Source organism: Pseudomonas fluorescens (genome assembly GCF_001623525.1).
Taxonomy (GTDB): Bacteria; Pseudomonadota; Gammaproteobacteria; order Pseudomonadales; family Pseudomonadaceae; genus Aquipseudomonas; species Aquipseudomonas fluorescens_Q.
On the sequence record NZ_CP015225.1, the window covers coordinates 3,953,051 to 4,010,721 of the forward strand.

General features: G+C 59.3%; 39 protein-coding genes and 3 pseudogenes (2 of these 42 running past the window's edge). 20 read left to right on the forward strand and 22 right to left on the reverse strand.

Annotated elements, in window-relative coordinates; translation table 11 throughout:
- On the forward strand, window positions 1–227 hold the 3' portion of the coding sequence (locus tag TK06_RS17075; protein WP_238992549.1) for a GlxA family transcriptional regulator. 802 nt of this gene lie to the left of the window's left edge; only the last 227 of its 1,029 coding nucleotides appear in the window; its start codon lies off the left edge, out of view; its stop codon occupies window positions 225–227.
- A gap of 30 nt (window positions 228–257) precedes the next feature.
- Here TK06_RS17075 and TK06_RS17080 read toward each other — a convergent pair whose 3' ends face one another.
- Both TK06_RS17080 and TK06_RS17085 read right to left on the reverse strand, forming a co-directional pair.
- The gene (locus TK06_RS17080) at window positions 258–1,196 is read right to left on the reverse strand and encodes an AraC family transcriptional regulator (protein WP_063323028.1); all 939 of its coding nucleotides are present in this window, start codon (window positions 1,194–1,196) and stop codon (window positions 258–260) included.
- Between the two features lie 24 nt (window positions 1,197–1,220).
- On the reverse strand, window positions 1,221–2,054 hold the full coding sequence (locus TK06_RS17085) for an oxidoreductase (protein ID WP_063325171.1): 834 nt from the start codon (window positions 2,052–2,054) through the stop codon (window positions 1,221–1,223).
- Window positions 2,055–2,082: 28 nt separating this feature from the next.
- Here TK06_RS17085 and TK06_RS33225 point away from each other — a divergent pair, with 28 nt between their 5' ends.
- The 4 genes from TK06_RS33225 (at window position 2,083) to TK06_RS17100 (ending at window position 6,234) form a co-directional block, all read left to right on the forward strand.
- Window positions 2,083–2,208, forward strand: coding sequence for a hypothetical protein (locus TK06_RS33225; RefSeq protein WP_256571999.1), 126 nt, complete (start codon window positions 2,083–2,085; stop codon window positions 2,206–2,208).
- 44 nt (window positions 2,209–2,252) lie between these two features.
- Complete coding sequence (locus TK06_RS17090) at window positions 2,253–2,768, forward strand: sigma-70 family RNA polymerase sigma factor (RefSeq protein ID WP_063325172.1); 516 nt, start codon at window positions 2,253–2,255, stop codon at window positions 2,766–2,768.
- Window positions 2,755–3,738, forward strand: a complete 984-nt coding sequence (locus TK06_RS17095; RefSeq protein ID WP_063323029.1) for a DUF4880 domain-containing protein — start codon at window positions 2,755–2,757, stop codon at window positions 3,736–3,738. The genes TK06_RS17090 and TK06_RS17095 overlap by 14 nt, the downstream gene beginning before the upstream one ends.
- A gap of 123 nt (window positions 3,739–3,861) precedes the next feature.
- Window positions 3,862–6,234 carry a TonB-dependent siderophore receptor gene (locus tag TK06_RS17100; RefSeq protein ID WP_063323030.1) on the forward strand — a complete coding sequence of 791 codons (2,373 nt, stop codon included), beginning with the start codon at window positions 3,862–3,864 and terminating at the stop codon, window positions 6,232–6,234.
- Window positions 6,235–6,356: 122 nt separating this feature from the next.
- On the opposite strand, the gene TK06_RS17105 is transcribed toward TK06_RS17100, so the two are convergent.
- A complete protein-coding gene (locus tag TK06_RS17105; RefSeq protein WP_063323031.1) occupies window positions 6,357–7,838 on the reverse strand; it encodes a hypothetical protein in 1,482 nt (493 codons plus the stop codon).
- A gap of 952 nt (window positions 7,839–8,790) precedes the next feature.
- Between TK06_RS17105 and TK06_RS17110 the strand changes: the two genes are divergently transcribed.
- Entirely contained in the window at window positions 8,791–10,101 is a 1,311-nt protein-coding gene (locus tag TK06_RS17110; RefSeq protein WP_238992550.1) for a Fic family protein, read from the forward strand.
- Between the two features lie 34 nt (window positions 10,102–10,135).
- Here TK06_RS17110 and TK06_RS31895 read toward each other — a convergent pair.
- The 4 genes and pseudogenes from TK06_RS31895 to TK06_RS17125 form a co-directional block, all read right to left on the reverse strand.
- A pseudogene (locus TK06_RS31895) lies at window positions 10,136–10,282 on the reverse strand (IS4 family transposase); the annotation flags it as partial.
- Between the two features lie 109 nt (window positions 10,283–10,391).
- The gene (locus tag TK06_RS17115; protein WP_063323033.1) at window positions 10,392–11,030 is read right to left on the reverse strand and encodes a DUF2625 domain-containing protein; all 639 of its coding nucleotides are present in this window, start codon (window positions 11,028–11,030) and stop codon (window positions 10,392–10,394) included.
- Window positions 11,031–11,268: 238 nt separating this feature from the next.
- Window positions 11,269–11,784 carry a hypothetical protein gene (locus tag TK06_RS17120; protein ID WP_153044843.1) on the reverse strand — a complete coding sequence of 172 codons (516 nt, stop codon included), beginning with the start codon at window positions 11,782–11,784 and terminating at the stop codon, window positions 11,269–11,271.
- A 98-nt stretch (window positions 11,785–11,882) separates the two neighbouring features.
- A complete protein-coding gene (locus tag TK06_RS17125) occupies window positions 11,883–12,368 on the reverse strand; it encodes a hypothetical protein (RefSeq protein ID WP_063323035.1) in 486 nt (161 codons plus the stop codon).
- A gap of 208 nt (window positions 12,369–12,576) precedes the next feature.
- Here TK06_RS17125 and TK06_RS30980 point away from each other — a divergent pair.
- Window positions 12,577–12,696: pseudogene (locus TK06_RS30980) on the forward strand (IS66 family transposase zinc-finger binding domain-containing protein); the annotation flags it as partial.
- 104 nt (window positions 12,697–12,800) lie between these two features.
- Here the strand turns inward: TK06_RS30980 and TK06_RS32460 are convergent.
- The 8 genes from TK06_RS32460 to TK06_RS17155 all read right to left on the reverse strand — a co-directional run bounded on the left by TK06_RS32460 (window position 12,801) and on the right by TK06_RS17155 (window position 26,060).
- A complete protein-coding gene (locus TK06_RS32460) occupies window positions 12,801–13,253 on the reverse strand; it encodes a hypothetical protein (RefSeq protein WP_153044844.1) in 453 nt (150 codons plus the stop codon).
- Window positions 13,254–13,463: 210 nt separating this feature from the next.
- A complete protein-coding gene (locus TK06_RS17130) occupies window positions 13,464–13,979 on the reverse strand; it encodes a hypothetical protein (protein ID WP_153044845.1) in 516 nt (171 codons plus the stop codon).
- A gap of 98 nt (window positions 13,980–14,077) precedes the next feature.
- A complete protein-coding gene (locus TK06_RS17135; RefSeq protein WP_063323037.1) occupies window positions 14,078–14,563 on the reverse strand; it encodes a hypothetical protein in 486 nt (161 codons plus the stop codon).
- Between the two features lie 16 nt (window positions 14,564–14,579).
- Window positions 14,580–17,846 carry a DUF637 domain-containing protein gene (locus TK06_RS33515; protein WP_428993582.1) on the reverse strand — a complete coding sequence of 1,089 codons (3,267 nt, stop codon included), beginning with the start codon at window positions 17,844–17,846 and terminating at the stop codon, window positions 14,580–14,582.
- A complete protein-coding gene (locus TK06_RS33520; RefSeq protein ID WP_428993583.1) occupies window positions 17,819–22,402 on the reverse strand; it encodes a filamentous hemagglutinin N-terminal domain-containing protein in 4,584 nt (1,527 codons plus the stop codon). Before TK06_RS33520 ends, TK06_RS33515 begins: the two co-directional genes overlap by 28 nt.
- Before the next feature lie 24 nt (window positions 22,403–22,426).
- A complete protein-coding gene (locus TK06_RS17145) occupies window positions 22,427–24,133 on the reverse strand; it encodes a ShlB/FhaC/HecB family hemolysin secretion/activation protein (protein ID WP_063323038.1) in 1,707 nt (568 codons plus the stop codon).
- 175 nt (window positions 24,134–24,308) lie between these two features.
- Window positions 24,309–25,208 (reverse strand): proline iminopeptidase-family hydrolase, encoded by a 900-nt coding sequence (locus TK06_RS17150; RefSeq protein WP_063323039.1) that lies wholly within the window; start codon window positions 25,206–25,208, stop codon window positions 24,309–24,311.
- A 90-nt stretch (window positions 25,209–25,298) separates the two neighbouring features.
- Window positions 25,299–26,060 carry a LuxR family transcriptional regulator gene (locus tag TK06_RS17155; protein ID WP_063323040.1) on the reverse strand — a complete coding sequence of 254 codons (762 nt, stop codon included), beginning with the start codon at window positions 26,058–26,060 and terminating at the stop codon, window positions 25,299–25,301.
- Between the two features lie 162 nt (window positions 26,061–26,222).
- Here TK06_RS17155 and TK06_RS17160 point away from each other — a divergent pair, with 162 nt between their 5' ends.
- Genes TK06_RS17160 through TK06_RS17185 form a run of 6 tightly spaced genes read left to right on the forward strand, consistent with a single transcriptional unit; the run spans window position 26,223 to window position 32,409 of the window.
- Window positions 26,223–27,110, forward strand: coding sequence for a proline iminopeptidase-family hydrolase (locus TK06_RS17160; RefSeq protein WP_063323041.1), 888 nt, complete (start codon window positions 26,223–26,225; stop codon window positions 27,108–27,110).
- A 3-nt stretch (window positions 27,111–27,113) separates the two neighbouring features.
- Complete coding sequence (locus tag TK06_RS17165) at window positions 27,114–28,061, forward strand: ABC transporter permease (RefSeq protein WP_063323042.1); 948 nt, start codon at window positions 27,114–27,116, stop codon at window positions 28,059–28,061.
- Window positions 28,058–28,915 carry an ABC transporter permease gene (locus TK06_RS17170; RefSeq protein ID WP_063323043.1) on the forward strand — a complete coding sequence of 286 codons (858 nt, stop codon included), beginning with the start codon at window positions 28,058–28,060 and terminating at the stop codon, window positions 28,913–28,915. The genes TK06_RS17165 and TK06_RS17170 overlap by 4 nt, the downstream gene beginning before the upstream one ends.
- Complete coding sequence (locus TK06_RS17175; protein ID WP_063323044.1) at window positions 28,912–29,898, forward strand: ABC transporter ATP-binding protein; 987 nt, start codon at window positions 28,912–28,914, stop codon at window positions 29,896–29,898. The genes TK06_RS17170 and TK06_RS17175 overlap by 4 nt, the downstream gene beginning before the upstream one ends.
- Window positions 29,895–30,866 (forward strand): ABC transporter ATP-binding protein, encoded by a 972-nt coding sequence (locus tag TK06_RS17180; RefSeq protein WP_063323045.1) that lies wholly within the window; start codon window positions 29,895–29,897, stop codon window positions 30,864–30,866. The genes TK06_RS17175 and TK06_RS17180 overlap by 4 nt, the downstream gene beginning before the upstream one ends.
- Before the next feature lie 28 nt (window positions 30,867–30,894).
- Complete coding sequence (locus tag TK06_RS17185) at window positions 30,895–32,409, forward strand: ABC transporter substrate-binding protein (RefSeq protein WP_063323046.1); 1,515 nt, start codon at window positions 30,895–30,897, stop codon at window positions 32,407–32,409.
- A 50-nt stretch (window positions 32,410–32,459) separates the two neighbouring features.
- On the opposite strand, the gene TK06_RS17190 is transcribed toward TK06_RS17185, so the two are convergent.
- A complete protein-coding gene (locus TK06_RS17190; RefSeq protein WP_063323047.1) occupies window positions 32,460–33,050 on the reverse strand; it encodes a hypothetical protein in 591 nt (196 codons plus the stop codon).
- A gap of 355 nt (window positions 33,051–33,405) precedes the next feature.
- Here TK06_RS17190 and katG point away from each other — a divergent pair, with 355 nt between their 5' ends.
- Window positions 33,406–35,670, forward strand: coding sequence for a catalase/peroxidase HPI (gene katG / locus TK06_RS17195; protein ID WP_063323048.1), 2,265 nt, complete (start codon window positions 33,406–33,408; stop codon window positions 35,668–35,670).
- 152 nt (window positions 35,671–35,822) lie between these two features.
- On the opposite strand, the gene TK06_RS17200 is transcribed toward katG, so the two are convergent.
- Together TK06_RS17200 and TK06_RS17205 are read right to left on the reverse strand one after the other, a co-directional pair.
- Window positions 35,823–36,671, reverse strand: coding sequence for a phosphatase PAP2 family protein (locus TK06_RS17200; protein ID WP_063323049.1), 849 nt, complete (start codon window positions 36,669–36,671; stop codon window positions 35,823–35,825).
- 24 nt (window positions 36,672–36,695) lie between these two features.
- Window positions 36,696–37,367, reverse strand: coding sequence for a histidine phosphatase family protein (locus tag TK06_RS17205; RefSeq protein ID WP_063325173.1), 672 nt, complete (start codon window positions 37,365–37,367; stop codon window positions 36,696–36,698).
- Window positions 37,368–37,761: 394 nt separating this feature from the next.
- Here TK06_RS17205 and TK06_RS33525 point away from each other — a divergent pair.
- The 6 genes and pseudogenes from TK06_RS33525 to TK06_RS17230 form a co-directional block, all read left to right on the forward strand.
- A pseudogene (locus tag TK06_RS33525) lies at window positions 37,762–38,640 on the forward strand (methyl-accepting chemotaxis protein); the annotation flags it as partial.
- 201 nt (window positions 38,641–38,841) lie between these two features.
- Window positions 38,842–39,546: a methyl-accepting chemotaxis protein gene (locus TK06_RS33530; protein WP_371919212.1), complete on the forward strand. Its 705-nt coding sequence runs from the start codon at window positions 38,842–38,844 to the stop codon at window positions 39,544–39,546.
- A gap of 362 nt (window positions 39,547–39,908) precedes the next feature.
- The gene (locus tag TK06_RS17215) at window positions 39,909–42,443 is read left to right on the forward strand and encodes a Tc toxin subunit A (RefSeq protein ID WP_063323051.1); all 2,535 of its coding nucleotides are present in this window, start codon (window positions 39,909–39,911) and stop codon (window positions 42,441–42,443) included.
- Between the two features lie 34 nt (window positions 42,444–42,477).
- The gene (locus TK06_RS17220; RefSeq protein ID WP_063323052.1) at window positions 42,478–47,073 is read left to right on the forward strand and encodes a neuraminidase-like domain-containing protein; all 4,596 of its coding nucleotides are present in this window, start codon (window positions 42,478–42,480) and stop codon (window positions 47,071–47,073) included.
- Window positions 47,070–51,557 (forward strand): SpvB/TcaC N-terminal domain-containing protein, encoded by a 4,488-nt coding sequence (locus TK06_RS17225; RefSeq protein WP_063323053.1) that lies wholly within the window; start codon window positions 47,070–47,072, stop codon window positions 51,555–51,557. The genes TK06_RS17220 and TK06_RS17225 overlap by 4 nt, the downstream gene beginning before the upstream one ends.
- Window positions 51,554–54,343, forward strand: a complete 2,790-nt coding sequence (locus tag TK06_RS17230) for an RHS repeat-associated core domain-containing protein (RefSeq protein WP_063323054.1) — start codon at window positions 51,554–51,556, stop codon at window positions 54,341–54,343. The genes TK06_RS17225 and TK06_RS17230 overlap by 4 nt, the downstream gene beginning before the upstream one ends.
- A gap of 6 nt (window positions 54,344–54,349) precedes the next feature.
- Here TK06_RS17230 and TK06_RS17235 read toward each other — a convergent pair whose 3' ends face one another.
- From TK06_RS17235 to TK06_RS17250, 4 genes are all read right to left on the reverse strand, one after another.
- The gene (locus tag TK06_RS17235) at window positions 54,350–54,718 is read right to left on the reverse strand and encodes a glyoxalase superfamily protein (RefSeq protein ID WP_063323055.1); all 369 of its coding nucleotides are present in this window, start codon (window positions 54,716–54,718) and stop codon (window positions 54,350–54,352) included.
- A gap of 135 nt (window positions 54,719–54,853) precedes the next feature.
- The gene (locus tag TK06_RS17240) at window positions 54,854–56,326 is read right to left on the reverse strand and encodes an N-acyl-D-amino-acid deacylase family protein (protein ID WP_063323056.1); all 1,473 of its coding nucleotides are present in this window, start codon (window positions 56,324–56,326) and stop codon (window positions 54,854–54,856) included.
- A 1-nt stretch (window position 56,327) separates the two neighbouring features.
- Complete coding sequence (locus tag TK06_RS17245; protein WP_063323057.1) at window positions 56,328–57,188, reverse strand: MurR/RpiR family transcriptional regulator; 861 nt, start codon at window positions 57,186–57,188, stop codon at window positions 56,328–56,330.
- Window positions 57,189–57,215: 27 nt separating this feature from the next.
- A protein-coding gene (locus TK06_RS17250; protein ID WP_063323058.1) for a gluconate:H+ symporter crosses the window boundary here: on the reverse strand, window positions 57,216–57,671 show its 3' portion. Its footprint extends 894 nt past the window's final position; 456 of the gene's 1,350 nt are visible here — the last part of the coding sequence; the start codon falls outside the window, past its right edge; its stop codon occupies window positions 57,216–57,218.

Below are 57,671 nucleotides of genomic sequence, written 5' to 3' on the forward strand. Positions count from 1 at the left end.
AACGCCTGTTCGTCGCTGAAACCAACAGCAGCCCAGCCCAGTTCTACCGCCAGGTCCGACTCAGGTTTGGCAGATGGCTGCTGGTGAGTTCCGATCGCCAGATTGGCGAGATCGCCTTTGAATGTGGCTTCGCGGATGCACCGCATTTTATTCGGCACTTCCAGAGCATGTTTGGCCTCTCCCCGGGAAAGTTACGCAAAGCCTTGATGCAACAAGAAGGGAAGTAACGCCGCACGGCTTCAACCGTGTCGTCAGCGCTAATGCGACGACACATAAATGGACGGCGTGGCAGGCGCCGGCAATGCATAGGTCGCCTTCATCCACTCCACCTCAGCCTGGGGCGTTCGCCCAAACAGGCGCTTGAACTCGCGGCCAAATTGCGAGGCGCTTTCGTAGCCCACACTGAACGCCGCCGTCGAGGCGTTCATGGCGTTGCGCAGCATCAACAGTCGCGCCTGGTGCAACCGCGTCGACTTCAGGTATTGCATGGGCGAGGCGTCCGTCACGCTGCGAAAGTGCACGTGGAAGCTGGGCACGCTCATGTTGGCTTCGCGGGCGAGCGCCTCGACATCCAGGCGCTCCTGATAGCTGCTGTGAATCTTGCGGATCGCGCGGGTAATCTGGCCGAAGTGGCCCTGGCGACCCAGCGCCGCACGCATCGAGCCGCCCTGTTCGCCGGTGAGGATGCGGTAGTAGATTTCCCGCACCAACGACGGTCCGAGAATGGCCGCGTCACCCGGCGTGCTCATGGCTTCCAGAAAGCGCAGCGTCGAGGCGTACAACCCATCATCCATGGGTGAGGCGTACATGCCCTTGGGCGGAGCATCGCTCGGGCCGAGCGCCTCGTCGACCTGCAGTATCAACTCGCTTGCCAGTTGCAGGTCCAGGCGCATATACACCGCCAGCATGGGCTCCGCTTCGCTGGCGTCGGTTTCCATGGTGAATGGCACGGGAACGGACACCACCAGGTAATGCCGGGCATCGTAGACGTAGAGGTCATTCCCCAGGTAGCCGCGCTTGCGTCCCTGGCACAGGATCACGACACCGGGGTCATACAGGACCGGCGTGCGGCTCAATGGCCGGTTCGAGCGCAGGAAACGTACGTCCTCCAGGGCGCTGAGGTTGTAGCCTTCCACCGGCGCCAGCCGCTCCATCAACGCCACCATGCGTGCGGTATGCGGATCAGCCTGGGTCATCCAATTCTCCTTTCCACGGGTCGCTCAGCCGTCGGTCGAACGGGTCAGCGCTTCCCATTGATCGATCTCGCTGGCGGCCCGACTGAGCTTATCGCGCACCAGGCTCAATGCATCGCTGCCCAGCAACAGATGGGCGGGCGGCGTCGGGCTGGCGATCACCTGCAACATCGCCCGCGCCGCCTTGTGCGGGTCGCCGAGTTGCTTGCCGCTTTTTTCCTGGCGCGCCTGGCGAACCGGGTCAAAGCTGGCGTCATAGTCGGCAATGCTGCGCGGGGTGCGCTGCATCGAGCGACCGGCCCAGTCCGTTCGAAACGAACCGGGCGCGACGGCCGTCACGAAAATGTTGAACGGTTGCAACTCCTTGCTCAAGGTATCGGAGATCCCTTCCAGGGCGAACTTGCTCCCGCAGTAGTACGCAATGCCCGGCATCGTGATGGTACCCCCCATCGACGTGATGTTGAGGATATGCCCGGCGCGACGCTGGCGGAAATAGGGCACGAAGGCCTTGGTCACCGCCACCGCGCCAAACACATTGACGTCGAACTGGCGCCGCAGCTCTTCCAGCGGCGATTCTTCGAAAATGCCCTCGTGGCCGTAGCCGGCATTGTTGACCAGCACGTCCACCGGGCCGTGGGCGGCTTGCGTGGCGGCGACCACGCTGTCGATTCGAGCGAAGTCGGTGACATCCAAAAGAACACCGTGGGCCCGGTCGGCAGACAATTGCTCGAAGGCCCGCAAGGCCGCCTCGCTGCGCACGGTGCCGATGACCCGGTGGCCAGCCGCCAGCGCTTCCTTGGCCAGGGCGTTGCCGAAACCACTGCTCACGCCGGTGATGAAGAGGGTTTTTATGCGGTGCATGGCGAACTCCTGTCGGTAGGTGTGCGCCATGGTAGCCACCAGCCTGCGGGCCACCTATGCCGGTTTGCCTCGCAGCCTTGCCTATTCCTATCAGGCAAAGAACACCGTGGCGAACGCCAGGGTCGGCAAATTTGCCCTGGGGTCCCGGGCCTGAATATAATGCGAGTCATTATCAATTATGTGGTTTCCGGGATGCTGATGCGCAGCAACGACTCACTGGGTGATGCCGATCTCGCGCTGCTCTATCGCAGCCACCATTCCTGGCTGCACAGCTGGCTGAGCCGGCGCATCGGCTGTCACGAGAGCGCAGCGGACCTGGCGCAGGACACGTTCGTGCGTCTGCTCAAATCCCGTCAATCAGGCCCTTTGCGCGAGCCCCGTGCCTACCTGAGCAGCATCGCTCGCGGCCTGATGATCGATCGGTATCGCCGTCGCGAACTCGAACGCGCCTACTTCGAGAGCCTCGCGCTGCTTCCTCCTCAAGAGGCCCCCTCCGAAGAAGAACGCTTGCTGATTCTTGATAGCCTCGAGCGCATAGACCGCCTGCTCGACCTGCTCAAACCGAGGGTTCGCGAGGCTTTTCTACTCGCCCAACTCGACGGCCTGACCTGCCTGCAAATAGCCGAAAAATTGTGCGTTTCCCGTTCTACGGTTGAACGCGACTTGGCCAAGGCCCTGCAACACTGCTATCGCTTGCGTTATGCCGAGCAGTAAGGCGCAAGCGCTGGATCCGGCGGTGGTCGACCAAGCGATCCACTGGCTGGTGCGCCTGCGCTTCAATCCTGCCGATGAGAAAACCCAGAGCAGTTTCGAACACTGGCTGCAGCAGCGCCCGGAACATCGGTTCGCGTGGCAGCGTGTGGAAGCGCTTGGCGATGACTTCGCCGGCGTGCCACCTGATTTGGCCCGGCACACCCTCAAGGGCGCCCGCTCAGGCATGCATCGGCGCCAAAGCCTCAAGCTACTGGGTGCATTGGCCACCTTGGGTGGTGCGACCTGGCTGGGCCGCGACTACACACCGCTGCCGGCCATGCTGGCCCAGCAGCACAGCAGAACCGGCGAGCGGAAGCGCTTCCAACTCGATGATGGCAGCCTTATCCAGCTCAACAGCGACAGTGCGGTCGACAGCTATTTCAATGCTCAGCGGCGCCTGATCGTTCTGCGGCGCGGTGAAATCATCGTCAATACCGGCGCCGATGCGGGCTCGGCTCAACCGCGTCCTTTCTGGGTACAAACCCGCGACGGATTGATAAGCACTCTGAATGCCCGGTTCCTCGCGTATGAGCGTGACGACGGGACCCTCATCGCGGTGCAGCGCGGCGCAGTCAGCGTCTTTCCTGGATCCAGCCAAACCCTTACGGTCAACAACACCGTCCAGGCCGGCAATCAGCGGCTGTTCACCTCGGATGGCGTTCGTGAATTCAAGGATAACGGCCTGGATGTATGGAGCTGGAGTGACGGGGTGATCAGCGCACGCAATATGCGCCTCGGTGATTTCATCGGGGCCTTGTCACGCTATCGCCCCGGCCTGTTGCGCTGCGCCGATGAAGTCTCGGGGCTACGGGTTTCCGGCACCTTTCAACTCGCCGACACCGACCAGGTATTGGCATTGGTTGCGCAGTCACTGCACCTGCGGATCGATTATCGAACCCAATATTGGGTGACGTTGAGCGCCGCCAGCTAAGTATTTTCTTCGCCGCCTATCAACATCAAATAAAAATGAGGTGATTTCTCATTCTCGTTCGGCATGTAAGAAAAGGCCGACCTACAGGCCGATCTGCCGATCCCCTTTCCACGGAGCGAGTTAATGAGTGCGTCCCCGGTTCCCCAGCGTCATCTACTGAATCGTGCCATCCACGGTGCGATCTTCGGCGTCATCGTCAGCAGCTATGCGCTACCCACCCTGGCACAGCCCTCGACCGTTGAGCAGACCCACCCGGTGCACCAGTGGAACATTCCCGCCGGCCCCCTGGCACCGGCGCTTGACCGCTTTGCCCGCGAGGCGGGTATCAGCCTTTCCTTCGATACTTCAAGCGTAGCGAACCGCAATACCCGGGGCGTGAGCGGCACACTCGATACGTCCGAAGCCCTGTCGTCATTGTTGCAGGGGAGCGACATGGCGATACAGCAGCAGGGCCCGAACGCTTACTTGCTGACGCCGCAAACCAAGGCGGATGCCGAACTCGAGGAGTATCGCCTCGCGCCTATCCTCGTCAACGCCAAGGCCAGGGCCGATGGCACCGAAGACCCCAACTCGGTGGTCGCCCAGGAACTCTGGGTCGGCGGCAAGGTGGCCACCAGCATCCTCAACACGCCCGCCTCGGTGTCCGTGGTGACCGACAAGGAAATGAAGCAACGCAGCGTGAGCACGACCGAAGAACTGCTGCAATACACGCCGGGGGTCATTACCGACTATTACGGCACTGACGACCGCAACGATTACTTCCAGATCCGCGGCTTCCAGGCCACGACCTATCGGGACGGCCTGACCCTGGGCTCGATGCGCGGTGTGCGCGAAGAACCTTTCGCCTATGAGCGCATTGAAGTAATACGTGGAGCCAACTCGACGCTGTTCGGCCCGGCTGACCCGGGCGGCTCGGTGAACTTTGTCAGCAAGAAGCCGCGCTTCGACAAGTTCGGCCAGGGCTACGTCACCTACGGTTCTTTCGACCATGTCGAAACCGGCATCGATGTCGGGGACTCGTTGAACGAAGAAAAAACCGTGGCCGGTCGCTTCACGGCAAAGATGCAAGACAGCGATCGCGAGTACGACCATTCACGGGATGACAATAAGTTCTTGATGGGCGGCCTGACCTGGTCACCCACGGACTTCACCTCGGCCTCGGTGATCGTGGATTACTTGAAAACCCAAAGCTCGCCCAACAGCGGCGGTTACCCGCTGGACAAGGAATACGACCGTGACAAGTTCTACGGCGAGCCCAGCTACAACTTCCACGATGTCGAACGTACCAACATCAGCGGCACCTTCAGCCATGATTTCGACAACGGCTTCGTGCTGCGCAGCAACCTGCGTTACAGCAAACTGACCGATGATTTCGGCTATGTATTCCTCAGCGACTCCCCTACCCGCACCGGCACTACCGTCCCGCGTTATATCTTCGGCACTGACAGCGACGCCGAGCAACTGAACGGCAACTTGATGCTGCAATACGATGCCCGCTTCGAAAACATCGACAGCAGTACGTTGGTGGGCGTGGAGTATGGCGATTCTTCCACCGAGGAACGCTCCGTCTATGCCACGACAGGCTCCATCGACCTGGCCAACCCGGTGTTCACGGGTGTGCCCAGCGGCGTAGCGCCGTATAGCAACGACAAGCTCGACACGAAAACCAAGGCCGTGTTCCTGCAACAGAACCTGTCCTTCTATGAACGCTTTATCGTCACCGCCGGTGTGCGCAACGACTCGCTGGATCTGTCCAATACCGACATCAACAACGTAAAAGAGTCGGATAACTTCTCGGAAACCTCCTATCGCGGCGCACTGACCTATATCGTCAACGACGAAGTGTCCACCTACGTCAGCATGGTCGAGTCGGTCTCACCGCCAACGGTGGGTGTAGTGCCGAAGACAGGCACGCAATATGAAGTGGGGGTGAAATATGCGCCCATCGGTATGGACGCGCTGTTCTCGGCAGCCGTCTACGACCTGACCCAGGAAAACGTCAGCATCGCCGTCGTACTGCCCAGCGGTGTCATCGAGCAGCAAACCGTTGGCGAATCACGTGTGCGCGGCCTGGACCTGGAAGCCAAGGCTGAGCTGACCCCCAACCTGAGCCTGGTGGGCGGCTACTCCTACATGGAGTCCGAAGTGTTGCGCGGTACGTTGTACGACGGCAGCTCACTCAAAGGAAATGAGTTCGCCACGGCCCCCAAACACTCCGCGTCGCTGTGGAGCTATTACAACATCCCCGACACCGATGTCAGCGTTGGCCTGGGCGCGCGTTATGTGGGTTCCTATTACTTCGACGCCGCCAACACCGGCACCAGCGATGGCACGACGCTCTTCGATGCGGCCTTCAACTACAAACTCTTCAAAGGCACTGACCTGGCGGTTAACGTCAGTAACCTGCTGGATGAGCAACATGTGGTCGGTTCGGGGACTGCGAACTACTACAACCCGGGCCGTGAAGTCACCGCTAAGTTGAGTTACAACTGGTAAAGAGTTGGCCGTTCATGATGGGGCGTCGGCTTGATGCGGGTCAGTCATCGAACGGCGAAAACCTGTGGGAGCACAACTTGCTCCCACAGGTTTGAACCTACAGAGCAAGACTGCGGCGAGCATCAAATACCCGGGCCGCTGACGCGAGCCGGCAACCTAGCCAAACGATCCCAACCCTCGGCACTGATCCCGGAACAGTTCAGCAACGCCAATGTGTGCAGCGGCAATTGCTCCAACACCGGCACTGCGGCTGAGGTAATCCGCGATTCCCCGGGATCTGCCGAAATCGTCAGATCACTCAACGGCAGCCGAGCAAGGTGGGCCACCCCAGCGTCGGTGAGCCAAGGGCTGTCATACAAACCCAGGCGCCGCAGCGGCAGATCACGCAAGCAGGCCAGATCGGCATCGCGCAGATCCAGGCCGCTTATTTCAAGTTGCTCCAACGGCAAACCCAACTCGACGAGCTTGCACAGAACCTTGCCATCCACGCCGCGACAAAAGCTGAGATTCAGTCGCTTCAGTGGCAGGCCGGCGAGTTGTTTCAGTTCCTTCCAAGTGAGGTCGTTCAATGACAGGTCCAGGGACTCCAACTCCAAACCACGCAGATCGCTCAACGTATCTGCATCGATGCCTTGCACATCGGAAAGCCCCAGGCGCTTGAGTGGAAACCCGTGCAGCACATCGAGCCGCTCGATGACTTGCCGTGAAGATTTGAGATCCAGGTCGGCGAGCGGCATGCCCTCCAAGGTTTCAAGGTCGTCCTCGCCAACATACGAAGACGAGAGCGAAAGCCGTTCGATGGGCAGCCCCGCAATGGCGTGCAGCGTGGCGTCCGTTGCGTAACATTGATCCAGGCTCAGGGAGCGCAATGCGCTCAGGCGGGAGAGCCATGCGGGGTCCTCCAGAATTGCACCGCTCCAACCGAGGGACAGTTGCTCAAGGGGGTGACTGCATAAATGCGCCATCCCACGGGACGTCAGCTCGCCGACGCGCTCCAGCGTGAGTGATCGCAACTTGAGGTTTGACAGCCCGAGAAGGCCATCGTCGGAGACGTCATCGCAACGGTTCAGCGACAGTTCTTGCAGCGGACTATTGCCGAGTTGCTTGAAGAATTTGTCGTCGAAGTCTTCGCCGTAGGTGCTTAACGTCAGCCGGCGCAGCCGATCGAGGGAAGGTAGGCTGGTGGCGTTATCGGCGCGGGAGAATCCGCTGATCTCCAGGCGCTCGAGAGCGAGGTCTGGCACGCGTTGCCATACACTTGGATCGCAGCTGAAACGTGGGCTGTTGAGCACCAACGTGCGCAAGGGCAGCCCAGCCAGGGCGTCGCACCAGGCCAGCTCGGCGTTATCCAGCTCCAGATGATCGACCGGCAGGTTGCGAAGCTGCGCCAGCAATGGCCCGGGGCGATTGGCATGTGCCGTGGTGTTCAACTGAGTAATGACGACGTTAGCAGCCGGATCGCACAGGCCTGCGGCGAGGCGTACGCCGTCTAATGAAACCTCGGCGGTGTCGAGCAGATCGCGGTACAGCGCGGCACGTGTGGTGATGTCATCGGGGTCGGTGGTGAGTTGGGTAGTCAGCGCGTTGCGGGTGGGGTTGTGCACGGTTTAGGAGTCCGAAGTGCGCGAGCGCTGGGCAGGCTGCGAAAGAGAAAAGTTGCCATAAGGGAAGCATAAAAAAGAGCCTCGCTGAAGAGGCTATTGAGACGGAAAACGAGATCCCCGGCCCTGTTCCGAGTTACAGATTCCTGGCAGGAGATCAACGACGGCGCCCCTCTGAACAGCTCACCCACCTAAAGGCTGTACAAACCCCCTGTGGCGAGGGAGCTTGCTCCCGCTGGGCTGCGCAGCAGCCCCTTCTGTGAACGCTCCGCACCCAAGCGGAAGCAAACCCTAGCCACCGTTGACAGCCCAAAACCAACGTAAAGAAATACCACCGCTGACAGGCTAAACGTCTTACATCAAGCTCGGAAAGTGGCGTCTTGTAGCCCCCGGACAAGCCAGCCTATATTCCATCGTCGCCCTAATGGCGACTCGGGTTCCGCTCGGAAATCAGCTCCGACACGCTGGTGCTCTCCGACCTTTGCAAAATGCTGACGATATCGCTGCGCGATGGGTGTGATGTGATGGATGTGATTGGGAGGCGGTTGCGGGCGCAGGCGGCTGAGTAAATGAAAACGGGCGACCTTTGGGTCGCCCGTTTCACGATCCGTTAGACACACTGCCACTGCTGTCATCGATGATGTCGTGAAGGACTGGAAGCGCTGGGGAGTCAATCTGCTAGGTTGGTCGATGACCCAATGCCACCCATTTAAGCGGGGCAGCATTGGTTTTATTTGTGGCCATAACATAGTCCCGACCGTCGGGAGCGACTACATCCATCTGCTACGATGAGCTGTGGCGCAGTTCGTCAAAAACTGCGCCACATATTTATCCGAAAATGGCGCAGTTCTAGGAACTGCGCCATAATCGCGCCAAAACCTCCTCAAACAGCGCCAACACAACCATGCCTTCGACCACCGACATACTGAACAGTATCCAGGCATCCAGGAACGGGGTGAGCCTCTCAGAGCTCTTGACCAGGCACCCTGAAATTGCCCGGCGAACGGCGCAGCGCATCCTTGCAAACCTGATCGAAAGCAGCCAAATCACTGCGCAGGGCGAAGGCAGGGCACGGCGTTATTTCGCAACAGAACACCGGGCTGAAACCCATGCCCTGAACACTGACACCGATGCCTTTCCTACCTTCATTCCATTATCCGCAGACAGCCGGGACATACTCGCCTACATCAACCAGCCCACAGAAGCGCGCAAGCCTGTGGGCTACCAACGTGACTTTCTGGACGCCTATCGCCCTAACAAGACATGGTACTTATCTGAGTCGTTGCGGCGCCAATTGCATAGGATGGGCAAAACCGCTGATGCGACGGAGCCAGCAGGCACGTACAGCCGGGCGGTCCTGAATCGCTTGCTGATTGATCTGTCGTGGGCATCAAGCCATTTGGAAGGAAACACCTACTCACGGCTCGACACGCGACAACTCATCGAGCAAGGCAAGGCAGCACAGGGCAAGGCCGCTATAGAAACGCAGATGATCTTGAACCATAAGACAGCTATCGAACTTTTGGTCGAGAACATCGAGAGTGCCGAGTTCAACCGTTACACATTGATGAACCTGCATAGCGCCTTGGCTGAAAACCTGCTGCCCAACCCAGCAGACGAGGGCCGAATTCGCCAGCACGCCGTCGACATAGGGAAAAGCACCTATCGCCCGCTCTCAACGCCACAGCAAATTGAAGATGCACTGGACGTCCTGCTTGGCAAAGCCAATCAGATCGCTGATCCATTCGAGCAGTCTTTCTTCATGATGGTGCACCTGCCCTACTTGCAGCCCTTTGCCGACATCAATAAGCGCACATCCCGACTGGCAGCGAATCTCCCCCTGTTCCGTGCCAACCTTTGTCCGCTGACCTTTCTGGATGTACCGGAGCAGGCCTACAGCCGAGCCACATTGGGCGTGTACGAAATGACCCGTGTAGAGCTGCTTCGCGACTTGTATATCTGGGCTTACGAACGCTCAACACTGGAATATCTGGCAATCAAGCAAGATCTTGCGGAACCGGACCCTCTACGCCTGGCATGGCGAGACTTCATCAAGAAGACCATTCGGGAAATCATCACTCACCCAGAGCTTGATCCCTTGTCATGTATTCAACGCTCGGTAGCGGAATATGTTTCAGAAAAAGAGCAGCCGGAAGTGCAAGCACTGATCGTCGAAGAACTCCGTCGCCTGCACGAAGGGGTGCTCGCACGCTACGGGTTACGACCATCAGAGTTCATGTCCTGGAAGTCGCTCCATGGCCACTGATGGATCATAAATAAATCCGTCCCCCTTTTCGTATATCCGGCAGGGTCACCGTAGTGCCGTCTACGAGACGAACTGGTCGTCCCATCCAACGCCACGATGACGGACGCCGGTTGCTCATTGATGACCCCGTGGAGCGCAACAAGGTTGAAACCATCTCCAGCGGCAACCGCTCTCTAGCTTTGTAAGCGTCCAGTAATTATACATTTCAACTTTGAAATGTCTGTGCGTTACCAGTGCACTTTGACTCGCTGCTGGTCTACATCACTTTAATTAGGAGTGATCGCGGGGGCCTACAACTGGCCGGCTAATGTGCAGTTCAAATCATACTGTTCAGCCATGCTGACAACCCTGCGCGCGCTTATTGCCACTGAGCCCTCTTGTGTCCATAGGAATGGGTAGAAAGACACGCATTGATCACCGCTCACACGCTGAATGTCGTCGCGCCAGGATTCCCAACGCAGGCCCTCATAGAAGGCCGCCGTACGATTGCTCACAGCCCATTCCAAGAAGGCGGTATAACCGATGCCCAATGGCTCCCAAAGCAGATTATCGGGCGCCCAGTAGTACACCGCTCCCACATCATCACCCAAGCCGCCGCCATTGACGGAAAAGCATCCACCTGCCGCGTCATCTGCCACCAGTAGATGCCCTTGCGCCCGTCCCTCGTTCCATCCCGCCAGGGTTCTTGTGAGTTTTTGATGACCTGAACCAAGAATACGAAGCCAGCCATGATCAATCAGTATCCCGCCAGTCTCAAATGCTATAGCCCCCAAAGTCGACTTGGTCGTTACCTGTAGCTGTAGGAGAACGCTGGTGTTTTGAGGTGAAGGGGGAAGCAAGTCGTAAGGGCCGTCGGCCTGCTCCAGCATCTCCCGTATGTAGATCATGGCGGGGTCATTAATTTCAACCAAATCTTCTATGCATTTCATTAGTCGATCCTTGATAGCAAGAATTCTAAGTTAGACGGGCATCTACTGATGCGGCAGCAACTGTTCGATCTCGCTAGCCCGTTGCATCGGCAGCCGTATCAGCACATCTTTGAGTAAAAAAGGGGACAGATTTATTTTAGAACACCGAGCAAGCCAATAAACCTGCTCTCTCTGCAGCTGTACCTAATAAATCCGCCCCCTTTATCCACTATTTTTTAGGTTCAGCAGGCTGTAGCGTCTATACCGGCGCGTTGTAAGAAACATCTCCCGAGTCGCGCCAAACTCCATTCGAAAAGCTCACAGGCCGCTGTGGGTAACAAACCAACAGCCCTTCGACGAACTGAGAGAAGGACAAGTCAAGTCGCGTTATCCAACGCATATTGTCGATTTCCAACAATCGCCAGTTGTCTCCGCTATCGAAACCGAAAGCAGTCCCGGTGCTATCCCAACCGAACAGCCACACCTCGCCCTTCGCGCCCGGTTCATAGGGCCCGTCTTTATAAATTCTATCATCACCGAAGTAGTCTGCCGCAGCAGGACGCAACGTCGGTTGAATCGTCAAAAGCGGCAGCGCGCAGTCATCCTCCTTGATCTCACCGTGCCCTCGTTCATGCATAAAAGTAAAGTACTCGTCAGGAGCCGACGGCCACTGCTGCCGCATCATACTTACTTCACCTGAAGAAACAGGTGTCAGCCGCTCCAATAGCGCACATCCCAGTGCATTAAAGGTTTCTAAATTTTCGTACATGCTCATGGTAGCCTCGGGGGGCTGCGGGAGGCACGACTTCGTTTGTCGCTTTACCCCCATCAACCCCACTTTACCCTCACAACAGGGCGTTATTTCTCGCTAAATCACGCACTAAAAAATTTCCACAGTATCGCGTAAGGCAGCTCATCATCAACAATATCAGGCAAGCGAAAATAATAAACAGCCAATGAACTTTCTAAGCTCTTATGAACAAATGCGCCATCAGACATCACACGATAAGAGGCGTACTCCATAAACTTGTCAGAACCAAGAGAACTAAGAGCTTTTTTTATCTCACCATAGGTCTCACCCGCCCCCCTAGGAAGCAATTCAGACGGCGGCGAGCGTACAGCCATATCATCATTTTCAACATCTCTGTAGTAGGCTCTCCGAAATGCAGGCTCACTGCAGGCCCAATAGAGGGAAAGTAAACGAAGCTTTTCCTTTCCCTCATCAAAAAAAGCGTCAGCTAAAAAATACTGATCCTCTGAAATTTTGTATGCACCATCTTCCATGGCGAGAATGCACTGCTCTCGTGCATCGACGGCGTCCCCAATCTTTAACTTACACAGCGACGACCACTCTTGCATCTTAAATACCTCAAACCTATTGTGGCCATTTGAATATTCGACCTTCGACCCTACCAGCCTTAAGAGCGTTCTTTGCGGCTACTTTGGCCTGCCCCTCCGGCATATTTTTAACGGAAAAAAGGGGACAGATTTATTTTAGAACACCGAACAAGCCAACAAGCCTGCTCGCTCTGCATCTCATAAAATAAATCTGTCCCCTTTTCGCTCTGAACTGACCTGTGGCTGCGGCTGCCGCAAACACGCCATTGGCGAGGAGGTCAGCGAACAGCTTGAAATCGTGCCGATGCAGATCCGCGTGATCAAACATGTTCGTAAAGTCTACGGTTGCCACATCCTTGGCCAACTGAGTACTCAGAAGTCCCGTCGCGGCATCACGACTCTGCGAAATGCTTCCTACAGCGTTTGCAGTGGTTTTTTACCTAGTTGTAAATCTTAATCAATAGACTCTATTTGAAACACCAAAGTAGAAAAGTCTATTGCTTCAGTACCTCCACTACATTCCAAATTTATTATGCGACCTTCCTCACTGATTACCATCCCTGCATTTCCAACCCAGGCCTGAACAATGTCGTTCGCACGCCATACATTCCAAATTTTTAATTCGCAATCTGTTTTGGATAGCACCGAAAAAAAAACAGACTCCGGGCTAGTATCTTCCCATAGAATAATTTCAGAGTGACGCTGGTCATTCACCTCCAGTTCACCTTTTACTATTTTTAAACGTAAACCAGCTACAGGCGGCATAGATGACCTCAATCTTCGAGCCAAAAAATTGCTTCGACCTGCTTTAATTTTTTTTTGAAAGATCGGGTACACAAGACGCTCACCTACTTGAACAGGTGCCCCTCGTGTACGTTGAAAAGCTGAAGAAAGCGTTTCCGTCATTTCTTAGTATCCTGGTTTTCTGTATGGATCGACAGCGGCGTGGTCTTGCGGCCAACGAGGAACAAAGTCTTTACCACCATCCTGTGTAAAAAAGGGGACAGATTTATTTTAGAACACCGAGCAAGCCAATAAATCGACTATCTCTGCATCTTATAAAATAAATCTGTCCCTTTTTCGCCACTATTTTTTAGGTTCGGCAGGCTGTAGCGTCTATACCGGCGCGTTGTAAGAAACATCTCCCGAGTCGCGCCAAACTCCATTCGAAAAGCTCACAGGCCGCTGTGGGTAACAAACCAACAGCCCTTCGAAGAACTGAGAGAAGGACAGGTCAAGTCGCGTTATCCAACGCATATTGTCGATTTCCAACAATCGCCAGTTGTCTCCGCTATCGAAACCGAAAGCAGTCCCGGTGCTATCCCAGCCGAACAGCCACACCTCGCCCTTCGCGCCCGGTTCATAGGGCCCGTCTTTATAGATTCCATCATCACCGAAGTAGTCTGCCCCAGCAGGACGCAACGTCGGTTGAATCGTCAAAAGCGGCAGCGCGCAGTCGTCCTCCTTGATCTCACCGTGCCCTCGTTCATGCATAAAAGCAAAGTACTCGTCGGGAGCCGACGGCCACTGCTGCCGCATCATACTTACTTCACCTGAAGAAACAGGTGTCAGCCGCTCCAATAGCGCACATCCCAGTGCATTAAAGGTTTCTAAATTTTCGTACATGCTCATGGTAGCCTCGGGGGGCTGCGGGAGGCACGACTTCGTTTGTCGCTTTACCCCCATCAACCCCACTTTACCCTGACAACAGGGCGCTATTTCTCGCTAAATCACGCACTAAAAAATTTCCACAGTATCGCGTAAGGCAGCTCATCATCAACAATATCAGGCAAGCGAAAATAATAAACAGCCAATGAACTTTCTAAGCTCTTATGAACAAATGCGCCATCAGACATCACACGATAAGAGGCGTACTCCATAAACTTGTCAGAACCAAGAGAACTAAGAGCTTTTTTTATCTCACCATAGGTCTCACCCGCCCCCCTAGGAAGCAATTCAGACGGCGGCGAGCGTACAGCCATATCATCATTTTCAACATCTCTGTAGTAGGCTCTCCGAAATGCAGGCTCACTGCAGGCCCAATAGAGGGAAAGTAAACGAAGCTTTTCCTTTCCCTCATCAAAAAAAGCGTCAGCTAAAAAATACTGATCGTCTGAAATTTTGTATGCACCATCTTCCATGGCGAGAACGCACTGCTCTCGTGCATCGACGGCGTCCCCAATCTTTAACTTACACAGCGACGACCACTCTTGCATCTTAAATACCTCAAACCTATTGTGGCCATTTGAATATTCGACCTTCGACCCTACCAGCCTTAAGAGCGTTCTCTGCGGCTACTTTGGCCTGCCCCTCCGGCATATTTTTAACGGAATTTATGATCTCTGATTGCCAGGCCTGTAACTTTGAATCTGACAAGGAGGTCGGATAGCTTCCTCCAGGAGCACGATATTTGGCGTCCCAGACGATCACAGATCGCGATGATGGATCATACGTAATGTAATCTGCACCTGGTAGTGACGCTTTTCCAGGTCCCGAAATAGGTGTGTGCCCTGACTCAATAGCCTGATTCCAGCCACGAGCCTCCCCTATTGCACCGTTTAACTCAGAATATGGACTGCGTCCGTTATTAACCTTTGCAAGGACTTCTGGTTCGCTTTGATTTATTACTTTGGGATTCGTCTCTAGAACATTCCTTTCAACCAGCGTACCCGTCTCTGAATCAGTCAGCGCACCGATTGCATTGGGATTTTTAGAGACAGTCGCTTTCGCATCCGAAACCAGTACCGACGCCCCGCTCCCATCAAGGTACTTCCCAGCGCCCTTGAGCAACGCTATTTCCATCGCCGCCTTAGCGGCTTCGGTCCCATAGTCGCGGAGTGGGTTTACATCTCCAGGGTAGGTTGCGCTGTTGAAGGACGCGAGTACCTTGCTTCCTTGCGTGTAATCGTAAGGAGCAAACAGCTGCCCTGTGGCCTGCCACCCATCAACAAACGATGCCGCGCCGCCCAAACCGGAGAGCGCAGGTATAGCGCATCCGGCTCCAGTGACACAAGCAGGCGTGGAGAGTATCGCGCCGCCGAATCCTGCCGCGGCGCCTATCGCGCCGAGTACCGCGCGGCTCGCCTGGGATGACTGTCTGAGCTCCTTATCGTTAAGCAGCAAATCATCGTTGGCTTGGTCCCATTTCGAATATTCGTCATAGGCACCGGTAGCAATCAGCGCACTTTGAGCACCAGTGAACCCCTTTCCATCCGCTTCAAGCGCTTTAACAACTTGGTAGTTTGGATCATCCACAGGTACCGAAGCAGAGCAATGAACCAAAGCACACGCAGCCGCTTTCAGCTCATAAGCTTTTTCAGGCGTTTCCTTTTGTAATTTCTCAAGTGCAACTGTCTCTTTCTGGTGAAGCTGACGGTTGTATTCGTCAGCCATCAACGCGACCCAAGAAGCTTTCTCGACATCGCCACCAGCAAGACCGGCTGCCGTCAAACCGACAACCTGAGAGACCGCTTGTCGTAGCTCGGGCTGTGTATCGAAAATGGAATTAAGCTCCCCAGCCATGGCTTGGCTGGCACCCGCCGCAATGGCGCCGGTCTTGAAGTCACCACCGGTAGCACTGGAAATCGCCCCCCCTGCCAACGCGTGCATGGCAGTACGAGCGACGCCGCCTTCGGCCCACATGGCCATGCCTGTGGTATCACCCGCATTCTTCGCGGCCTGCCAATGGTCTTGCGCATAACCACCGACAAAATTGAACGTTGTAGCTGCCGCGACGGTACCCGCCTGATAGACCAGCCCATCAGTGATGTTCTGGCCGAAGCTTCCTCCATTGATGGCGGTTTTGATGACTCCTCCCGCAACACCCTGAGCCCCGGCATGCAGCGCAAAACCACCTAATCCTTGAAGAGTATTTAAATCAAAACCCCTTGTGAGGTTATTAAACGGCACGGTATTGCCGCCAAGCGCGGGATCGATGACGCCCTTGGTAAAACCAGCCGTGATCCCGGCGATTACATAGCCTTTCAGACTCTCTGATGAAAAGACGTCTTTGAAGGTCGCGCCCAAATCACCCTTGTTGTTGATCGTGCTGACCGCCGTTTGCGCGACTGCTGCCGAAAAACTCGCCGTTGCGGCAGCCGACGCAGCAGCGCCTACAGTCGCAGCCGTGGCAGCGGACGCACCTGCCGCCGCAGCCGCCCCAGACGCTGCGGTGCCAGCACTAGCGCCAACTGTAGCTGCGGTTCCAGTACCAGCGGTCAACACCGTGACGATGATAATGATCGCCAACATCGCGCCCTGTCCCAGACTCGAGTGGCTGTATTTAAATGACTCGTGAGTTTCCTTGATCAACCGCCAATCCACATCCCCTCGCTGCTCGGCCTCCTTGAGCCAGGCTAACTTCGGATCGGCCTTGACCATGACATCAATGGTTTGGCTAACGGTTTTCTGGTTGATGTGTTTGATATCGATGTTCAAGCCATCGGCAGCTTTGATGGCCAAGTTCCCCTGAGCCTGCAATTGGCTCTGAATCAAGGTTTCGTCGGTGTGGCCTTTGCCCTTCATCGAGTTCCAAGCCAGACTGGAACTGCTCTTTGTATGGCTTTCCTGGCTCAGATCCTTAACACCCTCGAAGGTAATCGAGCCGCCGCTTTGCAACGTCAGGTCACCACCACTGTTCAGCTTGGCCGCCTGGTAACGCTGGTCACTCCCACTGAGCAAAGTCAAATCACCACCCGTGATGATCTGGCTGCCCACATGCGTAACCTTGGTCACCTCATCCCGCTGTGTCTTCTTACTCCCCCAACCACCCTTCTTCTTCATGTCATACAGCGAATAGTCGCTGTTCTGCGCAGCCAGCAGCTCAAGCTTGCCACCCGCCACGAAATAGGCCTCGTTTGCAGCGCTGACCTTGCTGGCGATCATCGCCAAATCCTGCCCCGCACTCATTACAACGTTGCGCCCCGCATTAACCGTCGAGGACACCTGACTGACGTGATCCTCCTGGCTAGTCACCTTCTTGCTCTTACCGTACGAGTGCTGCTCATCCGCTGCTGAGGCGAAGGTCAGATTTTCCTCGGCAGCCATGGCAACGTCGCGCTTGGCATCGATGTGACTGCCGACAACGGTGAGGTTGCGACCTGCGTTGACGATCACGTCGCGGCCGCTGTCGAGACTGGAGCCGTATTGCTTGATGTCTTGGTCGCGATGCCGACCGCGTGTGCCGCTGTTGATGCGTTCGGCGGCGATGAGATTGACGTCGCGTGTGGCATTGAGGGCGGTGTCGGCGCCGCTTTTCAGCACGCCGCCGACACTATTGATGTCACGTCCTGCGCTGATGGTCAGGTTGTTGGCCGCTTCGATACGGGCGGCGCTGTCGATGAAGTCGGCGCGTTCAGTACGGTAGCCGCTGCTGCTTTCGTGGGTGGTAACAGTTCGCTCGTTAGTCACGTCGCCAGTCAAAGCCACAACACTGACATCCCGCCCAGCAATAACCCCACCCGCCCTGTTAGTCAGGTTATTACTCGCCAACGCATCCAACCGCCCCCCGCCTCCATCAACCCACTGTTGACCAAGCTGTCGCCTGCCGTCGCCCTCAGGTTGCTGGACGCACGCAAGGTGCCCGCATTGTTCAGGTTTTTACCCGCGATCAGGCTGACGTCGGCGCCTTGGATCAGCGCGCCATTGGCCGCGAGGCGGTTGTTGGCCTGGGCCAGGTAGAGCACCGGCACCAGCACCTGCTCGTTGTTCACCGTCCGGGTTTCCATCCAGACGATGTCGTGGGTCAGGGCCGCGACTTGTTCGGCGGTGAGGCTGACGCCCAGGGACAGGTTCAGCGCGTCCTTGCTGGCGATGGCGTTGTTCATCAGGTATTTGAACATGCCGTCGTCGGAGGTCTGGCCGTCGAGGAAGCGTTGGCCGGTGCGGGCGATCACGGCTTGTTGGATCAGGCGTTGTTCGTAGAAGCCGTCACCCAGGCGCTTGGCGGCGACGTCGGGGTCGTAGCCGAGGTTCGTCAGCAGGTAGTCCGAGCTCATGAAGCGGCGCATGTCGGTCAGCGCCGGGTTGGTCTCGATCAGGTATTTTTGCGGGTTGGTCCGGAACGAGCTGTCGGGCAGGCCGCGCACCTGGGTCAACCCTGAGCCTTGGGTCGGCGTGGTCGAGGCGTCGCCGCTCATGCGGAACAGGCCGTTTTGCCCGGTTGGCAAGTCAAAGCCCGGCAAGGCCAGCGGATCGACCTGTTGCTGGGTCAGGCTGGGGGGCAGTTGCCGATTGACGCTGACGCGGGTCGAGAAGGCGTTGTCGGCCTGGGTGTCGGTACGCGGGCCGGCACCGACGTAGTTGTAGCCGCCACGCACGACGCTGTTGTCGGTGTTGCCCGAGGTGCGGACATCGACTGCGCCGCCGGCCTGGATAATCGCGGCATAGGTCTGGTTGTCGGTGGTGGCGGTCTGCGAGCCAAGCGCGGGGATTTCGCGCTCGGTCATGCCGATGAAGCGGCTCATCGCTGCCTCGAGGCCACCCAGGTCATTGGCGTTGTAGCCTGGGCTCTGCAACCAGTACTTGTTGGTGAAGTCATTGGCGGCGGCGCGCCAGCCTCCCGGGCTGCGCGTGCGCTCGGACATGAAGGTGCGCGAGGTTTCGATCTCGCCGGTCTCGATGCCAATGTTATTCAAGCTGACGAGGTTGGCGGTCAATGCGCCGCCGACACCGATGCTGCTGCTCTGGTTGGTCAGGGTGTCGCCCTGGATGTCCAGGTTGCCGCCGGTGGTGATGCTGGAGGCGGAGCTGGCTGCAGTGACTTCGAACTTGTCGCGCTGGATGATCTGCCAGACGTGGTTTTCCTTGCCACCGCTGCAGTCGCCGGCGTTAACCCCTTCGATACAGGCCACTTCCCTGATCGAGGCGGTGTAGATGCCGGCGTCGTGGGTGGTCAAGACCTCACGGACGTTGTCGACGGTGTTGGCCGCCAGGCGCATGTTGCCGTCGCTCTGCAGCGTGCCGGAGCTGTTGAGGATGCGGCTGGCACGTGTGCCGAGGCCATCGCGATCGATGCTCAGATCACCGAGGCTGTAGATATCGGCATAGCGGTTGGTCAGGCTATTGACGCGCAGGCTGGTATTGCCGCTGCTGAAAATCAACCCGTGCTCGTTGAGCAGGTCGCCGGTCGATACGCCGAGCGCGCCAGCACTGCCGAGGGCGCCGTAGTTGTTGAGCGTGGCGGCAGTGACGTTCATGTCCGCCGCCGAGGTCAGGCGACCGTAGCTGTTGAGGACACCATCGACCACGAGGCTTGTGCTGCCGCCGCCGGCGATGCTGCCGTTTTGCTCCAGGTTGATCAGCGCGGCCTTGAGGCCCAAGGTGCCGAGACTGCTCAAGCGGCCGTTGCCTGCGTAGGCGCCGGTCAGTTGCAGGTCGATCGCCCCATCGCTGCCGATCAGGCCATCGACGCGCCAGTTGCTGCCACGGCCTTCCATGCTGTTGGCGCTGAGCAACTGGCCGGTGGCCGTCTGGGTCAACTGATCGACATGAACCACCAGGTGCCCGGCCTGGATCGCGGTGCTGTTGGTCCAGCGGTCGGCCGTCACCGTCAGGTTGCCGTAGGTCACCAGTTGCCCACCCGCCTGGCCCAGGTTGGCCTGGCTGATGCCAAACAGTCCCAGGCCGGTGTGCAGCAGCTTGCCACCCACGTTCTGGACACTGCCGGTGTCGAAGCCCACATCTTGACTGGCGGTTTCGAGGGTGCCGTCGCTGTTATCGAACAGACCTCCGATGCTGAACGCCGTGGTGCTGTTCTTGCCCAGGGTGCGCAGTTGGCCTTTCTGGTTACTCAGGCTGGCGGCAAGAATATCCAGGCTGTCCTGGCTTTCGATGATGCCCGCGTTGTTGTTCAGCGCGCCCGAAAGGTCAAAGTCGATGCGACTGGCGCTGACCTGCCCGTCGCCGCGGTTGTCCATGCCCCGGCCAATGACCTGGACCTTGCCGGTGGCATACATCCCGCCGCTGCGATTGTCGATATCCGCGCCCGCGTTGCTGATCACGATATCGCCCGCTTGCGCGGCCAGGCGCCCGCCGTCGTTGAACAGCCCGGCCAAGGCTTGGATATTCAGTCCTTGGGCCTGGATCGTGCCGCTCCGACGGCTCACGTCATAACCGTTTTTCAGCACACCCGTGGCCCGCGCCTCCAGTGCCGCCTTGACGCTGGACAGCACACCGCCGCGGTTGTCCAGATTGGTCGCGAAGACACTCAGCTTGGCGTCCTGGGCGATGATGCTACCGCCCTGGTTGTCGATATCGCCCGCGACATCCACGGTCACCAGGCCCTTGCCTTGCAGCGTGCCCTTGGCGTTGTCCAGGCTGGCGGCCTTGAGTTCGACGTCGGCACTGCGGCTGGCGATCAGGCCTTGGTCGGCGTTGTTGACCTTGCCGCTCGCCGTGACCAGCAGCTTGCCATTGGCGGCGACGGTGCCTTTGCTACGGTTGTCCAGGCTGTCGGTGCGCACGGTCACGATGCCTTGGCTGGACAGCTCACCACCCTGGTTGTTGATCGCGCCCGCGTTGGTGATGTCGAGGGTCTTGCCGGCCATGACCAGGCCGGTCAAGTTATCCAGGCTGCCGAGGATCAGGGTCGCGCTGTTCAGGCTGGATAATTCACCGGCATTGTTTTCCAGATGGCCCAGGTTGGCCGTCAGAAGGCCCTGGCTATTGATCAGGCCGCCCTGGCTGTTCAGAACTTGATCGGCGGTCAGATGCAGTTCGGTGTTGCCGAGGATGCGGCCTTTGTTGCGGTTATCCACAGCGTTGCCGGTGACGGTGGTCTTGCGCTGGCCGCTGAGGGTGCCGCCCTGGTTGTTCAGCGCAGTGCTGGTCGTGACGTTCAGGTCGCGACTGGCAATGACGGTTTTGCCGCCGTTGTTCAGTTGCTTGGCCGTGAGGGTGACATCGCCCGTGGTATTGCGGCTGTTATCGGCATTGACGCCGGCTTCGATGATGCCGTTGTTGCTCAGCGTGCCGCCACTGTCGAGGTGAATGCTGTCGCGCGCCACCAGGTTGTTCTGGCTGGTCAGGTCGCCCTGGGTCTTCACGTCCAGGCGGCTACCGGCGTACACCTGCCCCTGGGTTTCCAGACTTTTGGCCTTGATGTCGATGGCACCGGCAGCAGCCGTCTGCGCCAGGCTCAAATGCCCATTGGCATCCAGCTGAATATCCCCGCCACTGGCAACCATCTTGCCGTCCAGCTTCACCCCGACTCCGGCCTCGGTGCCCACCAGTTTGATCGCGCCGGCGTACATCCCACCCAACGCCGAGGAGTCGATGGCCAATTCGGGTTTGGCACTGCCGTCGTCGGCCCGGGCAGTGGCGTTGAGAGTATTGGCATTAACGTCATTGCGCCCGGCCACGATGGTCAGGTTCTTCGCCTGAATCTCGGCATTGATCTTGGCGCTGCGGGTGATGATTTCGAAGCGGTCGACGTTGTTCGCGTTCAAGCCCGCGCCTTCGATGGCGACGCTGCCCTGGTCCACCTGATAGCGGCTCACCTGGCCGTTTTCGATGATCGGCTTGCCGGTGGTCAGGGTCGCCTTTGGGGTATTGATGAAACCGCAGCCGTTACAGCTGATGCCGTAGGGGTTGGCGACGATGACGTGGGCCGACTGCCCTGCCACTTCGGTGTAGCCGCGCAGTTGGCTCGGGTTGCCGCCGTTGACTTCGTTGAGGATGGTGGTGGCGGCCGTGCCCTGGAGGTTCGGGTTGCCGAGGATGATCCCGCCCAGTTGCGTGGCCTGGGCCGGGTTGGTGGCGTTGTTGAGGATTACGCCGTTGCTGCCGACGTTGTAGTCCTTGAACCGGTTGTGGGACAGACCGCTGCCATTGGGCTTGGCGATGTTGACGATGGGCACGCCATTGCCCGCCTGACCGAGGCTGGTGCCCGGCGCGCTGACCACGATCCCATCGGCCTGGGCCCACATCGGCTGCCAGAACATGACGTTGGCCAACAGGAACGCCAGGCCGCGTTTGGGCATGCCCCAGAAGGCGTCGCGGTTTTGCAGGGCAGCAGAAGGCTGGCGGGCCAGGAAGGCGTGTTGGCGGTCGTCCATGATCAGGTCTCGTTGCAGCAGAAATTAAATGGATACATCCACGCGGAAGTAGATCGGCGCTTCGCGCTCGGGCAGGGCATCCGGACGTTCCAGGGAGTGGGCGAAGGTGACGCTGGCGTTCAGGTGCTCACCGCGGGCGAACAGCTCCAGCGAGTTGCTCGACATGCGCCCATGCTGATCACCGTTGTAGCGATCGCCACGAATCACACCCTGGTCATAACCGAGGCTGGTGCCATATTCGGCGAACACCGGGCGCAGCCATTCCACGGTCACCGGACGGCTCCAGCGCAGGTCGTTGCGCCAGTAGCCGCCGCTGTCGCCGGACAATGTCTGGTCCTTGTAGCCACGAATCGACGACAGGCCGCCCAGGCTCATGCGCTGGGGGCTGAACAGCACGTCTTCGCTGCGCTGGCCGGTCATCAGGCTGCTGAAGCTGAAGGACTCGCCGCCCAGCATGAAGGGCTGCAAATAGCTGAGGGTCGCGGTGTATTTGCGGTAGCGCGCATCCGGCAACCCCGGCCCCGGTTCATGATCGCCCTGGGCATCGAGAGCACCGATACCTTGTTGCAGGCCCAGGTCGAGGTTGACGAAGGCATTGCCGATCCGCCGGCCATGGTTGATGCCGAACTGCGCCTCGCTGATGCGATTGCTGCTTTCGGCAAGCTTGCTGTCTTCGATGAAGTTGTTGGTGCGCAGGTACGAAAGGCCGGTGTTGAGTGAGGTCTTGCTCACCGCGTCACGATGGACCACCCGCTCCAGGCGCACCTGATGGTTCTGGCTGTCGCCGCTCTGCTTGAAATTGAAGCCGTTGGCCTGGCCCACGGCGCGGTATTCGCTTTGGCTGTAGGTGTAGCTCAGGTTCCACCAGCCAAACGGCAGGTTGTAATAGAGCATGCCATTGCGTGAGGTTTTCTGATGGTCGCTGACGGCATCGTGGCCGCCGCGCAAGGCCAGTTGGTCAGCCAGGCCCAAGGGGCTGTCCCAGTCCAGGGAGGCGCCCCATTGCTGCTCGCCGGTGCTTTTCTGCCCTTCGTTATGCCGTGACAGGCCGGCGCGCCAAGGCTTTTGCGGGGTGTTATTGACCCGCACTTCGCTGCCGCCGATGTTCTGCCCCGGCGTCAGTTCCATTTGTGCACGGTTGGACGGCAAACGGTTCATCTGATCGACCATCTGCTCCATCTCACGCAGGTTGAGCAGTTCGCCGGTTTTGCCGGGAAACGCCATCGCCAACTCACGGTCCGACAACTGGCTGTTCTCGGCACCTTTCAAGCCTTCCAGGCGGCCCTCGACGACCAGCACTTGCAGGTGACCGCTGGACAGGTCCTGTTGCGGCAAGTAGGCGCGACTGGTGACCAGGCCTTTGTCGAGATAATGGTCAGTAATGACTTTGAGCAGCTCGTTAAGCTGCGGCACGCCCAGGCATTGGCCGATGTAAGGTTTGAGCAGGCGTTCGCGCTCCGCATCGGACAGAGCATCGGCGCCCTTGAGCTCGATGGTCTTGATCGGGAAGCAACGGGTATCGACAGGGGCCGTCGGCTGAGTCGGCTTCGCCTCCTTGCCGGGCAGGTCCTTGAGTTCTTCCAGGCGCCGGCGCTGCTCTTCGAGCAGGCGATCCTGACGTTCACGGATCAGGTCCGTGTCACCGGGGGTTGGCGCGGCGACGGCAATGTTCATCGCTAGAAAACACAGCGACGCAACGACTAGCCTCGTCCCTAAGGCGAATACGGACATGTTCGATCCCTCGATACAGAAATGACAGCAGGCATGCACAGCAATGCGCGCACACCAGACCCTGCATATCGCTTTCGGTTCAAGAGAGCGGGAATTTTCCACTCAAAAAAGAGACGCGTCTCACAGGACGCGTCTGAAAACACAACAAAAACGACTGCTCGGATTGCGCAGACGCCTACAAACACTCATCCAGGAAACTCACCACGGTTCCCATGCAAGCCATCCGCTCCTCGATATGGGGCATATGGCTGGAGTGTTCGAACAACGCCCAGCGAATGTCGGGCACATGATCCACATAGGGTTTGACCACCAACGGCGTCGCTTCATCGTATCGGCCTGAAATCAGCAGGGTCGGCACGCTGATCCGAGGCAAGCGATCGGTGATGGACCAGTCCTTCATGCTGCCGATCACATGGAATTCGGTGGGACCATTCATGGCGTGATAAACGGTAGGATCGGCATCGATCTGGGCAAAGGTACGGGCGACGTCATCGGGCCAGGGCGTGATACGGCAGACATGACGGTCGTAGAAAACCCGAGCGGCCTCAAAATACTCGGTAGACGTCAAGGTTCCAGCCCGCTCGTGCTTGAGCAGTGTTTGCTGCACCTCAATGGGTAGAAGCTGGCGCAAGCGATTGACTTCAAGGAGCCAGGTGGACATATCCGCCGGGGAGTTGGCGATAATCAACGCGCGCAAGCCCGCGGGCTGGAGCACCGCATGTTCGCTGGCCAACATGCCGCCCCAGGATTGCCCCAACAGTGCATAGTTGTCGCCAATGCCCAGATAATCCAGCAGGTTCGCCAACTCATCGAGAAAGAGCGCCACGTTCCAGAACGAGGGGTCTTTCTCCGGAAGATGGGTAGAACGCCCATTGCCCAGTTGGTCGTAATGAATCACCGGATAGCCACTGTTGGCAATATCCTTGAAGGCATCGACATAATCGTGTGTACAGCCCGGGCCGCCATGCAGGATCAGCAGCGGCGTACGGCCGCTGCTGAAATCGCCAGTGATGCGATACCAGGTCTGATACGGACCAAAAGGCGCAAAGCCTTCGTGCGTTACGGGAAGATCCATTTCGTGCCGCTCCCTAGAAAACCTGCCGCACACGATACCGGGGACTGGCTGGCGGAATAACTAGAGAAACAGATAGGTTTTTGCCCGATTTCAGCTATCGAGCAACCGATAATGCACCGCCCTGACCACGGCTTGGACCCGATTCCTGGCGCCGAGCTTGTGCATGGCAGAAGTCAGGTGGAGGGTGATGGTGGCCAAGGAGCGATTCAGTTGCCTGGCGATGTCCGCCGCCGTCAACCCGTCAGCGGCTAACCTCAAGCACTCACGCTCTCGTTTGGTCAGGCGAACCGGGCATGCGCGGGCTTCCTTGCCGAGCAGCGGAAAAGCCGCCTCTTGCAGGGCATGGGAAATCAGGCTGAAGTCGCCCAGCGTTTGCCGGACATCCTGCAGGGTGCTCCCCTTCGTATCGGCGCGCAGCCCGGTCAATGTCGCAAAGCCGCCTTTGGGCAAATGCATCGGCACCGTCACGCCGCAGGTCATGCGCGAATCCTGCAGGTAGCTCACGACCGGTGCATGACTCTGGCCGATGAACGGCTGCAGCACCGTGTCGGCCTCCGGTCGATAGGACCAGACAAAAGGAGAAATGGCATTGATTGCCAGATGCTGGACGGGGTCGATCTGGTAATAACCTTCTTCACACCAGAGCGAGTGCCAATCACGGGGGGTATTGCGCAACTTCAGCACAGTCGGGGTGATCAGTGCCCCATCATGATCCAGCGGCACCGGACTGTAGTCGTACACCAAGGCTTCAAAGCCTAGCGCCTGGACCATCCCCAGGGTGTTATCCATCTGTTCGTCCAGGCTCCTGCCAGACAAAAGACGGGTATTGAAGTCAGACAGCTTGGCCTGCATCCATTCAGCTCCCGTATTAATTTCAATCCTGAAATCGTGCAAGTAGAATGCCACGCCTGAGCGAGGGAATGCCAGATCAAACCTATAAGAATTGCTAGCTTATGGGCGCGTAGCTTCCTCGGTAAGGTTTAGCCAAAGCGGCACCTGAGCAGGAGAGCAATGATGTGGCGTGAGATCGAGCCAGACCAGCGGTACGACGTGGAAGTCGATGGTCATCGTCTGGTGGCCTATGGCTTTGGCGACGGCGACGAGGTGCTGCTGTGCCTCAATGGCGGCCCGGGATTGCCTTGCGATTATCTGCGTGACAGCCATGGCTGGCTCAAGGAAAAGGGCTTGCGGGTCATCGCTTTCGACCAGTTGGGCACCGGCGCCTCGGCCAGGCCTACTGACGAATCCCTGTGGGACATCACCCGTTATGTGGCGGAGGTAGAGACCGTCCGCCAAGCCCTCGACCTGGGCAAAGTGCACCTGCTGGGGCACTCCTGGGGTGGCTGGCTGGCGATCGAGTACGCCATTCATCACCCTCAATCGCTGAAAACCCTGATCCTGGAAAATACCGCCGGCGATATTCCTCACCTGTCCCTGGAGTTGGAGCGTCTGCGGGCTGCCCTGGGCAGTGAGACCGTCGCGATGATGCAGCGCCATGAAGCCTCGGGCACCCTGGATCATCCGCAATACCAGGCGGCCATCACCCTGCTCAACTATCGTCATGTCTGCCGTCTGGACGAGTGGCCAGCGCCGGTGACACGTTCCCTGGGCGACTGGAACATGGGGCCCTACATGACCATGCAGGGCCCCAACGAATTTCTCTATACCGGCAATCTCAAGGACTGGAATCGCATCGAGCAGATGGCCGGCTTCGAAATGCCCGTGCTGATTACCACCGGTCAACATGATGAACTGACGCCAGCCTGTGCAATGCGCATGAAAATGGCGCTCAAGGATGTACAACTGAATGTGTTCCCCAACAGCAGCCACATGCCGTTCTACGAAGAGCCCCACGCCTATTTCCCAGTTCTGCTGGATTTTCTGCACCGCCACCGGAACTAGCCCATGAACCTGGCGCGCTACCGTTTCATACTGTCGCGCCCGCTACAGCTATTGCCCGTGCTGTTTGGCATCAGCATGATCACCTTTGTGCTCGTGCGCTCAATCCCCGGGGACCCCGCCCGGGCCCTGCTGGGCTCGCGCAGCACGCCGGAGGCGCTGATCAGGATTCGTGCCCAGTACGGTCTCGACCAGCCGTTGTGGATGCAGTACTTCTACTTTCTCAAGAACCTGCTCAAAGGCGATCTCGGCCAATCGCTGCTCTACAAAGTCGATGCCTTGCAACTGATCAGTACCCGCATTGAGCCAACCCTGTTCCTGGTGCTCGGCAGCGTGCTGCTGGCGCTGCTGATTGCCGTGCCGCTGGCAACGGTGGCGGCACGCAACAAGGGCGGTTGGCAGGATCACCTGATTCGCCTGTTTACCACGGCAGGGCTCGGCATGCCGGCGTTTTGGCTAGGCATCATGTTGATCCTGCTGCTCAGTGTGCAGTTGGGACTGTTCCCGGTCTCAGGCTATGGACGCACCGCTTGGGACAAACTGCATCACATGGTTTTGCCGTGCCTGACCATTGCCTTGGCACTCTCCGCCGTGCTGGTGCGCAACCTGCGCGCCAGCATGCTCATGGAGCTACAAGCCGATCATGCCACCGCCGCACGGGCCCGGGGCTTGTCCGAGCGGGCGATATTTCGTCGGCATGTGCTGCCCAACTCCCTGGTGCCGGCGGTCAACCTGCTGGCGGTGAACATCGGCTGGTTGATCAGCGGCACGGTGGTCATCGAAAGTCTGTTTGCCATTCCCGGCATCGGCCAATTGCTGGTACGCGGCATTTTTACCCGCGACTACATGGTGGTCCAAGGCGTGGCCATGGTGCTGGCCCTCGCCACCGTCACGGTCAACTTCCTCGCCGATGTGCTGACCGTGATGATCGACCCGCGGGTGAACATGCGATGAGCGGCCAAGCCCTCAGTCCCACCTGGCGTCTTGCGCTGCGTTTCGGCTTGCGCAACGGTCGCCTGGCCACCGTGCTCGGCCTGGCGATTCTGTTTGGCTGGCTGTTGCTCGCCCTCTTCGCCCCCTGGGTCGCGCCCTTCGACCCGATTGCCCAGAACACCGATATCCGCCTGTTGGGGCCGAGCCTGGCCCATCCGTTCGGCACCGACAATTTCGGCCGCGACGTTCTTTCCCGAGTGATCTGGGGCGCGCGCATCGACTTGCAGATCTCCGTGATCGGGGTGGTTTTCCCGTTCTTGATCGGCACTTGCGTCGGCGCCTTGGCCGGCTATATCGGTGGCCGGTTCGACACGATCTGCATGCGCCTGATCGATATTATTCTGGCCTTCCCCTTCCTGGTGCTGATGTTGGCAATCATGGCCATCCTCGGCCCCGGCCTGGGCAGCTTTTATATTGCGATGGCCCTGGTGGGGTGGGTGTCCTATGCACGGCTGATCCGTTCGCAGATCCTGGTGCTCAAGCAGAGCGACTTCGCCTTGGCGGCCAAAAGCCTGGGCTTCGGTCATGGACGCATTCTGTTTCGGCACCTGTTGCCCAATGCCATGTTCGGTTCGATCGTGTTTTCCATGTCCGATGCGGTGCTGGTACTGCTCAATGGGGCGGCGGTCAGCTACCTCGGCCTGGGGGTCCAGCCACCCACCGCCGAGTGGGGCACGATGGTCGCCGAAGGCCAGAGTTTTATCACCAACGCCTGGTGGATCTGCACCTTCCCGGGACTGGCGATCGTCACCCTGGCCATGGGCTTCAGCCTGCTAGCCGACGGTGTCGCCGAGCACCTCGGAGAACGCCCATGAGCACACCGGTGCTGCACGTCGAGGACCTCAGCGTGATCGCCGGCCACGGTGAGGACGAGGTCACGCTGGTGGATCGAGTGTCATTTGACCTGGCCAAAGGCGAAATCCTCGGTCTGGTGGGTGAAAGCGGCTCAGGCAAGACGATGGCCTGCCGGGCCTTGATGCGCTTGCTGCCCTCTGCAAACCTGCGGGTCCAGGGCAAGGCCCTGCGCCTTGCCGGTGAGGATCTGCTATCGCTGGATGAAGCCGGCATGCGGGGCATACGGGGTCGGCGATTAGGGATGATTTTTCAGAATCCCGGCAGTCATCTTGACCCGTTGATGCGAATCGGCGAACAGATCGGCGAGGGCATACGCCTGCATCAGGGAGCGTCCAAGCGTGAAGCACGGGCGAAGGCCATTGATGTGTTACGCCAGGTGGGCATTCCCGATCCGCTAACGCGGGTCGACAGTTATCCCCATGAGTTTTCCGGTGGCATGCGTCAACGCGCCATGATCGCCGTGGCATTGGGTTGCAACCCCCAGGTGCTGATCGCCGATGAGCCGACCACCGCCCTGGATGTCACGGTACAGGCACAGATCCTGCGCCTGCTCCTGGATTTGCGCGACCAGCGCGGGCTGTCCATCATCATGATCACCCACGACCTGGGGATCGTCGCCCAGACCTGTGATTCCATCGCGGTGATGTACGCCGGTCGGCTCTGCGAACACGGCAACAAGCTTGATCTGCTGGCTCACCCACGACATCCCTATACGGCGGCCCTGATCGACTGCCAACCGGCTACCAGCGCCGGCCATGCCATGCTCAAAACCATCGCCGGCCAGCCGCCTCTGCTGGATGCGCTGCCCAGCGGTTGCCGCTTCAACCCACGCTGCCTTCAGCAGGGCAGCCAGTGCACGCGGCTGTTGCCACAGATGCAAGTCACGGCAGAGGCACATCGGGTCGCCTGCCATTACCCGCTGCCAGTGGGTGCCTCGTCATGACCTTGTTGCACGTGAAGGATCTGCAGGTGCGCTTCGCCGCCCCTGGCAGTGGTCCGTTCGGGATCCACAGGCAATGGGTGAAAGCCGTCAACGGTGTGTCGCTGAGCCTGGCCCCCGGGGAGGTGCTTGGGCTGGTGGGGGAGTCGGGCAGTGGCAAGAGCACCCTGGGTCGGGCCATCTTGCGCCTCACTGAGGTCAGCGCCGGACAAATCCTGTTCGATGGCGTGGATATGGCTCAAGGCAAGCGGATCGACATCGAGCGACTGCGCCACGAAACCGCGATGATTTTCCAGGACCCTTATACCGCCCTCAATCCGCGAATGAGCATCGGCGACACCCTGGCTGAAGTGCTGCGAGTGCGCTGTGCGATTCCTGCATCGCTGATTCGCCAGCGGGTCGATGAACTGCTGAACCTGGTCGGCCTGCGACCGGAGCTGGCCGACCGCAAACCGGGTTCGTTGAGTGGCGGTCAATGCCAACGTGTGGGGATCGCGCGTGCACTGGCCATCGAGCCACGGTTGATCATCGCCGATGAATGCGTGGCCGCGCTGGACGTTTCCATCCAGGGCCAGATCATCAACCTGCTGCTGGAGCTGCGACAGCGCATGAACCTGGCGATTCTGTTCATCGCTCACGACCTGGCGATCGTTCGGCGGCTCTGTGATCGGGTCGCCGTGATGTACCTCGGCGAGATCGTCGAGCAAGGACCCACGGAGGCCGTGTTCAGCAACCCGCGGCATCCTTATACCGTCGCGCTGATCCAGTCCATTCCACACATCGACCCGACTCGACCGTTGCTGAGCGCCCCCCTGCCTGGCGAGCCACCCAGCCCCCTGAACCTTCCATCCGGCTGCGCTTTTCACCCGCGCTGCCGGTATGCACAACCCATCTGCGCGAAAACGCCGCCCCCCATCCATGACATCAATGGACATCGTTATAGCTGTGTGCTCGGAGAGCCATTGCTCTAAAAAACATTCATCAATAGGGAGTTTGACCATGCGATCGAAACATTTGAAGTTGCTGACCGCCGCGACGTTGACCGTTTGCACACTGGCGGCCGGTGTCGCCCAGGCAGCAGGCGTGCTGACCATCGGTTGTCGGGAAGAAAGTACGACGTTCGACCCGATCAAAAGCGCGCAGAACCGTGATAACTGGGTGTTCTCCAATGTCTACGACGTATTGGTGCGCGTCGACAACACTGGCACCAAGCTGGTACCGGGGCTGGCCGAAAGCTGGCAGGTTTCCGACGATGGCATGACCTATACCTTCAAACTACGCTCGGCCAAGTTCTCCGACGGCTCACCGATTACCGCCAGCGATGCAGCGTTCAGTCTGTTGCGCATCCGCGACAACAAAGGGTCGCTGTGGAGCGACTCCTACAAGATTATCGACAAGGCCCAAGCACCCGACCCACAGACACTGGTGGTGACACTCACGAGCCCTTCAGTGCCCTTCCTCGCGCAGCTGGCGTTGCCCAACGTCTCCATCCTGTCGCAAAAGGCCATGGAGAAAATGGGTGAGGAAGCCTATGCCCAGGACCCCGTTGCCTCAGGCACCTTTATCGTCAAGGAGTGGCTACGCGGTGATCGCGTGGTGCTGGAGAAGAACCCCAACTTCTGGCAGGCCGACAAGGTGAGCCTGGATGGCGTGGAATGGATCTCCATCCCGGATGACAATACGCGGATGTTGAAGGTACAGGCCGGTGAACTGGACTCGGCGATCTTCGTGCCCTTCTCGCGCGTCGAAACCCTGAAGAAAGATCCCAACCTGGTTGTACACATGGATCCCTCCACCCGTGAGGATCATCTGCTGATCAACCATGAGCATGGACTGCTGGGCAAGCCTGAAGTACGTCAGGCCCTGGACCTTGCGATCAACAAAAAATCCCTGGTCGATACCGTGACGTTCGGCCATGGCCAGGTGGCTTATTCCTACATTCCTAAAGGCGCGCTTTATCACAATGCCGATAATCTGCAGCGCCCGTACGACCCGGAAAAAGCCAAGAAAATGCTGGCGGATGCAGGCGCCTCAGGCCTGAAGCTCAACTATGTGGTCAATGCGGGCAATGAAGCCGACGAGCAGATCGCCGTGCTGGTCCAGCAACAGCTCGCCGCCGTTGGCGTGACAGCCACCTTGCAGAAAGTCGACCCAACCCAGAGTTGGCAAATGCTGATCGACGGCGATTACGATCTGTCCGTGATGTACTGGACCAACGACATCCTCGACCCGGACCAGAAGACCACCTTCGTCCTGGGACATGACACCAACATGAATTACATGACCCGCTACAAGAACGACAAGGTCAAGGATCTGGTCGCGGCGGCGCGGGTAGAAGTGGACCCGACCAAGCGCAAGCAGATGTATACCGACCTTCAGGCAATCGCCAAGCAGGACGTCAACTGGATCGATCTCTACTACAGCCCGTACATCAATATTTCGCGCAAGAACATCGAGCACTTCCAACAAAACCCACTGGGGCGCTTCTCTCTTGAGGAAACAGTGAAACGCTAACGCGTAGTGGCTTTCATCCGAGCCGGATAGGACCAGTGGCAACGCCTTGATCACGAATCGAGGCTTGCCACTTGATGGCCAAGCAAGATCGGCCGCTCCCCGGTCATCTCGCACAGCAGCGCTGTGACGGCGTTCCCTTCAACCGTGCCATGCTCTTGCAGAAAGCCCGCCACGGCGCTGACCGCCGGCCAGTAACGGTGCACCAGGCAACTGCAGCGGGCGATAGCCTGGGCTTGGGCGTCGAGCAGCTTGCGCGGTGGCAGCAGGCTGATCAGTTCGCGCCCCCGGTCCAGGTCACCGCGGCCGCTGCCCCTGATCAACCGGTCGGACCGGCGGTGCCGGTAGACCGCTTCGGCCACTGGCCCGGCGAAGCAATGGAGCAGGTCACGTTCAATGGCATCGACCATCGAGGGCAGGAATTCAGCGATCCCCGGGGCGTCGAAGGCTGGGCACGCGACCAGATAATCAGCTTCCACCAACCCTTCTGCGTATTGAGGGTTGCCGCGCAGGTCAAACAGAGGTCCCGTGCAGGCTTCAGCCTTGGTACGCACGGTGATGCGTTTTATCGGTTGACCGTTCCACCAAAAGGCCAGGGCATGACCCGCTTCGTGGAAGGCCGTGCTGCGCGGGCATTTGTTCATTATTGGGTCCGTCACGGCAGGCGCCATTCATATCATCTGCCTCGCCGCCTGGCTTCGATAAAAGATTATCCCTATCGACCGTTAATACTGCGCCTATTAGCTATCTGGCAAAGGAGGACTAGCCTGAATTCAGGCTGGTGTAATCCGGCCCGTGAAACCTGACAAGAGATACGAAGCGTTCAGAAACGTACTGGGCTTACCGTGGGCCACCGTGCTAGCAATTAGATATTGCAGCGAGGCCGAACATGATCAGTTGAGCGAACTGTGAGCCCTGCGCCCTGTGTATTTCGCCTGTCGCTATTCGAAGCCTCGCCGGGCCGGATAGCTGGATGAATACGACCAAAGGTAGCTTCTCATGGCAAACGAATCGAAATGCCCGTTCAATCACGCCGCTGGCGGTGGCACGACGAACCGCGACTGGTGGCCAAACCAACTGAATCTGAAGATCCTGCACCAGCACTCCTCGCTGTCCGACCCGATGGGCGAGGATTTCAACTATGCCGAAGCGTTCAAGCGCCTGGACTTCCAGGCCTTGAAACAAGACCTGAATGCACTGATGACCGACTCGCAAGACTGGTGGCCGGCAGACTTCGGCCACTATGGACCGCTCTTTGTCCGCATGGCCTGGCACAGTGCAGGCACCTACCGCACCGGTGATGGGCGCGGTGGGGCGGGTTCCGGCCAGCAGCGATTTGCTCCGCTCAACAGCTGGCCCGACAACGTCAGCCTCGACAAGGCGCGTCGGCTGCTGTGGCCGATCAAGCAGAAGTATGGTCGCAACATCTCCTGGGCCGACCTGATCGTCCTCACCGGCAACGTCGCGCTGGAATCCATGGGCTTCAAGACCTTCGGTTTTTCCGGTGGCCGCGCCGATGTCTGGGAGCCGGATGAAGACGTCTACTGGGGTTCGGAAAACAAATGGCTGGGGGGCGATGTTCGCTACGGCAAGCCCGACAAAGCCGCCATGCAAGACCCCGGTGAAGGCCAATTGGTGGCCGAGCCCGGCAACGAAGAAAGCCGCACCGACGAGGGGCGCAACCTGGAGAACCCGCTGGCCGCCGTGCAGATGGGGCTGATCTACGTCAACCCGGAAGGCCCCGAGGGCCAACCGGACCCGGTCGCCGCCGGGCTGGATATTCGCGAAACCTTCGCCCGCATGGCGATGGACGACGAAGAAACCGTGGCACTGATTGCCGGCGGCCACGCCTTCGGCAAGACCCACGGCGCCGGACCTGCGGACAATGTCGGTGCCGAGCCCGAAGCCGCTGGCCTGGAGCTGCAAGGCCTGGGCTGGAAGAGCACCTTCGGCACCGGCAAGGGGCCCGACACCATCACCAGTGGCCTGGAAGTCACCTGGACCACCACGCCCACCCGCTGGAGCAACAACTATCTGGAGAACCTGTTCGGCTTCGAATGGGAACTGACCAAGAGCCCGGCAGGCGCGCATCAATGGACGCCGAAAAACGGCGCAGGCGCGGGCATCATCCCCGATGCCCATGACCCGGCCAAACGGCGTAATCCAACGATGCTGACCACCGACCTGGCGCTGCGCTTCGACCCGATCTACGAAAAAATCTCCCGGCGCTTCCTGGCCAACCCGGACCAGTTGTCCGACGCCTTCGCCCGCGCCTGGTTCAAGCTGATCCACCGCGACATGGGCCCGCTCTCACGCTACCTCGGCCCGGAACTGCCCAACGAAGAACTGCTGTGGCAAGACCCTATCCCCACGGTCGACCATCCGCTGGTCAACGACAGCGACATCGCGGCCCTCAAAGGCAAGCTACTGGCCTCGGGCCTCACGGTTTCACAACTGGTGTCTACCGCGTGGGCCGCGGCTTCCACCTTCCGGGGTTCCGACAAACGCGGCGGTGCCAACGGTGGCCGCCTGCGCCTGGCCCCGCAGAAAGATTGGCCGGCCAACCAGCCCGAACAACTGGCTCAAGTGCTGGCGACCTTGGAAAAGCTCCGGGATGAGTTCAACACCGCCCAATCCGACGGCAAGAAAATCTCCCTGGCGGACCTGATCGTGCTGGCTGGCAGCGCCGGCATCGAACAGGCGGCCCAAAATGCCGGGCTCAGCGTGACGGTACCCTTCACGCCAGGACGCATGGACGCGAGCCAGGAACAGACGGACGTCGAGTCGTTCGGTTTTCTCGAGCCCATCGCCGATGGTTTCCGCAACTACCTCAAGGGCCGGTACCGCGTGTCCGCCGAGGCGCTGCTGATCGACAAGGCACAACTGCTGACCCTCACTGCCCCGCAAATGACGGCACTGATTGGCGGCCTGCGGGTACTGGATACCAACGTCGGCCACACTGCGCACGGTGTCTTTACCCAACGGCCAGGGACGTTGAGCAACGACTTTTTCGTCAACCTGCTCGACATGGGCGTGGAATGGAAAGCCCTTTCCGACACCCAGGAAACCTTCGAAGCTCGCGACCGCAAGACCGGCCAAGTCAAATGGACCGGCACTCGCGTTGACCTGGTCTTCGGCTCCAACGCGCAGCTGCGGGCCCTGGCCGAAGTCTATGCCAGCCCGGATGCCCAGGAGCAGTTCGTCAAGGACTTCATCGCGGCGTGGGTCAAGGTGATGAACCTGGATCGGTTTGATCTCAGGTGAGCAGCGTACAAGGGCATGAGGTCTGACAAGGAGCTGGCCTCATGAACTTTTCTTCACCCCACGCCCCCGCGTGATTGGGTACAGTCGCCTCGCTCATTCAAGAAACTAAGGTTTTAGCCCGCTCTCCCAGCGGGCTTTTTTTTGCCTGGCATTCAAGCTGACGAATGTGCGTTGCCCGACGCAGGCACGGCAGCCGCTTGCGTCGCTCGCGGTGGTTTCAACACGGGCTGCTCCAAAGCCGCGCGCCCATAAAACAGCAACGCCATCAGCCAACAACTCAACCAGACAAAAATCCCCGCCCAGAACGTGTGGGACATGTAATGCCAGCCCTGCAGGACCCGCGTCGTGCCGTAGACAAACCCCAGGGCCAGCGCCCCGTGCATCAAGGCTTTCGAATGACGCCAGCGGTAACGGCGGGCAACGAAATACAGCGCCAGCATCGTGAAGCCGCCGGACGCATGACCGCCGGGCCAGCAGCGACCGTCACCGGCAACTTTCAGCAGGTCGAAATTCTGGAACCACTCCTTGTGCTCGATCTTGCCGGCGTATTGGGTGGTTTCCACCGGGCAGTACACGCTGGTGTGGCCCTTGAGGTAATGGATCACCCCGGTGCTGAGGGAAAAGGCGAAGACCACATAGAGGAAATCGCGACGGTGCTTGTGGGCAAGACGTAGTGGTTTGCTCAGCCGGGCTTTATCCAGCAGGCGAAGCAGTCCAGGGCGCTTTGGCGGTTGGAAGATCGGCCAGAAGAGCGACAACAGCACACCGACAATGGCCGCCTCGCCGGTCCAGTTCGGAATGACCCTCGCCCATTTGTGGGTGATTTGCTCGAACAATCGCACGCGCCCCAATGGAAACACCTGGTGCAACGGATCGTAGAAAAGATCGCTGATGGCGATGTCGAGGTGGGTCATGTCGAACAGCAAGAACACCACGACAGCACAGACCAGCGGAATTCCGAGATTAAATCCATAGAAACGGGCGCGAGCAGACGTCAGCATGGGCGGTCCTAATCGTAAGAAATGTTACTGAAATGTCACCGCGCGCCAGTCAGACGCTTCGATAAAGCCGAGCAACCGTGGCGCTTGTGGCTGGGCAGTGGAAACGAACAACGAAGCCCCATAGCCAAAGGCAGAGGTCGGACGCTGGAGCGCGGTTTCCATCGCCTGCATGCATTCACTGTGGGTCACCAGGATCAGGTTTCGCCCCGCCACCTTGTGGGCCAAAGCATTACGCAGCAGGTCATGCCGGCAATTGATCAGCCAATCGTCACCGGTGCCCACCTTGTTGAACATGTACCCCGCCGTCTGGGCTGCGCGCACACGTGGACTGTTGTAGAGATCGGCATTATCCAGGCCCAGTTGCTCGAACCGCGCCCCCAGGCCCACCGCGACGGCACGGCCCCGGTCAGTGATGCCTTCGCGATCATTCAGGCACGCGGCCTTGGAGTGATCGCAGCGTTCGACATGACGCACCAGCACGATCATCTCCCCCTTGGCCCAGCCATCGGCCAAGGCCCGGGCGCCGGCGATATTGCCGTGGGCCAGGTCCGGTATCGCCGCCGGGCTGAGCAGCCAGAGCGTCAACGGGATCACCAGCAGTGCCGAGGCGAGGATGACCATGGCGTTTTGGTAACGGGCGAACCGGCGCGTATCGATCGAGCGCGTTACGCCGAAAAGGCTCAGTCTCAGTTCCACATCAAGCCGCCCCGACGGCATCCACCCAGTCATTCGATGGCGCGACAGTAGAGAGGCCGACGTAGGCAGGCGGTGAAACAGATGTGAAAAAAAGCTTGGGGTGCAAGCAAAGCTTGCTCCCACAGATACCCGGAAAAAAACTTACAGATCTTGCCCTCCCCGCCGATACAGCCCTGTTACATGCTCTTGCTGGCTCTTAACAACAACAATCTTCCAGCGTACCGACGATCAAGCAGCACAACGTTCCTGGAGGAATTTGATGAATAGCTGGTTTGGCAACATTAGCGTCAACATGAAATTGGGCCTGGGCTTCGGCCTGGTGCTGGTATTGACTTGCCTGCTGGCCCTGACCAGTTGGACCAGCCTGGGTGGACTGATCCAGCGCAGCAACTGGATGAGCGACATCACCCAGCTCAACGCCGGCCTGACCAAGCTTCGCGTCACCCGTCTGCAATACATGCTGACCAACGGTGACGAGACCGCCGCACAAAATGTGCAGACCACCCTCGATGGTTTCGTGGCGCAACAGAACGCCCTGCTCAGCAGCTTCAAGAGCCCGGAAAACGTCAAGTTGCTCAAAGAGCAGAGCGCAGTCATCAACGCCTACCAGGCGTCCCTGAACAAAATGCGCAGTGCCTACCGCACGGGCAATACTGCCCGCGATGCCATGGGCGCTAACGCCGAGATAGCCTACAAGCTGATCGAGACCCTGGATTCGGACGTGCGGAAAATGGGCGCCGGCGACGAGCGTTTCACCCAGTTCCAGGCCATCACCCAGGCCAAGCAGGACTTCATGCTGGCCCGCTATGAAGTGCGCGGCTACACCACCAACAGCAACGCTGACACCGAACGCAAGGCCGTCGCCCAACTGGACGACGCCATCGCTTCGCTCAAACCGCTCAATGAACACTTTTCCAGCACCCGCCAGGATGAACTGCGCCAACTGGAAAACACCCTGGCCCAATACCGCAGCGCCGTGCAGGCCTTCAAGCTGGCCACCGCCGATGTGGTGCAGGCGCGCAAGGAAATGACCGACCAGGGCGCAACCATCGTGACCCTGAGCGAACAGCTGTACCAGATCCAGCTCGACCGCCGCGACGCCGAAAGTGCCCAGGCGCGCACCCTGCAACTGGTCAGCACCCTGCTGGCATTGCTGGTCGGCGTCATTGCCGCCGTGATCATCACTCGCCAGATCACCGGCCCACTGCGTGAAACCCTGACCGTGGTCGAACGTATTGCCAGCGGCGACCTGTCGCACACGGTCATCGTCACTCGCCGCGATGAACTGGGCGTGCTGCAACAAGGCATCGCGCGCATGGGCGTGACCCTGCGCGACCTGATCAGCGGCATCCGCGATGGCGTGACCCAGATCGCCAGCGCCGCCGAAGAGCTGTCCGCCGTGACCGAGCAGACCAGCGCCGGGGTCAACAGCCAGAAAGTCGAGACCGACCAGGTCGCCACTGCCATGCACGAAATGACCGCCACGGTGCAGGAAGTGGCACGCAACGCCGAAGAAGCCTCCCAGGCAGCCGCCGCCGCTGATGGCGAAGCCCGTGCCGGTGACAAGGTGGTCAGCGAAGCCATCGCCCAGATCGAACGGCTGGCCAGCGAAGTGGTTCGCTCCACCGACGCCATGACCGTGCTGCAACAGGAAAGCGACAAGATCGGCAGCGTCATGGACGTGATCAAGGCCGTGGCCGAGCAAACCAACCTGCTGGCCCTCAACGCAGCCATCGAAGCAGCCCGCGCCGGTGAAGCCGGCCGTGGTTTCGCCGTGGTGGCCGACGAAGTCCGCGGCCTGGCCCAGCGCACACAGAAATCCACCGAGGAAATCGAAGGGCTGGTGGCCGGCCTGCAAAACGGTACCCAGCAAGTGGCGGCCGTGATGAACAACAGCCGCAGCCTCACCGACAGCAGCGTGGCCCTGACACGCAAGGCTGGGGAATCACTGGGGAACATCACCCGCACGGTGTCGAACATCCAGTCGATGAACCAGCAGATCGCCGCTGCCGCCGAGCAGCAAAGCGCCGTGGCCGAGGAGATCAGCCGCAGCATCATCAACGTGCGCGACGTCTCGGAACAGACCGCCGCCGCCAGCGAAGAAACTGCTGCTTCCAGTGTGGAACTGGCACGGCTGGGTAATCAGTTGCAGATGATGGTCAGCCACTTTCGGGTTTGAATCGCTAACCCCTGACGTCCCACACGTTGCAACAATGTGGTTCACTTAAGGGTATGAAGAACCCATGGCGAGGGAGCTTGCTCCCGCTGGGCTGCGAAGCAGCCCTTTCATGTGAGTGCTTCGCACTCAAGCGGGAGCAAGCTCCCTCGCCACAATGAATTACAGCATTGCAGACGTCGTGGGCCTCTCCTAGATCCCACGCTCTTGGCATACGGCCTACATTAAAATCCCGCTAAGCAAAACAAGCAACGCATCGCCCTTTCGTACAAATCCTCCGCCCTCGTCCTACCGCCTTTTGTTGCACGCTCCTGTACGGTTTCGCTTGAACAAGCACATCCGTTCGAACAGGAGATGGACAGCACATGGACGCAAGCAACGACTCACTGTTGCACCGGCTCATCGAGGCCCCAATCGGCGATGACAACGCCCAGGCCGATTTCAGGACAGCCCTGCAGCGCATGGGATTGACGTCGGTCTTCGACGTCATGCGCATGGGCAAGGCGCAGTTCATCCTTGAGCTGGGCAAGCACACCGACGTGGATGCCGGGCAGGTCTATGACAATGCCGCCAGCTATGCCGGGCAGGTCAGTCGCCTGTATCAGGAGCACCTGATATCACCCAGCGATACCCGGCGACGTGCCCGGCGCAGCCTGGGTTCGGACTCAACCTCGGCGTCCGTCAGCTATCAAGCGCTGTTCAACGAGCATTGGGATCAGTTCTGCAAGGAAGGTGACATCGCGGCCATCGACTCGCCCGTGGCCTATCTGCGGGCGCTGTATCTGTTTGCCGGCCAGCTGGAAAACGCCTCCCCATCAACCGACAAAATCACCCTGGAGCAACGGCGACCGGACCTCAAGGGGCTGATGCTCGATCACCAGAGCGCCTTCGTTGCGCGGCCGATGCTGGACATCGTCAATGACACCTTGCGCAGCGCGATCGAAGCCCATCTGGCAACGAGCGACAAGACCGTCCACCAGGTCCTGGCCAGCGAACACTACCCTTTCTCACTGCCCTACGACCTGCATCATCACCAGTGCCTGCTGGGGCTAGGCGCAAACAAACCGGCGCTGGGCGAATTGAATTATCGGGTGAGCCTGAAACTCCCGTTTTCACCAGGGGACTCACCTTACGGGCGTGTTTCGCAATCCCGTGTCGAGGCGCAAAGATTGTTGTCCGGGCTCAGCCCTGAGCAACAGAAAATCCTGCTTGCACCGGCCAGTTCAGACCTGGACCTTGGCGTCCTGAAGAAAAGCTACGGCACTGAAAACCCCAATCGCCTCCACAATCTTTCGTTCTTCAAGGAGCGCACCGGGCTGACCACGGAACAGGTCGAGCAGTTGCTGGCACAAGGTGCCTACAGCCCGCGAACCTCGACCGCCAGTCCCCCCTCGATTCATGCCAGCAATTATGGAGCCGCTTACATCAACGGGCCGGAATCGAAAGCCACCCTGACGACTCTCAAATCCACGAACACCGTCATCCATGCATCTCGCGAACGGTTCGCCCGCATGCAGCGAATGATTCGATTGCAGCGCTGGACCGGTCTTCCCGTTGCCGAACTGGACACGCTGATCGTCAATGCCTTGCGCTCGGAAGGCAACGCGACGATGACGCTCAACACCAATACCTTGCGCACCCTGGGGGTCTATCGCTACCTGAACCAACGCCACGGCATCGCACCGCAAGAGTTTGCGTCGTTACTGCACGACATGCCGATTGCTGCTTGCGGCCAGCAGGTGCCCTTGTTTGACCAGGTGTTCAATCGAACCCAATTGCTCGGACACCCGCAGGTGGAAGACCTGGTCACGACGGATCTGAAAACCTTCAGCTATCTCAGTGCGGGCCTCGGACTTCCCATCACGCAAGATTCGCTGCTGTTGCTAACGAAGCAAACCGAAAAATACCTGTCTTCGTTTAAACACGATTTATCCACGGTCTCGTCACTCTACCGCCAGGCCCGTATCGCCCAGATGTTCGGGCTCTCTCCCTTCGAATGCACGGCGCTGGCCCACTTACTGGGCGGGGAAGATTTCTGCAAAGCGTTGGCGACAGGGGCATTGAGTACTTCGCACGTCTCACAACCCGACATTCTCGATGTACTGATGGCGCTGGATTGGGCCGTCGACTGGCTCAAGCAAGACAACCGGGATGTCGCGTCATGGTGTCGTCTGTTCGAGGTTGTCGAAGACGACGTGCCAATGAACAAGAGCCTGGAAAAACGACTGTCGATACTGCTGGCGCAAGAGCCCCAACCGAGCGGAGACCGGCACGTGGTGGAGACCTTGCTGCACGACCTTGCCGACTTGTCTGCGGAGTACTTCCCCTGCGTGATGCGAATGGCCGACACCCATGCAACAACGATTGTCGCGGCCATCGAGAGCGCCCCTGGGAAAATGCCTGCATTGCTGGCGACGGTATTGCGCACGGCCCAAGCGTGCAAGGGTTTGCACCTGAGCAGCAGCACGCTGCGGCAATTGATGAATAACCCAACCTGGCTGGCCGCAGGCAGCACAGGAACGCTGACGCCTCAAACCCTGTATCTACTCGAACGCTTCAGTCACTGTGCCCACCATCAGGCCCGGTCAGAAGAACGCCTGCTGCATTACTTGCAGCTTGCCAACCAGGACACGCCGCAAGGCACAGGCGAAGAAGCCAATAAACTGCTGGCCAGCCTGCTGGACTGGAGCACTGACGAAGTCAGTTGCCTGACCGCACACCTGGAACACAAACGCGCCCAGTCCATGGAAGCCGTGGATTGGATCATGCGCTGCCAGGCGTGCTGCCAGCACACCGGGCTGTCGGCCAGCCTGCTGCTCAAGGCAACCGCACTCAACAACGACAGCGAGACATCGGACTGGAGGACCGTCGGTGAAGCGCTGATCGCGGCCTGCCACTGACACGTCCACCGTCCTCAACATTCAAGGATTGAATATGACCGTTGCCATAAAAAAGCAGCTTGATGAAAGCCTGCGTGATGCACAGTTAGCGCTCTATTTGAACCAGGTCGCGCCCAACAACCCTACGACAAGAAACCTGAAACTCAAGACGGCCGAGGCGCTTTACGAATACTGGTTGCTCGATGTACTGGTCAGCCAGGACGTGCCCACCACACCCGTGGCGTGTGCCATCGCCAGCCTGCAGCAATACGTCCATCGCATCCTGATGAACCTGGAACCCGGCTACGACTCGGCAAGCCTGGGCGCCGAGCACCTGAAGACTTGGCGCAACGAGCTGCATCAATACCCCACCTGGGCCGCCCATCAAAAGTTGCTCTATTTCCCGGCGATATATCTGGACCCACTGCTGAGGGCCAACAAGAGCGACAACTTCCGGCAACTGGAAAACGACCTCAATCAGAACCAGATTCAACCCGATGCGGTCCAGTCCGCGGTCACGGCATACCTGACCCGGTTCGAAGAAGTCGCCAACCTGAACATTCTCACTGGTTACATCGATGGCGAGGACTTTGCCAACAGCACTTACTATTTCATTGCCAAATCACGCTCCGAGAACAGCTATTTCTGGCGTTCGCTGAACATGGCTCAACGCCCAATCAACGGCACGCCACCGCCCTCGCCTGCCACCCCGCCGAAACTTGACCAGCCCGATCCCTACGCCTGGTCGGACTGGGAAAAAGCCAACGTGCCAATTTCCGATAACGCGGTCGAACATTCAATAAGGCCGGTCTGGTTCAACAATCGTTTGTTCGTCGTATGGGCCGAATGCATCCATCAGGATCCGTCAGCCACCCGCAATGCCTCTTCACCGTCACAAGCGACTACCCATCATCCGCTATTACGCTTGAGTCTTTGTTTCAAAAAACCGGATGGAAGCTGGAGCACCCCGCGTGTTTGCCTACAGGGCTATTGCGAGGACAACGCGCTTCGCAGCATGGAGCTGGATGCGATCAAGGCATTGGTCGGCACTGTTGCCGTGCAATACCGCAAGGGTGCGCGCGATGTGTTGTTTCTCGCCTTGTGTGCACGTGAAGCCAGGACCGACTCGCTCAATTCAACCGGCAACCACTTCACGTTCATTAAAACAACGTGCATCGATAAAAACCTCACCCCTGAGCCCGGTAGCTCAGCCACCACGGAACAAGCAGCGGAAGAGCATTATCGCCAGTACAACGCCGATGAAAAAACACTCATCAGCGCTACGGCGCAACGTATCCAAACCAAAACATCCGCCGAAATCGTCCCCATTGAAGTTGCCCTCCCCGAGAATATGGAAGTCTCCATGTCGGATTTCGATGGGCATCGGCAACGCATTGGCATCGAATCAGTCGACGGGCCATCCCCCTCAACCCTCACGCTGCGTATGAGCGCAATCATCCACCTCGAGCACTACGGGGTTAGAACGTCGTCAAACCGTATGGAAATGCGCTTGAGACTGACAACCGTGCCCTATAAGACGCCTCGACTTCAGTTTGTTTGGGTGCTCCCTGCCCGGAGCTTGCCAGAAACGCCCTATGTAGCCCTTAGCGGGGGTTCGTTTTCTTCAATACACAATGCCCCTTCGAAGTTCCTCGAGCAAAACTACCGGCTGTCATTCGATCATATGACCGATGCGGCCAAGGATAATGAACACTCGCCTGGCATCACGTTAACCAACGACTTTCAAGGGAAATTGATCTCCACCCAGGCAGCGCGGCATCTGATCGCGGCAAGTCGACGTGTGGACCACACCAGCTATGCCGGCAAGGTGCAAAACCTGACCCTGCACGCGAACAATTCCGCCCCGCTGAACCTGGGTGAGACATTCGTTAGTCTGGACGAACCCCTCCTCCTCCAGTACGTGATTTTCCGCCGCCCGGACGCCTCGCACACTCAATCGCTAACGTATGAAGACCTGACGGTCGTAGCAGAGTCCAGCCCCGCACCGAACCTGGAGAAGTTCCTTGAGTTCACCTGGCGCAGCACAGACCTCGCCAAGCACGGTGACACTTTCCTTTGTGGGGTCGCCTTCGTTCACCCCGAGGAGCCGGAAAAAAAACTCTACTCCGCCCTCAAGGCGATCAAGCTGAAGTTCACTCCGGCACGCCTCCAGCCGCCAACCATTACTCACGTATCGACGCCAGGCCTGGGCGCCAGTCAATCCATCGATTTCGCCGGTTCCGCCATCAACGAAAGCGATGCCCAGAACAAACCGCGCCAGCCCATCAGGTTGAACACCCTATTCGCTCCAGAACTGATCCGTCGTACCGAAAACAGCCTGGATGATTTGTTTGATTGGCAGACCCAACATTTGCCGGAACCGGCCTTACCAGGCGTCGTCAGCAACAAGATGGATTTCCACGGCCCATACGGCCGTTACTTCACGGAGCTGTTCCTCTACGTACCGTGGCTGATTGCCTACCGGCTAAACACCGAACAACGATACGAGGAAGCCGAACGCTGGCTCCGATATGTCTTCGACCCGAGTCGCGCAAATGAGGGGTGTTGGAGAAGCGTGCCTCTGGTCGACAGCAATATGACGGCCTATCACGACCAGGCCCCCCACGATCCACACCAGATTGCCCTCAGTCATCCGGTGCACTTTCGCAAAGCGCTGTACTTCCTGTACCTCGACATCCTGATCAACCGAGGCGACGCCGCGTATCGCGCGCTGACACCCGATAGCCTCAGTGAGGCCAAGCTATGGTACGTACGGGCGCTGGAGTTATTGGGACCGCGGGCGGTCGTTCAGACACTCGATCAATGGACGAGCATCAGCCTGCAAGCGTTGAGCGAAAGCAGCAATGAAGACCTGCGCGGGTTCGAACGCTTCCTGAGCCAGTCCGACACCCCCCACCCGTTGCGCATTCGTGGTAACCCTTCGCCGTCGTCCTTGCCTGCGATCGATACCCCGTACTTGCGCGTACCGTTCAACCCCGATCTGCTCAAACGCTGGGACATCACCGAAAGTCGCCTGTACAACCTGCGGCATAACCTCGACATCGTCGGCAAGCCGCTGCATTTGCCGCTGTTCGCTCCGCCGCTGGATCCTCGCGCCTTGCCCGGCGCCAACGCCCTGAACATCGCCGACAGCGCCGCGTCGGGTTTATCGCTCCCACACCTCCCGAACTATCGCTTCATGGTCATGCACAGCCAGGCACAGAGTGCCGTTGAAAGCCTCAGCCAGTTCGGCGCCACGCTGCTATCGCTGATCGAGCGCAAAGAGCAGGCTCAATTGCAGGAACTGCAACAACAGCAAGCCTGGGACCTGGCGAAAATCTCGGTCGACCTGCAACGCCAGGCACTGAAGATCGACCGCCATAACCGCCAGGCGCTGCTGGCCAGCCGTTCTATCGTCGAGGGACGAGCCCATTACTACCAGCATCTGCTGGACAAAGGCGTCAGTGAAGCCGAGAGGCACGCCTGTCGGTTGTACTTGAGAAGTGGCTCAGCCGAACGGGATGCGTCCGACTCCCAGGCCGTAGCAGGCAGCCTAATGATGACCCCTAACATTTTTGGCTTCAGCAATGGCGGCTCCCGTTGGGAAGGTGCGCTGCACGCTGGCGCAGCGATCGCCCAAGGCACCGCCATCAGCGACCGCACGACAGCGGCCCATCTCGAGCGGACGGCACAGTTCCATCGTCGTCGGCAGGAATGGACCCAGGCCCGAGACCAGGCACAGCTCGAACTGGCGCAGGTCGACGCACAACTGGCACATGTTGCCGAGCAGGAAACGGCCACGCGCCTGCAACTTCGCCTGGCGGAATCGAGCCTGGGCCAAGCCAAGACCAACTACGATTTTTTCCGCAAGCGCTTTACCAAAGCTCAACTGTACCAATGGCTCAATAGCCAGTTTGCCGCGCTCTACCGCCAAGCCTACGACGCAACAGTGGGTCTTTGCCTGACGGCTGAAGCTTGCTGGCAGTATGAACTGGCGGATTTGGACACGCGTTTCATCCAACCCGACACCTGGAACGCAACCTATCGAGGCCTCGGAATGGGCGAGCAGCTGAAGCTGAGCCTGTTGAACATGCAGGCCGAATACTTGCGCCGCAACGAGCGGGATCTGGAAATTCGTAAAACGGTATCGCTGCGTCAACTCAAAAGCAAAACCGCAACCAGCACCATTAACAAGGAATGGGCGCAAATTCACGCCGACCTGTTGCAAGGCCAGTGCGAATTCGAGCTGACCCAAGAGTTGTTCGAGGAAGACTACAAAGATCGGCAGCATTATTTGCGGCGCATCAAGACCATCAGCGTCTCCTTGCCAGCCATCGTCGGCCCTTATGAAAACATTCGGGCCACGCTGACCCAGACCGCCAGCAAGGTGTTCATGTCTCCCGGTGGCCAGTCCGTGGAAAGCCGCCACGCCAACCAGCAAATTGCCCTTTCCACGGGGGTCGACGATAACGGTCTGTTCACCCTCAACTTCAACGATGAGCGCTACCTGCCCTTCGAATACACCGGTGCGGTCTCCACGTGGTGCCTGAACTTCCCCAACCCCGAAGCCCAAAAGGACATGCTGGCGTCACTGACCGACATCATCGTGCAGGTGAACTACACAGCCCGGGCAGGCGGAGGTTCGCGATGAGTGAACACAGCACAATGCCTGTCAACGCGCCGTCACTGCCCAAGGGCGGCGGCGCCATCCAGAGCATCGGCAAGGGATGGAGCGCCATCGGCGCCCACGGCACGGCGTCCTATGAGATTGCCCTGCCGATTTCCCCGGGGCGCGGTTTTGCCCCCTCCTTGTCGCTGGGGTACGCCAGCTCGGCCGGCAATGGCGTGTTCGGCATCGGCTGGGGGCTGTCGCTGCCCTGTGTGGCGCGATGGACCGCCCAGGGTGTACCGGCCTATACCGAAGAAGACGAGATCATCGGCCCCGATGCCGTGGTGTGGTTGCCCGAGCGAGATCCACAAGGTGCCATCCGCTCGACGCGCATCGACCGCTACAACCGTCTGGCGCTGAACAAGACCTACACAGTGATCCGCTACTTTCCGAGAATCGAAAGCCGCTTCGAGCGGATCGAGTATTGGTCGTCGGACAAGGAAACACCGGGTTTCTGGCTCGTACATGATGCCGATGGCAGCCTCCATGTATTCGGAAAAAGCCCTTCGGCGCGTCGAGCAGATCCCCTGGATGCAAGGCGTGTGGGCGAATGGCTGCTGGAAGAAAGCCTGAACGCCCACGGCGAGCACATCCTTTACCAGTACAAGGCCGACGTCACGGCGCAGCGCTATCTGAGCCGGGTGTGCTATGGCAATTTCAAGGCCGATGCGGACCTCTACCTGTGGGAAGCGGATCGGCTGAAGGCTGTGCAATGGCACTTCGAATTGGTGTTCGACTACGGTGAACGGAGCACGGAATACCAACGAAAGCCGAACTATGAAGGCCACCAATGGCTGGCCCGTGACGATGCGTTTTCCAGCTTCGCCTACGGTTTTGAGTTACGCACCGAACGACTGTGCCGCCAGGTACTAATGTTCCACCGTTTTCCTGATGAATGGGGCACGGCCCCCGTCCTGGTGCGACGCGTGTTGCTCGATTATCGTCAGACCAGCCTGGGCTATCACCAACTGACCGCCGCCCACGACCAGGCATTCGGCGACTCGACGACAGCCGATCACCGTCCGCCTGTCGAGTTCAGCTACAGCGAGTTCAAGTTCCCGCTTGAACGCCCCGACTGGCAGCCTTGGCAAAACATGCCGGGGCTCAACGAAAACCAGGGTTTTCAACTGGTGGATCTGTACGGCGAAGGCTTGCCGGGCGTACTCCATCGAGGCGATGGCGGTTGGTATTACCGCGAACCCATGCGAGCCAAGGCCAACAGCAATGAAGTGGCTTACGGCCAATGGCGGGCGTTGCCCCGCATTCCCGTTGCCGACCCTGCAAAACCACTGCAGCAGTCACTGAGCGACCTCACGGGCGACGGTCGACTGGATTGGATCATCGCCCAGCCGGGGTGGAGCGGTTTTTTCTCCCTCGGTCCCGAGCGCAACTGGTCGGATTTCGCCACGTTCAACGCGTTCCCCGCGGAATTTTTCAATCCACAAGGGCAGCTGGCCGACCTGATGGGCGCGGGCCTCAGCGACCTGGTGTTGATCGGCCCACGCAGCGTTCGCGTGTACGCCAACCAGCAGGAGAATGGTTTTTCGGCAGCCCGCGAAATATCTCGCGGCGAGGCAGACGACGCCCTCCCACTCATCAGCGTGTCGCCCTCCGAGTTGGTGGCATTCAGCGACATGCTCGGCAGTGGCCAACAGCACCTGGTACGCATTCGTCACAACGAAGTGAAGTGCTGGCCAAACCTGGGGCATGGACGTTTCGGCAACGGCATCGTGCTGGGTTCACCGGGCCTGGCATACGAAACCTTCGACGCCTCGCGTATTCGTTTGGCGGACCTCGATGGCTCCGGCGCCACCGATCTGATCTATCTGCAAGCGGACCAGGCGCTGATCTTCATGAACCGCGGTGGCAATGGCTTCAGCCCTCCCGTGGCGCTGCCCTGGCCCCAAGGCCTGCACTACGACCGCCTGTGCCAGGTGAGCATCGCCGACCTGCAAGGCCTCGGCTGCTCCAGCCTGGTCCTGAGCCTGCCCCACAGGGGAAACCAACATTGGCGCTGCGACTTCGTCAGCGCGAAACCGTATTTACTCACCGGCACAAACAACAATATGGGTACCGCCAACAGTATCCGCTACCGCAGTTCCGCGCAGGAATGGCTGGACGAAAAAGCCGAAAGAGTGGCCGCCGACAGGCCCCTGGCTTGTCATCTGCCATTGGTCGTGCACGTGGTGTCGAATCAAACCCAGCTGGACGAGATAACGGGCAATCAACTGCTCCAGTCCTTCACCTATCGCCAAGGTTATTACGACGGCATCGAACGGGAATTTCGCGGCTTTGGCCTGCTGCTGCAAACCGACGAGCAGACCAACCCCGACGATGCCGAATCACCAGGCTTCACGACGCCGTGCCTGACCAAGAACTGGTTTCACACCGGCCAGGCGGTGGACCTGCCCCATATCGGTTACAGCCACGCGGATCCCATCGCCGTGGCGCCGGGCAAGACCTTGCTGAGCCAATACTTGCCTGAGACCGGGAGCGACACCCCCATTGTCTCGCCCACCACGGCGACCACTCTGGAAATGTCTCGCGCCCTCAGTGGCTACCTACTGCGAAGCGAGGTATTTGGAGTCGATACACGCCGGGGCAACAGAACGTTGTATTCGGTCCAGGAAAATCGCTATCGCCTACGCCTGCTCCAGGCACCCGAGGGCAACCGGCGCCATGCCCGGATGTTGCCGCTGCTGCTGGAGTCCATCCACTATCAGTACGAAGGCCTGACCGACGATCCGCAATGCCAGCACACCTTGAATCTGCAATACGACGCCTACGGCTCGCTGACTCACAGCGTAAACGTCCATTACGCCCGACGAAAAAACCTCGACGATACTCCGCCGTTCAGTGACGCCGATCAGCAACGCTGGTGGCGCGATGCTCATGATCCAGCGCAACAGTTCCATTACCTGACCGAAACCTGCGCTGAGTACATCCATTTGCCAGCGCCTCAAGGCTGGCGACTGGGCCTGCCCTATCGCCAGCGGACCCACGCGCTGAAAAAACCCAAGGCACCCGAGACCGGCGGGTTGAGCACACGGGACATGACCTATGAAAGGTTCATCGAACTCACCGGGGAAACCGCCTGGATAACCCAAAGCGTCCTGACAGGCCTGTCGGTGCAACGCTACAAGGACGCCTCCAGCACGCAAACCCTGCCAGACGGCGTCGCGAATTTCGAAGCCCTGGGCGACCACATGGAAACCGCTGAGCTGGACGAAACCGCCTTGAAAGCTTTCCATCTGTTGCCGCAAACCTCCCGCCCGAAGGGCAAGCTGCTGGAACGAATCGGCTACCACCGCATGGACGCCTTTCTGCCGGCGACGCCACTGCTCGACAAACTCTGGTCAGTCAAAAGAGATTTTGCGACCTACGCGCCACTGGAAGGCTTCTACAAAATCCAGACCCAACAGGCGAGTGAACACCATGGCGTGACCGCCTTCAGCTACGACAATTACCACTGCTTTATCACCGCATTCAAACTGCCCGATGGCTGTGTCACCCAAGCGCTCTACGATTACCGCTCGCTGCTGCCACGACGCATTACCGATCCCAACGGCAACGTCCAGGAAGGCCTGGTTGATGCCTTCGGCCAAGTATTGGCCACGACGCTCTACGGTAACGAGAACAACATACCCGTGGGTTTCAAACCCATCGCGCAGTTCAAGCGGCCGCGCTTCAACCGTCCGACAGAAGCGATCGAACAGTGCCAGGACGCCTTGCAGGAGGCCGCCACAGCGCTCTATTACACGCCCTTCAGCTGGATGGGTTGCGTGTCGAACGCCGCGCTGGCGGACGGCGACTGGCTGGCGCGATGCGTGCTCAACCGAGACCTGCTCCCCAGCGGACATATCCGTGCGTCGGCTCGAACGCGCCTGGCGGATCTTCAAACACTCTGCGCCGACGACCTGAAACTGAAGAACGAAATGGATGCCGCAACGCGTGAGCCGGTGCACATCGCCGCACTGGTGGCCGACCGCTACCCCGATGACGACCAGCAGCAAATCCGCATCGCCATCACCTGCTTCGACGGTTTCGGTCGAACCCTGCAAAGCAAACAACGGGTCGAACCGGGCATGGCCTACGTCGTCACATCCCAGGGAGCACTGACACTCAAGAATGGAAAACCCATGGAGCAAACAACGGCAACACGCTGGCGTGTCAGCGAACGAGTGGAATACAACAACAAGGGTTTGCCGATCCGCCTCTACCGCCCTTACTTCGCCGATCAGCATCGTTACATCAACGATGCGTCCTTGCGGCAGTTCGGTCATTGTGACCAACAGTTCTACGATGCATTGGGTCGCCCCACCCGCACGCGCCTGGCCGCACAGGCTGGCCTTTCCTATATGCGGCGGCACACCCGCCATGCCTGGTACACCCTGGACGAGGACGAGAACGACACCCTGGAAGAGGTCATGGCCGAACAAGCACCGGCTATCGGAGGTGAGGCATGAATCCAGGCCTCCACCGCAGGACACCGACGCTCAAGGCTGTCGACAGTCGAGGCCTGCCCGTGCGCCAGGTCGCTTACTGCCGGCGCAACGCAGAAGAACAATCCCAAGCGCGCATCATCCGCCAACACCACGACACGGCTGGACGCCAGGTTGCGCAGTGGGACCCAAGGCTGTTCGACACAGCAACCGAAGCCAACCTGACGACCGTCTACAGCCTTTCCGGCAAACCGTTGTTGGTGAACAGTGTCGACGCCGGCTGGCGCCTGAATCTCCCTGGCGCTGCCGGACAGATCGTGCGCAGCTGGGATCAGCGAGGAAACCATTGGCGCACCACTTACGACCAGCAGCTAAGGCCGACCGCCATCCACGAGCAATTGCCAGATCAGGATCCGCGCCGAGTCGAATGCCTGCGCTACGGCGACAGCTCGCCGGAATCCGCCGCACGCAATCTTTGCGGCGCCCTGATCCGCCACGATGACAGCGCGGGCAGCCTGCTCGTCCATGAATACGCCCTCTGCGGCAAACCGCTTGGCCAGACGCGACACTTCCTCGTCGATGCGGCACAACCCGACTGGCCGGCCGAGGAGATCGCCCGCGATAAACTGCTGGAAAAGGGCAACGGCTACGAAACCCGGTGGCGCTACGACGCATTGGCGCACCCCATCCTGCTGACGGATGCGGCCCGGCACCAACAGCGCTACGGGTTTGATATCGCCGGGCAACTCAAAGTTATGAGCCTGAAAGTAAAAGACGCTACGACTGAAAAAATCATCCTGAAGGATCTCGTCTACAACGCGTCTGGCCAGGTCGAATCCCAGGTTGCCGGCAACGGCGTCATCAGTCGCGCCGCATTCGATCCGGCCAGCGGCCGACTGATCTCACTCAGCGCGTCGGTGTCTGGCAACACCTTGCAGGATCTGCGCTACACCCACGACGCGGTGGGTAACGTGACACACATCGAGGACCGGGCCCAACCGGTGCAGTTCGGCAGTAACCAGCGGGTCGACGCCACCTGCACGTTCACCTACGACAGCCTTTACCAGTTGAGCAGCGCGACGGGCCGTGAAACGGCGGGGCTGACCAGCAATCCCGAACTTCCCGCCTTCAGCAGGACGCCATTCGACGCCCGCCAACTGTTCCCGTTTACCGAGCACTACCAGTACGACGCTGGTGGCAACCTGATCGAACTGCGCCATGTCCGCGACCGCAACAACTACACCCGGAAGCTGGAGATCGCCGCCTCCAGCAATCGCCTGCTGTCCTGGAACAAGGCTGAGCACTTCGATGCCAACGGCAACCCGCAGGTGCTCCATCCGGGCCGGGCACTGGAGTGGAATGCCCGCAATCAACTCGCCAGCGTGACGCTGGTGCAGCGCGCAGACGGCCGCCACGACCTTGAGCGCTATGGCTACGACAGCACGGGGCAACGGGTGCGCAAGGTCCAGGTCACCTATGCTTCGGCTGTGACCCATACCCGGGAAGTCCGTTACCTGCCGGGCCTCGAAATCCACACCCGTCAGCACGAACGCCTGGAAGTCATCACCTTGCAGGCCGGCCGTTGCAGCGTGCGGTACCTGCACTGGACCGAGGGCCGTCCGGCGGGCATCGCCACCAACCAGACGCGCTACAGCCTGGACGACCACCTGGGTTCCAGTTCGCTGGAGCTCGACGATGAAGGCTGGCTGATCAGCCAGGAAAGCTATCTCCCCTACGGCGGAACCGCTTGGGCGGCGTCCCGCTCGGCCGTGGAAGCCGACTACCGAACCATACGTTATTCCGGCAAAGAGCGTGATGCCTGCGGCCTGTATTACTACGGGCAACGGTACTACGCACCGTGGCTGCAACGCTGGATCAGTCCCGATCCAGCGGGGGCAGTTGACGGGCTGAACCTGTATTGCATGGTGGGGAACAACCCGATGAGATTTACCGACCCTTCGGGCCTGATGAGGGACGAGGACTTCAAGGAATTCGAAACCTGGGGCCGGGCCCGGTCGCAGGAAATCATGGATTCGGCAAAAGGTGACTATTCTTATCGTTTAATGCCGGATTACTTCGATAAAACGTCCGATCAGTTTCTCAATGACGGACTCCTGCGCCAGGAGTTTCTTGCTCACTCTTATGGCTACATCAAGATGGAAGAAGTCGGGCTCAGCGACTTCTTCAACCTGCCAAAGCCGCAAGGCAGCATGAGGGGATACAAAGGCGTGGACCGCAACTATGACGGCCGGGCCAGGACCGACACCCCCTCAGAACACTACTTGAACTTTGGCACCTATCGGATCGGCAATACCGCTGAATACCTGGCCGATTTATCCAGCCGATACGCCGCCGCCAAAAACGACATGTTCCACAATGTGGCCATAGATGAGGACGTCCTGAAGGACGCACCGACGCTAAGCCGGCTGACCGATCAGGTCCATGAACTGCAGCAACCGACTCGGGGCTGGATCGAAACCCATATTGAAAACATGGGTGGGATCATGCCGATACGTGCCGGAGGCCCCGGGACCCATGCAGAAGTGCGGCTGGCGAATTCCGTGGTAGCGCTCTACCCGGACAGGGCGGAAAGAATGCTTTCCGACACCACCATACTCACCGACACGCTATTCAGGGGCGACGCCCCAGAGCCATTCCCCGCTTGCATCAATTGCAGCGGGATTCTTCCTGTGCAGATCAGCGTCCCCACTGGACGCAGCCCCGTCGACTACGCGGGATACAACGCTCGCGTCCAGCAAATAAACGAGGCATCACGTCCTCGCCCACGAGGCAGCCGGGCGAGAAGATAATGTCAGTCAAACACTGATTGCATTGGTGAACACCAGGCGATTGCCGAACGGATCGACCACCGCCATGTCCTGGCTGCCCCAGGGCATGGCCTGGATATGCGGGCGGGCGAACGGGTATTGCTTGGTCAACAGGTGCGCCTGGAACGCTTCCAGTTCATCGGTCTCGATCCGCAGCGCCGAGCCCGGCGTGCAATCGCCATGGTGCTCGGACAGGTGCAGTACGCAGTCGCCACGGGAGACTTGCAGGTACAGCGGGAAGTCGTCGCCGAAACGATGTTGCCAGTCGACGGTAAACCCCAGGAAGTCGACATAGAATACCAACGCCTTGGCTTCATCGAAGATCCGCAGGATCGGAGTGGTTTTACCGAAGCTCATGGGTTGCTCCCTGGCTGAAAAGACCCAGTGTAGATGGGTTGACCCTAGTGCTTCGGCCTGGGCACTGGGTTCTTTAGTGCCAATACGCCATTATTATGGCGCCAATTAAAACAAATTCAGCCATCCAGCCCCTCCTCAGGCGCGATCCAATGGGCTGAATCCCTGGCGCAGATCGCCTTCGCGCGCCAGAAACCGACCTGCTCTGCGCCCATTCGCCCGCCCCTCGTCATAACTCAGGACACCGTTGACCCACACCCCGTCGATGCCTTCGGCGGGCCGTTGCGGCGCGTTGAAATCAGCCACGTCGCGAATGGTTTGCGGGTTGAACAACACCAGGTCCGCCCAGTGGCCTTCGCGAATTTCACCTCGGCCCTTCAAGCCGAAGCGCGCCGCCGACAGGCCGGTCATCTTGTGCACGGCGGTGTGCAGCGGAAAAAGCCCAACCTCACGACTGAAATGTCCCAGCACCCGTGGGAAAGCGCCCCACAAACGCGGATGGGGAAACGGATCGTCGGGCAAACCGTCGGAACCCACCATGGACAGCGGATGGGCGAGGATTCGTCTTACGTCGCCTTCGTCCATGCCGTAGTACACCGCCCCAGCCGGTTGCAGACGACGTGCGGCGTCCAGCAGCGAGACGTCCCATTCGTGGGCGATGTCGGCGAGGTCGCGACCGCCCATGCCCGGGTGGGGTGTCGACCAGGTGATGGTGATGCGATGGGCATCGGTCACTTGCTTGAGATCCAGGGTCGAGGAACTCGCCGCGTAGGGATAGCAGTCGCAGCCGACCGGATGGGTTTTGGCCGCATTTTCCAGCGCCGCCAGCACCTGCGGACTGCGTCCCCAGTTACCGGTGCCCGCGCATTTGAGGTGGGAAATAATCACCGGGCTCTTGGCGCGACGGCCAATCTGGAACGCCTCATCCATGGCCTCGAGCACCGGTTCGAATTCGCTGCGCAGGTGGGTGGTGTAGATCGCGCCGAAGGCCTGCAACTCTTCGCTCAGTTGCATGACTTCGTCGGTGGACGCCGAAAATGCATTGGCATAGGCCAGGCCGGTGGACAGGCCGAGCGCACCGGCCTCCAGGCTTTCGCGCAGTTGCCCACGCATGGCCGCGATTTCTCCCGCGCTGGCGCTGCGCAACAAATCCTCCATGTGGTTGCTGCGCAGGGCTGTGTGGCCCACCAATGCGGCGACGTTGACGGCGGGCGTAGCGGCCTCCACCGCGGCCCGATAATCAGCGAAGCGTGGGTAGGCGAACGCTTGCGCGGTGCCGAGCAGGTTCATCGGGTCCGGCGGATCGCCGCGCAGACTGACCGGCGCAGCGCTGATGCCGCAATTGCCGACGATCACCGTGGTCACGCCCTGGCTGAGCTTGGGCAGCATCTGCGATTGGCGAATCACCACGGTGTCGTCGTGGGTGTGCACATCGATAAAGCCCGGCGCCAGCACGCGGCCAGCGGCGTCGACGTCTTCAATCGCCCGGGTATCGCCCAAGTCGCCAATACGCTCGATGCGCCCGCCGCGAATCGCCACATCGGCGTTGTAGCCGGGGCGGTCGCTGCCATCAATGACCAGCGCATTGCGGATAAGGGTGTCGTATTGCATGTCAGTCTCCCAACGGCAAGTGATCATCGCCGCCGCGGTAATCGTCCAGGGCGAGCTTGACCCGTCGCAGGCGCTCTTGATTGTCTTCAGGGTGAGCCAACGCCAGCTCGGTGGCGAGCACGTCGATGGCCAGCAGCATGCCGTAGCGCGCCGCCGTGGGTTTGTAGATGAACGAGGTCTCGGCGCCTTGCAGGGGCAGCACCACATCGGCCAGTCGGGCGAGGGGCGAGTCGGCTCGGGTGATGGCCAGGATCGGCGCGCCGTAACTGCGGGCCAGCTCCACCGCACCGAGCAATTCCGGGGTGATACCGGTGAGCGAGCAGGCGATGACCAGGTGTTCTGCACTCAACGAAGTGGCGGTGATGCGCATCATCACCGGGTCGCGGCAGGCGGCAATCGGGTAGCCGAAACGCACTAGCCGTACCTGCAACTCTTCACCGCACAACGCCGACCAGCCACCGAGTCCGAACGCATGAACCATCCGCGCCTTGCCGATCATCCGCACGGCATCGCTGAACCGTGATTCTTCGAACGCCGACAGATGCTGACGCAGGGTCGCCTCGATATCGCCGACGATCTGTCCATAAAACGCCGACTGCTCAGGCGCTCCGGCCGGGTCGAGAAAGCGGCTGCCGACACCGCTGGCCTGGGCCAGTTGCAAGCGCAGGTCGCGAAGATCGCGGCAACCGACGGTGCGGGCGAAGCGCGACAGTGTGGCGCTGCTGACTTCGGCGCGCTGGGCCAGTTCATCCAGGCTGGCGGAAGCGGCAAATCCTACGTCGTCGAGCATCAGCCGGGCGATTCTGCCTTCGCCGGCGCTGAAGGAGTCCTGGCGGGAGCGGATCTGGTAAAGGATGTCCATGACGGCTCCTATGAAATGGCGCGGCGCTCAGAGCAAGCGCGAAAGACCGAGGGTCAGGCCGAACGCGACCACGGAAATCAGCGTTTCGAGCACGGTCCAGGTCTTGAAGGTTTGGGCAACGGTCATATTGAAGTATTCCTTGATCAGCCAGAAGCCGCCGTCGTTGACGTGGGAAAAGATAACCGACCCCGCTCCGGTGGCCAGCACCAGCAATTCGGGATGGGGATAACCCAGGCCGATCGCCACGGGCGCGACGATGCCTGAGGCCGTGGTCATCGCCACAGTGGCCGAGCCAGTGGCGACGCGCATCAGGGCAGCGAACAACCAGCCCATGACCAATGGCGACAACTGGAATTCCTGGGCCAGGCCGACAATCTGCTGGGTGACCCCGGCGTCCACCAGGATCCGGTTCAAACCACCGCCAGCACCCACCAATAAGGTGATGCTGGCCGTCGGTGCCAGGCATTCGTTGGTGAACTTGAG

What these genes read in the sequence shown, in the direction of transcription:
- TK06_RS17080 (WP_063323028.1), bottom strand. Translation starts at nt 1,196, where the DNA reads ATGACCCAGGCTGATCCGCATACCGCACGCATGGTGGCGTTGATGGAG.
- TK06_RS17085 (WP_063325171.1), bottom strand. Translation starts at nt 2,054, where the DNA reads ATGCACCGCATAAAAACCCTCTTCATCACCGGCGTGAGCAGTGGTTTC.
- TK06_RS33225 (WP_256571999.1), top strand. Translation starts at nt 2,083, where the DNA reads ATGGTAGCCACCAGCCTGCGGGCCACCTATGCCGGTTTGCCTCGCAGC.
- TK06_RS17090 (WP_063325172.1), top strand. Translation starts at nt 2,253, where the DNA reads ATGCGCAGCAACGACTCACTGGGTGATGCCGATCTCGCGCTGCTCTAT.
- TK06_RS17095 (WP_063323029.1), top strand. Translation starts at nt 2,755, where the DNA reads ATGCCGAGCAGTAAGGCGCAAGCGCTGGATCCGGCGGTGGTCGACCAA.
- TK06_RS17100 (WP_063323030.1), top strand. Translation starts at nt 3,862, where the DNA reads ATGAGTGCGTCCCCGGTTCCCCAGCGTCATCTACTGAATCGTGCCATC.
- TK06_RS17115 (WP_063323033.1), bottom strand. Translation starts at nt 11,030, where the DNA reads ATGAAATGCATAGAAGATTTGGTTGAAATTAATGACCCCGCCATGATC.
- TK06_RS17120 (WP_153044843.1), bottom strand. Translation starts at nt 11,784, where the DNA reads ATGAGCATGTACGAAAATTTAGAAACCTTTAATGCACTGGGATGTGCG.
- TK06_RS17125 (WP_063323035.1), bottom strand. Translation starts at nt 12,368, where the DNA reads ATGCAAGAGTGGTCGTCGCTGTGTAAGTTAAAGATTGGGGACGCCGTC.
- TK06_RS32460 (WP_153044844.1), bottom strand. Translation starts at nt 13,253, where the DNA reads ATGACGGAAACGCTTTCTTCAGCTTTTCAACGTACACGAGGGGCACCT.
- TK06_RS17130 (WP_153044845.1), bottom strand. Translation starts at nt 13,979, where the DNA reads ATGAGCATGTACGAAAATTTAGAAACCTTTAATGCACTGGGATGTGCG.
- TK06_RS17135 (WP_063323037.1), bottom strand. Translation starts at nt 14,563, where the DNA reads ATGCAAGAGTGGTCGTCGCTGTGTAAGTTAAAGATTGGGGACGCCGTC.
- TK06_RS33520 (WP_428993583.1), bottom strand. Translation starts at nt 22,402, where the DNA reads ATGGACGACCGCCAACACGCCTTCCTGGCCCGCCAGCCTTCTGCTGCC.
- TK06_RS17145 (WP_063323038.1), bottom strand. Translation starts at nt 24,133, where the DNA reads ATGTCCGTATTCGCCTTAGGGACGAGGCTAGTCGTTGCGTCGCTGTGT.
- TK06_RS17150 (WP_063323039.1), bottom strand. Translation starts at nt 25,208, where the DNA reads ATGGATCTTCCCGTAACGCACGAAGGCTTTGCGCCTTTTGGTCCGTAT.
- TK06_RS17155 (WP_063323040.1), bottom strand. Translation starts at nt 26,060, where the DNA reads ATGCAGGCCAAGCTGTCTGACTTCAATACCCGTCTTTTGTCTGGCAGG.
- TK06_RS17160 (WP_063323041.1), top strand. Translation starts at nt 26,223, where the DNA reads ATGTGGCGTGAGATCGAGCCAGACCAGCGGTACGACGTGGAAGTCGAT.
- TK06_RS17165 (WP_063323042.1), top strand. Translation starts at nt 27,114, where the DNA reads ATGAACCTGGCGCGCTACCGTTTCATACTGTCGCGCCCGCTACAGCTA.
- TK06_RS17170 (WP_063323043.1), top strand. Translation starts at nt 28,058, where the DNA reads ATGAGCGGCCAAGCCCTCAGTCCCACCTGGCGTCTTGCGCTGCGTTTC.
- TK06_RS17175 (WP_063323044.1), top strand. Translation starts at nt 28,912, where the DNA reads ATGAGCACACCGGTGCTGCACGTCGAGGACCTCAGCGTGATCGCCGGC.
- TK06_RS17180 (WP_063323045.1), top strand. Translation starts at nt 29,895, where the DNA reads ATGACCTTGTTGCACGTGAAGGATCTGCAGGTGCGCTTCGCCGCCCCT.
- TK06_RS17185 (WP_063323046.1), top strand. Translation starts at nt 30,895, where the DNA reads ATGCGATCGAAACATTTGAAGTTGCTGACCGCCGCGACGTTGACCGTT.
- TK06_RS17190 (WP_063323047.1), bottom strand. Translation starts at nt 33,050, where the DNA reads ATGAACAAATGCCCGCGCAGCACGGCCTTCCACGAAGCGGGTCATGCC.
- katG (WP_063323048.1), top strand. Translation starts at nt 33,406, where the DNA reads ATGGCAAACGAATCGAAATGCCCGTTCAATCACGCCGCTGGCGGTGGC.
- TK06_RS17200 (WP_063323049.1), bottom strand. Translation starts at nt 36,671, where the DNA reads ATGCTGACGTCTGCTCGCGCCCGTTTCTATGGATTTAATCTCGGAATT.
- TK06_RS33530 (WP_371919212.1), top strand. Translation starts at nt 38,842, where the DNA reads ATGACCGCCACGGTGCAGGAAGTGGCACGCAACGCCGAAGAAGCCTCC.
- TK06_RS17215 (WP_063323051.1), top strand. Translation starts at nt 39,909, where the DNA reads ATGGACGCAAGCAACGACTCACTGTTGCACCGGCTCATCGAGGCCCCA.
- TK06_RS17220 (WP_063323052.1), top strand. Translation starts at nt 42,478, where the DNA reads ATGACCGTTGCCATAAAAAAGCAGCTTGATGAAAGCCTGCGTGATGCA.
- TK06_RS17225 (WP_063323053.1), top strand. Translation starts at nt 47,070, where the DNA reads ATGAGTGAACACAGCACAATGCCTGTCAACGCGCCGTCACTGCCCAAG.
- TK06_RS17230 (WP_063323054.1), top strand. Translation starts at nt 51,554, where the DNA reads ATGAATCCAGGCCTCCACCGCAGGACACCGACGCTCAAGGCTGTCGAC.
- TK06_RS17235 (WP_063323055.1), bottom strand. Translation starts at nt 54,718, where the DNA reads ATGAGCTTCGGTAAAACCACTCCGATCCTGCGGATCTTCGATGAAGCC.
- TK06_RS17240 (WP_063323056.1), bottom strand. Translation starts at nt 56,326, where the DNA reads ATGCAATACGACACCCTTATCCGCAATGCGCTGGTCATTGATGGCAGC.
- TK06_RS17245 (WP_063323057.1), bottom strand. Translation starts at nt 57,188, where the DNA reads ATGGACATCCTTTACCAGATCCGCTCCCGCCAGGACTCCTTCAGCGCC.